This window comes from Dolichospermum sp. LEGE 00240, assembly GCF_015207875.1.
Taxonomy (GTDB): domain Bacteria; phylum Cyanobacteriota; class Cyanobacteriia; order Cyanobacteriales; family Nostocaceae; genus Dolichospermum; species Dolichospermum gracile.
On sequence record NZ_JADEVZ010000004.1, the window covers coordinates 1 to 57,671 of the forward strand.

The 57,671-nt window shown below is 40.5% G+C and carries 44 protein-coding genes (1 of these 44 running past the window's edge); 16 read left to right on the plus strand and 28 right to left on the minus strand.

What is annotated here, in order from left to right; all coding sequences use genetic code 11:
* A partial coding sequence (locus tag IQ226_RS01770) for a transposase (protein WP_143336292.1) occupies nucleotides 1-111 on the plus strand: 111 nt, incomplete at its 5' end.
* On the opposite strand, the gene IQ226_RS25815 is transcribed toward IQ226_RS01770, so the two are convergent.
* Complete coding sequence (locus tag IQ226_RS25815; protein WP_228039196.1) at nucleotides 98-196, minus strand: DUF3598 family protein; 99 nt, start codon at nucleotides 194-196, stop codon at nucleotides 98-100. The two genes, IQ226_RS01770 and IQ226_RS25815, sit on opposite strands and share 14 nt — an antisense overlap.
* A gap of 456 nt (nucleotides 197-652) precedes the next feature.
* Here IQ226_RS25815 and IQ226_RS01780 point away from each other — a divergent pair, with 456 nt between their 5' ends.
* Nucleotides 653-871: a hypothetical protein gene (locus IQ226_RS01780; RefSeq protein WP_193891354.1), complete on the plus strand. Its 219-nt coding sequence runs from the start codon at nucleotides 653-655 to the stop codon at nucleotides 869-871.
* A 417-nt stretch (nucleotides 872-1,288) separates the two neighbouring features.
* Nucleotides 1,289-1,588 carry an RNA-binding protein gene (locus IQ226_RS01785; RefSeq protein WP_193891356.1) on the plus strand — a complete coding sequence of 100 codons (300 nt, stop codon included), beginning with the start codon at nucleotides 1,289-1,291 and terminating at the stop codon, nucleotides 1,586-1,588.
* Between the two features lie 505 nt (nucleotides 1,589-2,093).
* Here IQ226_RS01785 and IQ226_RS01790 read toward each other — a convergent pair.
* Together IQ226_RS01790 and hetF are read right to left on the minus strand one after the other, a co-directional pair.
* Nucleotides 2,094-2,432, minus strand: coding sequence for a P-II family nitrogen regulator (locus IQ226_RS01790; protein WP_039201734.1), 339 nt, complete (start codon nucleotides 2,430-2,432; stop codon nucleotides 2,094-2,096).
* A 160-nt stretch (nucleotides 2,433-2,592) separates the two neighbouring features.
* Nucleotides 2,593-5,067, minus strand: coding sequence for a cell division protein HetF (hetF, locus tag IQ226_RS01795; protein ID WP_193891611.1), 2,475 nt, complete (start codon nucleotides 5,065-5,067; stop codon nucleotides 2,593-2,595).
* A 1,850-nt stretch (nucleotides 5,068-6,917) separates the two neighbouring features.
* Between hetF and IQ226_RS01800 the strand changes: the two genes are divergently transcribed.
* Both IQ226_RS01800 and IQ226_RS01805 read left to right on the plus strand, forming a co-directional pair.
* Nucleotides 6,918-7,766 carry a M23 family metallopeptidase gene (locus IQ226_RS01800; protein WP_193891359.1) on the plus strand — a complete coding sequence of 283 codons (849 nt, stop codon included), beginning with the start codon at nucleotides 6,918-6,920 and terminating at the stop codon, nucleotides 7,764-7,766.
* A 168-nt stretch (nucleotides 7,767-7,934) separates the two neighbouring features.
* Nucleotides 7,935-8,540: a peptidoglycan-binding protein gene (locus tag IQ226_RS01805; protein WP_193891362.1), complete on the plus strand. Its 606-nt coding sequence runs from the start codon at nucleotides 7,935-7,937 to the stop codon at nucleotides 8,538-8,540.
* A 70-nt stretch (nucleotides 8,541-8,610) separates the two neighbouring features.
* Here the strand turns inward: IQ226_RS01805 and wecB are convergent, their stop codons facing one another.
* The 5 genes from wecB to cobS all read right to left on the minus strand — a co-directional run bounded on the left by wecB (nucleotide 8,611) and on the right by cobS (nucleotide 12,602).
* Nucleotides 8,611-9,741, minus strand: a complete 1,131-nt coding sequence (gene wecB, locus IQ226_RS01810) for a non-hydrolyzing UDP-N-acetylglucosamine 2-epimerase (protein ID WP_193891365.1) — start codon at nucleotides 9,739-9,741, stop codon at nucleotides 8,611-8,613.
* Between the two features lie 3 nt (nucleotides 9,742-9,744).
* Complete coding sequence (locus IQ226_RS01815) at nucleotides 9,745-9,921, minus strand: hypothetical protein (RefSeq protein ID WP_168636714.1); 177 nt, start codon at nucleotides 9,919-9,921, stop codon at nucleotides 9,745-9,747.
* Between the two features lie 612 nt (nucleotides 9,922-10,533).
* Nucleotides 10,534-11,142 (minus strand): DUF3782 domain-containing protein, encoded by a 609-nt coding sequence (locus IQ226_RS01820; protein WP_193891368.1) that lies wholly within the window; start codon nucleotides 11,140-11,142, stop codon nucleotides 10,534-10,536.
* Between the two features lie 58 nt (nucleotides 11,143-11,200).
* The gene (locus IQ226_RS01825) at nucleotides 11,201-11,782 is read right to left on the minus strand and encodes a DUF3782 domain-containing protein (protein WP_193891371.1); all 582 of its coding nucleotides are present in this window, start codon (nucleotides 11,780-11,782) and stop codon (nucleotides 11,201-11,203) included.
* A gap of 46 nt (nucleotides 11,783-11,828) precedes the next feature.
* Nucleotides 11,829-12,602 carry an adenosylcobinamide-GDP ribazoletransferase gene (gene cobS, locus IQ226_RS01830; RefSeq protein ID WP_193891374.1) on the minus strand — a complete coding sequence of 258 codons (774 nt, stop codon included), beginning with the start codon at nucleotides 12,600-12,602 and terminating at the stop codon, nucleotides 11,829-11,831.
* A gap of 209 nt (nucleotides 12,603-12,811) precedes the next feature.
* Between cobS and IQ226_RS01835 the strand changes: the two genes are divergently transcribed.
* Both IQ226_RS01835 and tgt read left to right on the plus strand, forming a co-directional pair.
* On the plus strand, nucleotides 12,812-13,264 hold the full coding sequence (locus tag IQ226_RS01835) for a hypothetical protein (RefSeq protein WP_193891376.1): 453 nt from the start codon (nucleotides 12,812-12,814) through the stop codon (nucleotides 13,262-13,264).
* A 214-nt stretch (nucleotides 13,265-13,478) separates the two neighbouring features.
* Nucleotides 13,479-14,615 carry a tRNA guanosine(34) transglycosylase Tgt gene (tgt, locus tag IQ226_RS01840; protein ID WP_193891379.1) on the plus strand — a complete coding sequence of 379 codons (1,137 nt, stop codon included), beginning with the start codon at nucleotides 13,479-13,481 and terminating at the stop codon, nucleotides 14,613-14,615.
* Nucleotides 14,616-14,655: 40 nt separating this feature from the next.
* On the opposite strand, the gene IQ226_RS01845 is transcribed toward tgt, so the two are convergent.
* Both IQ226_RS01845 and IQ226_RS01850 read right to left on the minus strand, forming a co-directional pair.
* Nucleotides 14,656-15,393: a Uma2 family endonuclease gene (locus tag IQ226_RS01845; protein WP_193891382.1), complete on the minus strand. Its 738-nt coding sequence runs from the start codon at nucleotides 15,391-15,393 to the stop codon at nucleotides 14,656-14,658.
* 522 nt (nucleotides 15,394-15,915) lie between these two features.
* Nucleotides 15,916-17,448: a SagB/ThcOx family dehydrogenase gene (locus tag IQ226_RS01850; protein WP_193891386.1), complete on the minus strand. Its 1,533-nt coding sequence runs from the start codon at nucleotides 17,446-17,448 to the stop codon at nucleotides 15,916-15,918.
* 272 nt (nucleotides 17,449-17,720) lie between these two features.
* On the opposite strand from IQ226_RS01850, the gene IQ226_RS01855 reads away from it, so the two are divergent.
* The gene (locus tag IQ226_RS01855; RefSeq protein WP_193891389.1) at nucleotides 17,721-18,557 is read left to right on the plus strand and encodes an alpha/beta fold hydrolase; all 837 of its coding nucleotides are present in this window, start codon (nucleotides 17,721-17,723) and stop codon (nucleotides 18,555-18,557) included.
* Nucleotides 18,558-18,723: 166 nt separating this feature from the next.
* Nucleotides 18,724-20,430 carry a serine/threonine-protein kinase gene (locus IQ226_RS01860; RefSeq protein ID WP_193891392.1) on the plus strand — a complete coding sequence of 569 codons (1,707 nt, stop codon included), beginning with the start codon at nucleotides 18,724-18,726 and terminating at the stop codon, nucleotides 20,428-20,430.
* 30 nt (nucleotides 20,431-20,460) lie between these two features.
* On the opposite strand, the gene IQ226_RS01865 is transcribed toward IQ226_RS01860, so the two are convergent.
* The 4 genes from IQ226_RS01865 to acpP all read right to left on the minus strand — a co-directional run bounded on the left by IQ226_RS01865 (nucleotide 20,461) and on the right by acpP (nucleotide 25,669).
* Nucleotides 20,461-21,426, minus strand: a complete 966-nt coding sequence (locus tag IQ226_RS01865) for an AEC family transporter (RefSeq protein ID WP_193891395.1) — start codon at nucleotides 21,424-21,426, stop codon at nucleotides 20,461-20,463.
* 82 nt (nucleotides 21,427-21,508) lie between these two features.
* Complete coding sequence (gene tkt, locus IQ226_RS01870; RefSeq protein WP_193891398.1) at nucleotides 21,509-23,521, minus strand: transketolase; 2,013 nt, start codon at nucleotides 23,519-23,521, stop codon at nucleotides 21,509-21,511.
* A 398-nt stretch (nucleotides 23,522-23,919) separates the two neighbouring features.
* A complete protein-coding gene (gene fabF, locus IQ226_RS01875; protein ID WP_193891401.1) occupies nucleotides 23,920-25,179 on the minus strand; it encodes a beta-ketoacyl-ACP synthase II in 1,260 nt (419 codons plus the stop codon).
* Between the two features lie 238 nt (nucleotides 25,180-25,417).
* A complete protein-coding gene (gene acpP / locus IQ226_RS01880; protein ID WP_193891404.1) occupies nucleotides 25,418-25,669 on the minus strand; it encodes an acyl carrier protein in 252 nt (83 codons plus the stop codon).
* A gap of 224 nt (nucleotides 25,670-25,893) precedes the next feature.
* On the opposite strand from acpP, the gene IQ226_RS01885 reads away from it, so the two are divergent.
* Complete coding sequence (locus tag IQ226_RS01885; RefSeq protein WP_193891407.1) at nucleotides 25,894-26,799, plus strand: CoB--CoM heterodisulfide reductase iron-sulfur subunit B family protein; 906 nt, start codon at nucleotides 25,894-25,896, stop codon at nucleotides 26,797-26,799.
* Between the two features lie 108 nt (nucleotides 26,800-26,907).
* Here the strand turns inward: IQ226_RS01885 and def are convergent, their stop codons facing one another.
* Entirely contained in the window at nucleotides 26,908-27,441 is a 534-nt protein-coding gene (def, locus tag IQ226_RS01890; RefSeq protein ID WP_193891613.1) for a peptide deformylase, read from the minus strand.
* 138 nt (nucleotides 27,442-27,579) lie between these two features.
* Nucleotides 27,580-28,848, minus strand: coding sequence for an HhoA/HhoB/HtrA family serine endopeptidase (locus IQ226_RS01895; RefSeq protein ID WP_193891410.1), 1,269 nt, complete (start codon nucleotides 28,846-28,848; stop codon nucleotides 27,580-27,582).
* Nucleotides 28,849-28,977: 129 nt separating this feature from the next.
* Between IQ226_RS01895 and dnaA the strand changes: the two genes are divergently transcribed.
* The 4 genes from dnaA (at nucleotide 28,978) to IQ226_RS01915 (ending at nucleotide 32,741) form a co-directional block, all read left to right on the plus strand.
* On the plus strand, nucleotides 28,978-30,390 hold the full coding sequence (gene dnaA / locus IQ226_RS01900) for a chromosomal replication initiator protein DnaA (protein WP_193891413.1): 1,413 nt from the start codon (nucleotides 28,978-28,980) through the stop codon (nucleotides 30,388-30,390).
* A gap of 246 nt (nucleotides 30,391-30,636) precedes the next feature.
* A complete protein-coding gene (locus tag IQ226_RS01905) occupies nucleotides 30,637-31,068 on the plus strand; it encodes a nucleoside deaminase (RefSeq protein ID WP_193891416.1) in 432 nt (143 codons plus the stop codon).
* 426 nt (nucleotides 31,069-31,494) lie between these two features.
* Nucleotides 31,495-31,713 (plus strand): DUF4327 family protein, encoded by a 219-nt coding sequence (locus IQ226_RS01910; protein ID WP_027402742.1) that lies wholly within the window; start codon nucleotides 31,495-31,497, stop codon nucleotides 31,711-31,713.
* 410 nt (nucleotides 31,714-32,123) lie between these two features.
* Nucleotides 32,124-32,741 carry a Uma2 family endonuclease gene (locus IQ226_RS01915; protein WP_193891419.1) on the plus strand — a complete coding sequence of 206 codons (618 nt, stop codon included), beginning with the start codon at nucleotides 32,124-32,126 and terminating at the stop codon, nucleotides 32,739-32,741.
* On the opposite strand, the gene IQ226_RS01920 is transcribed toward IQ226_RS01915, so the two are convergent.
* The 3 genes from IQ226_RS01920 to IQ226_RS01930 form a co-directional block, all read right to left on the minus strand.
* Complete coding sequence (locus IQ226_RS01920; RefSeq protein WP_193891422.1) at nucleotides 32,727-33,989, minus strand: protein kinase; 1,263 nt, start codon at nucleotides 33,987-33,989, stop codon at nucleotides 32,727-32,729. The genes IQ226_RS01915 and IQ226_RS01920 overlap by 15 nt on opposite strands.
* A gap of 35 nt (nucleotides 33,990-34,024) precedes the next feature.
* Complete coding sequence (locus IQ226_RS01925; RefSeq protein WP_193891425.1) at nucleotides 34,025-35,941, minus strand: serine/threonine phosphatase; 1,917 nt, start codon at nucleotides 35,939-35,941, stop codon at nucleotides 34,025-34,027.
* A gap of 161 nt (nucleotides 35,942-36,102) precedes the next feature.
* Nucleotides 36,103-36,687, minus strand: a complete 585-nt coding sequence (locus tag IQ226_RS01930) for an rRNA large subunit pseudouridine synthase E (protein WP_193891428.1) — start codon at nucleotides 36,685-36,687, stop codon at nucleotides 36,103-36,105.
* Between the two features lie 298 nt (nucleotides 36,688-36,985).
* On the opposite strand from IQ226_RS01930, the gene IQ226_RS01935 reads away from it, so the two are divergent.
* Both IQ226_RS01935 and dnaK read left to right on the plus strand, forming a co-directional pair.
* Entirely contained in the window at nucleotides 36,986-37,858 is an 873-nt protein-coding gene (locus IQ226_RS01935) for a phosphodiester glycosidase family protein (RefSeq protein WP_193891615.1), read from the plus strand.
* Nucleotides 37,859-38,327: 469 nt separating this feature from the next.
* Nucleotides 38,328-40,226 carry a molecular chaperone DnaK gene (gene dnaK / locus IQ226_RS01940; RefSeq protein WP_193891431.1) on the plus strand — a complete coding sequence of 633 codons (1,899 nt, stop codon included), beginning with the start codon at nucleotides 38,328-38,330 and terminating at the stop codon, nucleotides 40,224-40,226.
* Between the two features lie 1,049 nt (nucleotides 40,227-41,275).
* Here the strand turns inward: dnaK and IQ226_RS01950 are convergent.
* The 9 genes from IQ226_RS01950 to IQ226_RS01990 all read right to left on the minus strand — a co-directional run.
* The gene (locus IQ226_RS01950) at nucleotides 41,276-41,482 is read right to left on the minus strand and encodes a phycobilisome linker polypeptide (RefSeq protein ID WP_027402734.1); all 207 of its coding nucleotides are present in this window, start codon (nucleotides 41,480-41,482) and stop codon (nucleotides 41,276-41,278) included.
* Between the two features lie 327 nt (nucleotides 41,483-41,809).
* Nucleotides 41,810-42,295 carry an allophycocyanin subunit beta gene (gene apcB, locus IQ226_RS01955; protein ID WP_193891434.1) on the minus strand — a complete coding sequence of 162 codons (486 nt, stop codon included), beginning with the start codon at nucleotides 42,293-42,295 and terminating at the stop codon, nucleotides 41,810-41,812.
* A gap of 67 nt (nucleotides 42,296-42,362) precedes the next feature.
* Nucleotides 42,363-42,848 (minus strand): allophycocyanin subunit alpha, encoded by a 486-nt coding sequence (gene apcA / locus IQ226_RS01960; RefSeq protein ID WP_193891438.1) that lies wholly within the window; start codon nucleotides 42,846-42,848, stop codon nucleotides 42,363-42,365.
* Nucleotides 42,849-43,219: 371 nt separating this feature from the next.
* Complete coding sequence (locus IQ226_RS01965) at nucleotides 43,220-46,612, minus strand: phycobilisome rod-core linker polypeptide (RefSeq protein WP_193891441.1); 3,393 nt, start codon at nucleotides 46,610-46,612, stop codon at nucleotides 43,220-43,222.
* A gap of 599 nt (nucleotides 46,613-47,211) precedes the next feature.
* A complete protein-coding gene (locus tag IQ226_RS01970) occupies nucleotides 47,212-49,398 on the minus strand; it encodes a polysaccharide biosynthesis tyrosine autokinase (RefSeq protein WP_193891445.1) in 2,187 nt (728 codons plus the stop codon).
* A 28-nt stretch (nucleotides 49,399-49,426) separates the two neighbouring features.
* Nucleotides 49,427-50,557 carry an aminotransferase class I/II-fold pyridoxal phosphate-dependent enzyme gene (locus IQ226_RS01975; RefSeq protein WP_193891450.1) on the minus strand — a complete coding sequence of 377 codons (1,131 nt, stop codon included), beginning with the start codon at nucleotides 50,555-50,557 and terminating at the stop codon, nucleotides 49,427-49,429.
* A 20-nt stretch (nucleotides 50,558-50,577) separates the two neighbouring features.
* Nucleotides 50,578-51,591 (minus strand): ATP-grasp domain-containing protein, encoded by a 1,014-nt coding sequence (locus IQ226_RS01980; protein WP_193891452.1) that lies wholly within the window; start codon nucleotides 51,589-51,591, stop codon nucleotides 50,578-50,580.
* An 11-nt stretch (nucleotides 51,592-51,602) separates the two neighbouring features.
* Nucleotides 51,603-52,844: a decarboxylase gene (locus IQ226_RS01985; protein WP_193891454.1), complete on the minus strand. Its 1,242-nt coding sequence runs from the start codon at nucleotides 52,842-52,844 to the stop codon at nucleotides 51,603-51,605.
* Between the two features lie 480 nt (nucleotides 52,845-53,324).
* Nucleotides 53,325-57,671, minus strand: the 3' portion of a protein-coding gene (locus IQ226_RS01990) for a MupA/Atu3671 family FMN-dependent luciferase-like monooxygenase (protein WP_193891456.1). 348 nt of this gene lie beyond the right edge of the window; the window shows 4,347 of its 4,695 coding nt (coding positions 349-4,695); the start codon falls outside the window, past its right edge; its stop codon occupies nucleotides 53,325-53,327.

The following is a 57,671-nucleotide window of genomic DNA, read 5'->3' on the forward strand; positions in this document are numbered from 1 at the left end:
ATTAATAATAAACTCAAATTAATCAAAAGACTTGGATATGGATTTCGCAACTTTAGTAATTTTAGATTACGTAGTTTATTAAACTGGCACTTTAGTATTAATTCTCCATAAAAGGGACGCAAGAGCCAGAGATTTTAGTAAATGAACCGCGCCATTCACCTAAGTTTTTCAAAAAGTTTTCCCAGTTACTTGTCATAATTTAATTCTTAATTTAAATACCGTTCTTGATCTCTGACGTAAGTAGGTTGGCGTTAAAAATTGTCGTTGGGGCAAGGGAACTCTTAACTGGGAACAGGAAGAGAGTTTTGGGCGATTTTACTTTTCTTCACATACCTTTAAATTTTTCGGTTCACCTACTTAGTTGGTAAGCTTGCCGAACCACACCCCACCCATCTGTCAGTTACGTAAGTTCTGAACCAACGATAAATATCATACAGCCTATTAGCCAATCAGTTGCTATGCAACGATCAAGATGGTTAGGATATGAATTGTTCGTGTCAACGTACCGTAGGTATTCATGAAACTCCATCCACAACAGGTTTTTACTCCTGACTCCTGACTCGGTGACTCCAGCCATAGTTGTTTCTCAGCCGACATCTGTTAAGATTAATCAAGAATTAATAATTTTTAAAACCCATAGGTGGAGAGTCTAATGTTTATTACTGAATTGTCGCCCCTATTTCAAGAACTAGCCCAACATCCAGTTTCATTTTTGGGTGGATTTGTTTCCGGTATCCTTCGACTCAATCTGACTGAAGATCCTGTCAAAAGCTGGTTAAATAAAAAAGGTTGTAGCAATAGCTCCACCAACCTGAGTAAAGAAGTACAAAATGGCAAAACCAATGGACCACAACAAATTACAATTGACTAAATCACTCAAATTGTTAGTTATCTAAAATTCTGGCTGTAACTAGGTAATGGGTAATGGGTAATTACTACCTATTCCCTGTCACCTGTCACCTGTCACCTGTCACCTGTAACCTGTCACCTGTCACCTGTCACCTGTCACCTGTCACCTATTCCTTAGTATAAAATTAACTTGTTTTAAACTCTAAAATATATAAAAGTATCTAATCAAATATTGTAAAATACCGCACATCGAACAATGTCATAATCAGTTATGATATTAAGGATATGCGTATGCTCAGGCTAGTGGCATCTCCAATTGTAGATCAGTTATCCGTCAAGGTTTAAACTCTATAATTTTTGTTGTCTCTGAAATCACACTTGCCAAGTGTCTGTTTTATGCCTGAACTATTGCCCCTTGTTGAAAATTACGTGATACATAATGACTATTTACGTTGGAAATCTCTCCTACCGAGCTACTGAAGCAGACCTAAGAACCGTATTTGCTGATTATGGTGAAGTTAAGAGAGTTGTACTACCTACAGACCGTGAAACCGGAAGAGTGCGAGGCTTTGCCTTCGTTGACATGATAGAAGATAGTCAAGAAGACGCTGCTATTACAGAATTAGATGGTGCAGAATGGATGGGTCGTAAACTGAGAGTTAATAAAGCAAAGCCACGAGAGGATAACCGAAGAGACCAACGAGGTAGTTGGTCTAACAAACAAGATTTGGAAAATTGAGGACATCCAGATAGCTGAAACTGTCACCGTTCGGAGTTCGGAGTTCGGAGTTCGGAGTTCAGAGTTCGGAGTTCGGGAGAAAGAAGAAAGAAGAAAATTCCTTCCCTGTCACCTGTCACCTGTCACCTGTAACCTCTCACCTGTCACCCGTCACCTCCCCTTACAGACAACTGTTTCAGCAAGTCCTACATATCTCGATTTTGCCTGTTCACTTACTGAGATAAATCGCTAACCTCATAGTTAATAAAAAGTGCTGCTGATTTCACCTGAGTTCGACATAAGATAATTTTTGGAAAACTGCCCCAAATATGAGTCTCAAACCCTGATGATCTCGTTGAAAAAATCATAACTCTGTTCGCGTAGCGTCTCCGAAGGAGAAACTCCGTTCGCGTAGCGTCTCCGAAGGAGAAACTCCTAACACCGAACTCAGGTGATTTCGTGTTTTCACATTTACAAAATCAGCAACGCCTATTGTATTAGATAAACAGTATCAAATACCGACTACTTACACAGCTTCAGTATTCTTTTCTCCTGTTCTAATCCTCACAATTTGTTCAACAGGGGAGATAAAAATTTTACCATCACCAATTTCACCAGTGCGGGCGGCGGCGATAATTTTATCTACAACCATATCAACTTGGGCATCTTCAACCACAATTTCCACCTTCAGTTTTTGGAGAAACTCCACAGTATACTCCGAACCCCGATAGCGTTCAGTTTGACCCTTTTGCCGTCCGAAACCCCGAACTTCAGAAACTGTCATCCCGACGATGCCCGCATTAACTAAAGCGATTTTCACTTCATCCAATTTAAATGGACGAATAATGGCTTCTACTTTTTTCATTTTTTTGATTCCTGACTTCTAATAACGTCGTTTATATATCTCAGCAGATTCATTGTCTCACGCTGTGAATATAGCCATAGTGATTTAATTTCAGCCTGATGTATGGGATTTCACACTTTTTTTACATTTTCCATTATGGACTATTTTTTGGCAAAAGTGATCACTTCGCCTGTCCCAGACTCTGCCAATCAGCGATCGCCTGTTCCGTCCATAGCCAATTTTGTGATAACCTCTCAATAGTAAAGTTTGCTGGGGCATTTTGAATCACCATCTGCCGCAATTTAATCGCTTCCTGTAAATATTGCCGACGTTTCTCCGCAGGTTGATTCTTTGCCGATTTATATAAACCCAAAGCTAACCCAGCATAAGCCGTCAAAGCCTCCGGTTCTCCTGCTATTTGGGGATATTTGATTAGACCTGAACCTTGATTCTGTTGAGGTTTTAAAGCTAAACTCAGAGACTTAAACCAAGCATCATTAGCATAATTGAGATTATTCTCCGCATAATAGGCAAATCCCAAAGAATTATTATACAAAAGAGAATCTGGCTGATTTTGGACAGCCCTGGCCCAATAACGACGGGCATCATCAATACTATACTTATTATTTTTCGTTTGGACGAACTGCCAAGCCAAACGCCCCCGGAAAAAGTTCACAGATGGATTTTCAGCATCCTGAACAGGAATCAAATTTAAAGCCGTTTCCGCAGCCGTAAAAGCCCCACGATTCAGTAACTCATTCACAGCATCCAACCCAGACTTTAAATTACCTTGACTCAACTGTGCCGTAGCCATAGCCGTGACAATTCCCGTAGATGAATTAGCTAAATTAATGGGTGGATACTGATTACTTGTGAAATTTTCTCCAGGAATTGGTGGAACATCAGAAGACTTCTGTGCTTGTCGTTGATGCCACCACCAACCAATCCCCACAATTATAGTAATTACACCTGCTCCCACCAAACCATATAATGACAATGGTGATTTTATCCGGTGAAAGGGATGACCCTTGGGAGTGACAGGTGACGGTGATAACCGAGGATTTACCTCACGCCGCCCAAACTTCAAAGGAGTTGGCGTAATCTGAGTTGGCACATTTCCCCAATCTAAATTTTGTTTCGTGGGGGCAACCTGCATTTCCGACTGATAATGATGATTCTCCTCGATTAGTTCCGCCTTCATACTTGGTTCTTCTGCTTTAGTCACCGGATTGCCAAGCTGACGAAACAAATCAGAAACTATTGCCGAGTCCTCATTATAGCTAGAGTCATCATCCTCAATCTCATCCACAAGATCACCCCAAGTATCTTCCCCTAGCCAGTCTACCTCCGTCGTTTCTTCCCCAAAATTAGGATTAAGAATATCATCTATAGCCATCAGACTTTCTAGATTACTGGCTACAGCCGAATAATTATAACTATTGGTCGGCTGAGGCGGCTGATATCCCCTCAGCAACTCAGAATAGCCAGATAAATTAACTTGTGGTGTCAAACAACCATCAAATTCTCGCTGAAGATACAAAATCGGCAAGGCCCAGTACATCTGTTGAGAACCATAGGCAGAAATTAAACCTTGACGGACTCGACTTACACATAAATCTAAAGCATAGCCCTGGCCTAAATTGCGGTAAAACAACTGTGTCAGCGTTAACGCCACCTCATCAGGGATGCGTTCTGACATCGCCAAAATACTTCTAATTCCTCGTTTTACCAAACTTGCCGTCAAATTCCGTTCCCCTGAGTCTTCCGCCACCTCAGACCTCGCCCGATATGCCCCCAAACAAGAGTTAAACACTGCCATTTGAATATTATTATTCACCAGTAGCCCAGCTAAATCATCTCCATTGAGAGTTTCTGTTAAACCAGTTTTTTTACTCACTAAATAAATTTGTCCACCATTGCCACCCAAATTGCTATGACCGGAATAGTGGAGAATATGGTAATGTCCCTGTTCTAAAGCTTGGGTAAGTTCTTCCCGTCCCGGTTGATCCAGAACAGTCAACTCAATTTCTGGCAGATGGTGATTACCATCTGCCATTTTTAATGTTTGGCGGTGCAGTTCAGCCTTGAGATTAATAGCTTCTTGTTTGAGTAAATCCAGCCGGACTAAATCAGTAGGTGCGGAAATGACCATTAACACTCTGATACCCCGTGCTTCTGGGGACGGGGGGAGATTATGAGTTGGTAGCCGCGATGGTGGAGCAATCCCGCTTTGGTAACGGGCAAAGGTAATATAAGGCCCAGTAGCTAAAGGGCGATCGCCCGCGTGCATAATTTCCCACGGTAACCGCGCCAACCGCGTATCCTTCAGTCCCAATCTTAGCCGCAGTACCTGTTGGTGATTTTGGGCAATACCTTGGGCAGTAATCCAACTATCCCGCAGCGTTCCCTGAAACAACGCATTATACAAATCTTGTCCCAAGGCTACCAAGTTAACAGAGTTTCTGGCTACCATATTCCCCTGCAACACCGACTGCAAAGGATCATCCATTAAATCCCCTGCGGCAGTCAACCACTCAGCCACAGGCCAATGCACCAGTTCTTCTGCCACCGGCACCCCAGGCGCAACTTGTTCCGTCCTCACCAGATAGTCATTTTTCCCCACCGGCGTTGCGGAAAGGTGAAATTCCTGGGTCACAATTTCTGCTCCATAAAACTTAGACAATGCTGATAGGACAACGTGGCGCAAGCCATACATTGCTGTTTATTTCCCGCCTCCACCAAGGTAGAATACTACTTCTTGTCCACGGGCGTAACTTTCGGATCAGCCAACCGTACAAATTCCTTTCGTACATTTAGCAGGTTATAACTCACATTTAAATCTCTATCCATTGTAATTATATGCCCTAAACATTAACTGTTCTGGCATCGGTAAACATGATCCCGTTCACCCCAGAAAAAGGAATATAGAACAATTATCAGTATTGCCTTTGAGAATAATGTCATAAGTGACTAATCCTGCCAATACCTTAGATGTCTTTTGCCATTCTAATGTTTCAGATATGTTTAACAAAGGTTTTATACCTATTGGGCTGCCCTCAGTTTATCCGGATTGCTTGATCCCCGTAAAGAACTGTTTATTGGTAGATGCACCTTGATCTTCAATCCCCCTAGTTGACTAAAATTCACTAGGGGTTTTCTTTTTTCATTTTGGTAAATAAAAAACGTTCCTGGGTGACAAGAACGTTTCTAAGCATTTGTAGATAAACTATTAAGTAGATAAGATCCCAACAACCAACTCCCCTACCCAACCACCAGCCACAGGAATTTTTTCGGTATGTGACAAACAGCAATTTTTGGGTAATTTTTTCCGGAGCATAAGTTAAAAACAATGAACAGTTAACAAGTAGATGCACCCTGATAACTAACTTCCCCTAGCTGGCTAACACCTCTGGGGGTTTTTTCTTGTTTGTGATTAGCACCACACAATTATTGCCCTATACCCATTTTTTTCCGGAGCATCACATAGAACCCTAGAACAGTTAACAAGTAGATGCACCCTGATAACTAACTTCCCCTAGCTGGCTAACACCTCTGGGGGTTTTTTCTTTTCCTACCGTTGTCAAAAACCTCTGGTTAGTTGACCCCTGAACTCAAAACAAACTTGTTAAATCCGCCTTATGTGAGTTAAAAATGCCCCGGTTATTTTCAGGGTTTCAGACTTCACTTTACCAACAAGTCCTAGTCTTACCAACGAGATTGCCTTGTTCTAGCCTCCAACTCACATAGGGCGTAACTTATAAATTTATCCGGAAGATCGTTATGCACTTGAGAACATTTAGTTGGTAGATGCACCCTGATAACTAAACTCCCCTAGCTGGCTAACATCCACTGGGGGTTTTTTCTGAAAAACGGAAACTCAACCTACCCTATCATCAAAACAAGTCTCTGGCAATATCCCTGCTCAACAAGTTTTTGTTTAGGAGTCAGGAGGTCGAATACAGCAAGAATCCACCCTTCTAAGGGTTGAATGGGAGTAAGGACGCTCTTCACTCTTGCCTTTTGCTTTGCCACAACTACCATCTTCAATGCTAACCTACTTAGACTTTCGGATCAACTAATCTGACAACTTTTTCAGAATCACTTTCATTCCATTTTGATCCTTGGCTCTAACTTTAGAATGATCACTGCGATAGATAATAGGACTCTTAATTATTTCTTTATAAGAAGATAGGCTCAAAACCCCGGAATTGATACCTAAAAATCCCCTAAATTTTTATTTAGGTATCAATGTCTTTTTAGCTTTTTAGCCGGGGATGAAAGCCGTCAGAGGGAAGTAACCATATTATAGTAAGTCACCTGAGTTCGACATAAGATAATTTGTGGAAAACTGCCCCAAATATGAGTCTCAAACCCTGATGATCTCGTTGAAAAAATCATAACTCCGTTCGCGTAGCGTCTCCGAAGGAGAAACTCCTAACACCGAACTCAGGTTAAGTCGGCTTTGACTTCTTTTCGCTGCTATAGCAACTATGAGGCTAGAAACTGATGAAGAAGGTTAATATCTACCGCTTTTGTAATTACGCTTTAATATGCCTATTATCTTGCAATCTTGTGTTGAATCAGATTTCTCCAGCTTTAACTCAAACAGTTTCTTTAATTGACCCTAGGTCTGCACCTGCTACTAACTTAATTTGGCCTGCTCAGGGTGTGCTTTCTCAAGGTTTCCGTAAATATCAACATGAGGGAATTGATATTGCGGGTGCAAAAGGGACTCCGATTTTGGCTGCTGCTGCTGGTACAATTGTCAAAGCTGGTTGGGATAATTGGGGATTAGGCAATTTTATCGAAATTAAACATCTTCATGGCAATGTGACGGTTTATGGACATAATAGCCGTTTATTGGTCAGTAAAGGTCAACATGTCAAACAAGGTCAAATTATTGCCGAAATGGGTTCAACAGGCAATAGCAGCGCTCCTCATTTGCATTTTGAATTTTATGTAGATGGTTCTTTGGCTAGTAATCCTATCAGTTTATTGCCGTCTACTAATATTGCCAAAACACCAGTAAATAAACCAATGACCCCAACTCCACAACCGATTTTATCTGTAAGTGATCATACTGATTGTCGTGGGACTACAGTTATAAATGGGGAGACGGCAACAGTTAGTATAAAAGTTTGCGAAGAAAATGGTCAGTTATTTTATTTGGGGAAATTGAAGCAAGAACCCAGTCAACTTTTAAAAATCCGGGCTTGGAAGGTTGATAATAACAAATATCAGGCAGAAAATGGTAGTTTTTCCTACTTAATCAGCCCCGGAAAAATAGAAATTTGGCGCAATGGTAGTCCCATTCGTGCGGATAGTTTTCTCACTTCTCATGGTTTAGGGAAATAAAAATACTAACCTGTTTATGTAATTGATGATTTCATTACAAATACCTGATGTGACAGTTCAAATGGCGGAATATGGTAGCCAACATATTGTCGTGAATAAGTATAAAATCAATAGAGATTAAAACTAGACAAAACTATCGCAAAATTTCACATAAAGGAGCAGGTGATTATGGAATGTTTAGCTTATTCCTATATGTATATAGAAGATGAACAACCAAATGAAAATTTTGCATTAAATTTTTCCAAATCGTCATTTAATTGGCGGAAAATATTTAAATCTTCTGCATGGTTAACTTTGGCTGGTGTGACTATATTACTAGCTACTGTGACTCAAATGCAGTTTGCTTCCGCGGAATATGCCAGGACTAATGGAAGTTGTCTTTATATTCGTACCGGACCTAGCACTGCAAATTCATCTGTGGCCTGTGTCCGCAATGGTTCATACATTGGTGAAACAGGTAGTGTCAGAAATGGATTTGCGAGAATTTCTTCGGGACGTTACCGAGGATACTATGCGGCTGAAAGATGGATTGGTAATACTCCTGGCTATTCTCACCGCAGATATCGTTCTGGATACGGTGTTGGGGGTAGGGTAACGGTAGGATATGGCTCAAGAGGTGAACGAGTTAGAGAAATTCAAAGAGCTTTAGGGATTAGAGTTGATGGTGTTTATGGCTCACGAACTATTAACGCAATTCGTCACTTCCAAAGACGTAACGGACTGCGTGTAGATGGCGTTGTTGGTTATCAAACTCGGAGAGCTTTAGGTATTTAGGAACTGTCTAATCACTCTAATTGAAAGGTAAGAGGTAAGAAGCAATAGTTACCCATGTTTAAAAACATAACTAAAGTTGTTTTTCTGTTCCCTGTTGCAGGTAGTTTTTGATAATTTGCAGAATGCGTTCTGCTGCATGGCCATCGCCAAAGGGATTAATGGCGGTGGCCATTTTGGTATAAGCGTCGGGGTTGCTGAGTAGTTCACTAGCGGCTGTGACAATATTTGCGGTTTGTGTACCTACGAGTTTGGCTGTCCCGGCGGTGACGGCTTCTGGTCTTTCTGTGGTATCTCTGAGAACTAGGACTGGTTTACCCAGACTGGGGGCTTCTTCTTGTAATCCACCGGAATCGGTTAAGATTAAATGCGATCGCTCAATAGCTCCCACTAATTCAGCATAATCCAAGGGTTCTGTCAGGAAAATGCGGGGATGACTCCCTAATAACTGTTGCAATGGTTCTCTAACTGTGGGATTTTTATGTAATGGCAGTAATAAGGCTGTATCAGGAAATTGCTCTAAAATTTGTAAAAAACTTTCGGCGATATTTTGCAAGGGTGATCCCCAATTTTCTCGTCTATGAACTGTTGCTAAAATCGTTCTATATTTATGCCAATCTAACCCAGGTATATTGCAAACTGTTTTTTTGGCAGCCACATTTAACAAGGCATCAATTACAGTATTTCCTGTTAAGTGAATCTCTCCTAATACCCCAGAATTTTGTAAGTTTTCTACAGCTAAAGTAGTTGGCGCAAAATGTAATTGTGTCAGTTGGGAAATCAACCTTCGATTAGCTTCTTCGGGAAAAGGATTAAATAAATCATCAGTCCTTAAACCTGCTTCCACATGACCTAAAGGGATTTTTTGATAAAAAGCTGCTAAGGTGGCTGCAAAGGCTGTTGTTGTATCTCCTTGGACAATTACAAAATCTAATTCTTGGGTTTGAAATAATGCTTCTAAACCTTGTAAACTTCGACAAGTAATATCACTAAGAGATTGTTCTCGCTGCATAATCTCTAAATTCCAATCGGCTTTGAGTTTGAACAATTGCATTACTTGTTCAACCATTTCTCGATGTTGTCCTGTGAGAATTACCTGCAATTCAAAGTCTGGAGAATTTTGGAAAACTTGAATTACTGGTGCTAGTTTAATAGCTTCGGGACGAGTCCCTAAAATAATGCCAATACGGTGTTGATTAGTCATTAGTTAAATAATTATAGTATGATGCATAAATTCTTCAAATTCTAAATCATCCGCTTGTCTTGCCAAAAAATCAGTTAAAACCTGACGAATTAAATTTTCTTCGGAAATGCCAAGATTATCAGATATTTTTTGCAAATTTTGGTCTTCTGTTCCCGAAAGTGAAATTAGCTTTTCTAACATTCGTAAAATTCTTTCTTAAAATCAGATAACTTAAAGACATAATAACATTATGTCCCTACAATTGCACTACCAACCCCGACTAGCAGGTAATGAAACCCCACAAACCGAGTAAACTCGTAAAAAATCTTTTAACAAGAAATCTTTATAATCCTGTGAAGTGCTTACTTACTATAGTCTAGACGAGAGAAAAGAGATAAAGCGTGCTTCCAGAAAAAGAGTGATCCGAAAAATAATTATACCACTGATACAGCAATTCTCATTTTGAAACGAGTCTGCGCCATTTCAGCGAACTGCTTGCAGCAGCGCTTCGCTATCGCCGGATTTGTTAGAATTGTAAAACCCTATGAATGTAAGGGTTTAAATGTCATGAAACCTTAAAATGAGAATTGCGGACAGATGGCTTATTTGTTTGGCTTCCACACCCGCCAGGGAATAAATTCCCTGTCTCATAGCTTAAGTCCGTTAAAACGGACTAATAAATTTTCCTGATGTTTATTCATCTTTAGATGACTTTGTCTTCCTTAACATAATCTATAGGAATAATGGCGATTTTCATATTACACTGGGATAATTGGCGATCGCATTTTGATGAAATTTCAAAAAGCGATCGCATTAATAAGTTTGAGCCTGAAAATTATCGGGAATATCAAGTTCAAAAACTTGATCATGAATACGAGCCACATAAAGCCCTTCTTGCAGAATTTTTTCGCGTAATTCGTTAGACAAGTCAACAGAGGCTAATATGCCATAAAGTCGTTTGTCTTTGTGTTCGGGAAAAAACTTGCGAAACCGTTGCAAAATACTTTTTAATTGAATAATAGAATCTTCCCTGGCATGACTTTTAACCTCAACAATATAGGCAGTATTTAGCTCACCATTAGCATAGGCAAGAACATCAATTTCCATGTGTTGTCCTCCCTTACTAACTCGCACGCTGGGACTCATAACTTCCATCCCAAATTGTTGTCCCAAAATAGTTTCCATTGAAGGCAGGGCAAGACCTTCTGTAAAGCTGCCAAATTTTGCACCGAGTCCCCCAATTTGTTTACCTAATTCTTTGAGTTGGCGGTCAGTCGCCTTCTGTTGCTGACTAACTTCTTTAAAGAGTAGATCAGTCTCTTTCTGTTGCTGACTAACTTCTTTCAATAGTAGGTCAGTTTCTTTTTGAGCAGTAGCTAATTCTGCTAACAGTTGCCATACGTCTTCTGATGTGGTTGCCATAGATGATTTTCTCCGTAATAATATTTATATTATCCTGGATTAGCGATTGGCGATCGCATTAATAAGTTTGAGCCTGAAAATTATCGGGAATATCAAGTTCAAAAACTTGATCATGAATACGAGCCACATAAAGCCCTTCTTGCAGAATTTTTTCGCGTAATTCGTTAGACAAGTCAACAGAGGCTAATATGCCATAAAGTCGTTTGTCTTTGTGTTCGGGAAAAAACTTGCGAAACCGTTGCAAAATACTTTTTAATTGAATAATAGAATCTTCCCTGGCATGACTTTTAACCTCAACAATATAGGCAGTATTTAGCTCACCATTAGCATAGGCAAGAACATCAATTTCCATGTGTTGTCCTCCCTTACTAACTCGCACGCTGGGACTGATAACTTCCATGCCAAATTGTTGTCCCAAAATAGTTTCCATTGAAGGCAGGGCAAGACCTTCTGTAAAGCTGCCAAATTTTGCACCGAGTCCCCCAATTTGTTTACCTAATTCTTTGAGTTGGCGGTCAGTCGCCTTCTGTTGTTCGGCATTCTCTTTCTGTTGCTGAGTAATTTCTTTCAATAGTAGGTCAGTTTCTTTTTGAGCAGTAGCTAATTCTGCTAACAGTTGCCATAGACAATTTTTCTCCATAATAATGTTTATTATAATCTGCCAAACTTATAAAATTTGGTAAACCCTAAATGCTGGTAATTATACACAAAAACAACGTTTCAGTCCATTCCACCACTGCCCCATAAGTATCTCCCGTATGTCCACCCAACTGATAATTAAACCAAGCTGCGGTAACAACAGAAATCACAGTTCCAGCTACAACCATCCCCACAGCTAAAACTAATTTCTGGGGATAAATTAACCAAACAACAGCACTCAAACCTAGCAACAAAAAGAAGCTTGGTAACAAATCCAGATAAGAACGAATCGCTTGTTTATGAAACGCACCTTTACCAGTCGGTTTCAGATAAGGGTATTGACAAATAGCTATTTGTTGTCCCCAGCGTCCCCACCCACAAGCCGCCATTAATACAAAATAATGATTTTCAGTTATATCTGTTAAAGCTGTTATTTTCAAAATAATAATCACAATAGCGGACATTGCCCCAAACGCACCAGTAGCACTATCCATCATTACCTGCAATCTGCGTTGAGGATCACCCACCGCTAAACCATCGGCTGTATCCATTGCTCCATCTAAATGTAACCCTCCCGTAATTGCTATCCACGCACCCACTACCAAAGCATTACGAGTTAGCACGGGGACACCTAAATAATTCATCCCTGTATCTAAACCACCTAAAATTCCCCCAATCATCAACCCAATTACTGGCGCAAAACAAGCAACCTTTTGGAAGTCTAAGTTTTGTAAATAGGGTAAAGGAATAGCAGTATAGAAAATTACAGCCGCAACTAAATTTAAGAATTGCTGTTGCCACCAGCGTAAAACGTTAGCCATACTTGAGAAAGAGTTCAATTAGCCAAATGCTTCCGGTGTTCATGAATATAAATGTTCTGATCATAGATTACTCCCAGACTGGCAATTTACCGCCAATAATTAGCCGATCGCCTCCCACCTGATATTTTGGAACTATGGGAAATTAACAATCCATCTCTTCGATTGTCTGGCTGCGTTGTCACTCACCTTCCATAACCCGTTATTTCTCTATGAGTCATCATCTACCCCACACAAAAATACCAGCGCCGTGTATAGTCAACACAGGCATAGTTGTCAATAAACTCGATATCCGCAGATTACTGCATGATTTAGGTAGAGTCCACTACACCTACACCCAAGAAAATCAGCTATTGAGTGAGGGTGAAGGGGATGTAATGGAAGTGTTCGCTGATTCTCATCGCTCTACCTTAGTCACGAATAATGCACTATATGTGAATGTGGATAGTTTTGATTATCTAGAATTAAAACAATCTCCACAACAAGAAACCTACTTCGACTTAATCCAAGAGCAAATGTGTTTACGCTTGATTCCCCTGTCCACACCTTTGCAAACACGACGCGATCGCCAATTTAATGTCACTGCGATCGAGGCCATGATGGATCAAGTCCTAGCAGCTAGATGGGATGCAGAAATTGATGACGACTGTTGTGATTCTTTTTAAAGGAGTCAGGAGTCAGGAGTCAGGATGTAAAAATATAGGAATTGCAGATTGCCCTACGCTCTTAGCAAACCTTCACAAAACAATCATATCCTCTCTGGGGTGATAGTGGATTGCGGGGTGTCACCCTCACAAGACAAAAAAACCCATGAACTGTCCTAAGTAACACTAGAAATGTTAAGTTGATGGATAAATTTAGATAACTAGTATTTTTGCTTTGAGCGCCAACTTTTCCTTTGCAAGTCTCGCTACCTGTAGTCAGACTAAAGCTAGAGCCGGAATATTTTCTACTCCCCACGGAATCGTAGAAACACCCAGATTTATGCCTGTGGGAACATTAGCTAACGTCAAAACTATCACCCCTGCCCAACTGGGAGCAACAGGAGCGCAGATGGTTTTAGCTAATACCTATCATTTACATCTCCAACCGGGAGAAGCCATCGTTGCTGGTGGTGGTGGGTTACATAAATTCATGGGTTGGTCTGGACCAATGCTCACAGACTCCGGTGGATTTCAGGTTTTCAGTCTGAGCGAAATGCGGAAAATCACTGAAGAAGGTGTAACTTTCCGCTCACCTCATGATGGGCAAATCATTAAATTAACCCCAGAACGCTCCATTGAAATTCAGAATGTTTTAGGGGCGGATGTGATCATGGCTTTTGATGAATGTCCTCCCTATCCTGCCACCCGTCAGGAAGTAGAAGCTGCTACAGACCGGACATACCGCTGGTTAAAACGCTCTATATCCGCCCATCAACGCCAAGATCAGGCATTGTTTCCCATTGTTCAAGGGGGAGTATATTTAGATTTACGCGCCCGTGCTGCTCAAGAATTGGCGCAGTTGGATATGCCGGGATATGCCATTGGTGGGGTGAGTGTAGGTGAACCAACGGATTTAATGGCGCAAATCGTGCAAACGACAGCCCCGCTGTTACCGGTGAATAAACCCCGTTATTTGATGGGTGTGGGGACTTATCGAGAAATGGCCATAGCCATCGCTTCTGGTGTAGATTTATTTGATTGCGTTATTCCCACCCGCTGGGCTAGACATGGAACAGCTATTGTTGCCGGTGAACGCTGGAACATCAAAAATGCTAAGTTTCGTGAAGATTTTACCCCATTGGATACAACTTGCCCTTGTTACACCTGTAAAAACTTCAGTCGGGCTTATTTAGCTCATTTAGTGCGATCGCAGGAAATATTAGCTTATACTTTGTTGACTATTCATAACATCACCGAACTAATTCGCTTTACCCAAAAGATTCGCGCATCTATTTTGAGCGATCGTTTTGTCACCGATTTTGGTCATTGGTTAGAACCATCAGAAATTGAACTAGAAAAAACCGATAACTGAATCAACACAATCCCTATCAACCATAATCACAACAACATCATTAAACTTCTGGTTCAATACCAAGGGACTTTAATTGGGCAATTAGACGATCATTTTTCTGACGTTCTAATTCCGCCCTTTCCTCACCACTTAACAACAAATTACCCTGTAAATCCCAGAACCGTAACCAAGGTAATTCAAGATTTTGATATTTACCCTGCCAAATTCCTAACTCAATTCCCAAAGGTGCGATCGGAAAATGTCTACGTTCATTGGCTGCTAATAATTGATATTGTCCTTCAATGAAATGATAAACTTCTATGCTGGCTTTTTTTACTTCATAAATACAATAAAAAGCTGGATGAATTACCTGTTCATAAATCCAAAATTTACCTTTCCAGCAAGTGTTATCTCGTTCTTTATCACCATTTCCAGAAACAAATTCTAACACAATTAATGGAGCAATAAATTCCTGCCAAAGTACATAAGAATTTCGTACTTCACCATTGACAACAGGTGGCACATTCGGCACATAAAACCATTTTGGAAATTCTGCACCGCATTCTGGAGTGTAAGTCATTTTCCAATAGATACCTAAATCATGTCCAATACAATATTGACCATCTGGGTGATATTTTTGTAATATGGGTTTGATAGATTCTGTTAGTAAAATACTTTGAAAATGTTCTTGCCAATTTTGACCTACGGTACGCTTCGCTAACACAGGCGTAGTGTCAGACTCTGGTAGTTGAGTATGGTCTGGAAAACCATTTTTAGCCGTAGAGTCGCCGTTAACCATTGTATACTCTCACTTTTTGATTGAGTGCATAAACTATTATATACCAATCTTAAGTTATTACTTAAATTTCTGTTTCTAAGTTCACACTATAGAGTTTTTATCCTGCTAAATTGGCATATTATTAGATTATGATTGTGCGGTACGCCCTTTTGGCACACAAACCCTCAATCTAGCCAGATTACCAGCTTGGACAATTGACTCCTGATTCCTTTACTTCTAAGTAGGACTTGCTGATAGCGTAGCGTGGCCTTAGCCATATAAACCTAAAACCATTTATTAACAAAGGGTTTCGCGGATTTTTACCACAAGAAAGTGCCAGGTTTTGCCTAATGGTGTCTCAAAATAGGTGCATTTCTCTTTGTCGGATTGGGAAAATTGAGGATATCCAGATAGTTGAAACTGTCACCGTTCGGAGTTCAGGACAAAGAAAGAAGAAAGAAGAAAATTCCTTCCCTGTCACCTGTCCCCGTGGCGTAGCACCTGTCACCTCCCCTCACAGACAACTTTTTCAGCAAACCCTACTTACCTGGGTTTTCCTAATGTCGTAATATAGATTACTGCTTCATCTATAGGGATACCTAAGACATCATTTACTTGGTCATCAAAAAAGCCAGCGATACCACTGACACCTAAGTTAAGACGAATGGCTGCTAAATTAAGCCTTTGTCCTAAAATACCTGCATCTAAGTGTAAGTAACGATAAACACGATCCCCGTATTGAGCGATCGCATTTTTTAAATCAGCAGTATGAAATAATACTGCACCTGCATCTCTGCCTAATTCCTGTCCTAAACATAAGAAATGCAATTCTCGACGGAAATTTTTAAAGCGAATTTGCCGTAATTCTTGGGCTTTAGGTGCGTAATAATAACAACCCGGATCTAATCCTTGCACTCCAGAAACAGCTACAAATGTTTCTATTAAATTCAAGTCAAAATAATCAGGGTGAGGATCTAAATTTTGGTCAATATAATTTTGTGGTTGATAAGTAAAATCCAGTAAAGCTTTCAGTTCATCAAAACTTAAATCATCACCAGTATAAGCACGAGTTGAACGGCGTTTATAGATGGTATTTGATAAATCTGCTAAATCTTCTCCCCAATAAATTGGTGTTGTTCGGGTCGAAAATTTTTCACAAAAAGGTAAGTTATACTTATCTTCCCAGGACTTTTCTAATTCCACATTGGGTAAATTTAACTTACTATTATTATTCACCGGAATTTGCGTATTTAGATGAAAATATTTCAGCAATTCACCATCAGGAATAGGTGGATAATCAGTGGCAGTTGTCGAAGGTAAAGCAGTCCGTCCTAGTGGTAAATTCTGGCGGACATCTAACAAATCTGCCAAAGCTAAAACAGCAGTTGTTCCTTCTTGTTCATGATCAATATAAAGTAATTCATTAACAGCCTCATCGGCAAAACCGCCAATTAAATGAGACCGATAATCAGCAATATTACCAGCTAACTGAATATTACTTAAAAGATGCCCCGTATCCAGGAAAATCCGCCGATAAGCCCTGTCTTCATAACGCCAAACCGAACGATAAAAAACCGCAGTTGTAATCATAGCTAATTGGGTACTTTCTAGGGAAGGATGCCAAAAACAAGCAGATTGTAAACTTTGCCAAACATCACTTTCCCAAAAGTGCATTAAAGAATGAGTTCGACATTGATAGTTATACAGTCCCGGCGGTAATAATGGTGTCCCACGAGAAACTAAATATACTTCAGCCGGATACAATCCCCCCGCACTGGGGGCAGAACGTAAGTATACTGTATTACCCAAAGAAGGCATTTTTGCCGTGAGTCCATAACTGTGAAATAATAGTTGAGAAAGCCGCCACCACCATTTGGTATCTTGTTGATTGGCAACAGTTGCCGCTGTTTCTTGCAGATAAGGTTTGAGGTCAATATCAGAACCGATTTTGTACTCTTTGAACGGTACTGGCTGTTTATTCCAGTCTAAATTACGACTTTTAGAAGCCAGGGTTTCGGGATGGTATTTAGTCCGGTCGTGATAGTGTTGGGAAATGGATTGTTCTATTTCTGGCATAGTAATTTTAATATCCCATAGCAGGGAACAGGGAACAGGGAATAGGGAACAGAAAAGTTGAAAGTCTTTTGCTGTATGGCTTTGTAGGTAACTTTTGTATCTTATTCACGTGCATAGCACTGTAGTGTATTCCTATTCTTGATTTTGACATTTATTAGTTCCATTAATTCGTACTAATCAGTACAATTATCAAAATTAAAAATTAATCCCAAAAAAGTGATTTTTCTGGTAAAATTCCCTGTTACCCTGTCCTGGAAAAGATTGACAAAATCATGCCTGTACGTCAAACTCTATCAACATCTGATATTCAACTTTCTTATTTAGAATGGAGTCAAGGTCAAGAACCATTACTGTTATTACATGGTATGGCTGATCATGCCTTGGTTTGGTCTAGTTTGGGAGATTATTTAGCAGCAAATTACCATATAGTTGCGCCAGATATGCGTGGTCATGGTGAGAGTAGTAAGCCAGAACAAGATTATAGCTTTGGCAGTGCGATCGCTGATTTGGAAGCATTAATGGATAAACTAGGATGGTCTGCGGCTCATATCGTCAGCCACTCCTGGACAGGGAAATTAGCCGCTATTTGGGCTAGACAGAACCCAACCAGATTAAAAAGTATCACCTTAGTAGATCCCATTTTTATCTGGAAAATGCCCAGTTTCCTAAAAATCACATTTCCTCTCTTGTATCGCATCTTACCTTTCCTCAAAAGTATGGGACCCTTTACCAGTTACCAAGAAGCTGAACAAAAAATTAAACAACTCAGTCAATATCAAAATTGGAGTCCTTTGCAACAGCAAGTTTTTCAAGCCGCAATTGAACAAAAACCCAACGGGACTTGGGGTAGCAAATTTACCATAGCCGCCCGTGATGGCATTTTTGATGCGGTCATGGCAGTACCAGGTTTTATTCACCCAATTGACACACCTGCCCTCTTTATACAACCAGAAAAAGGTGTAAACCGCCAAAACTGGCAAATTCAACCCTACAGAACCAACCTCAAAAACTTAAGTCTGTGTCAAGTTCCCGGAAATCATTGGCCATTTTTAACCAACCCCACAGAATTTAATCAAACAGTCGCCACTTTTCTAGCATCACAAACATAAGATAATTTCAAATTGGTAATTGGTAATTGGTAGAAAGCAAAATTAAAGATACATATTTACCCTTATTTCCCTATTCCCTATTTTCTATTCCCTATTCCCTATTCCCTATTCCCTATTCCCTATTCCCTATTCCCTATTCCCTATTCCCTATTCCCTATTCCCTATTATGAGCCTTTGCATTAATCCAGTTTGTCCTCAACCTAACCATCCAGATAATGACAAAAACCGTTTTTGTCAAAGTTGTGGTTCTCAATTGGAATTGACAGGACGTTATCGAGTATTACGTTTATTGAGTGATAAAACTGGATTTGGCAAAGTTTACGAAGCCTACCAACAAGACACCCCAAAAATCCTCAAAGTCCTCAAAGAAGAATTAACAAATGATAGTAAAGCCTTAGCACTATTTCAACAAGAAGCCAACATTTTACAACAACTAAATCATCCAGGGATTCCGCAAACAGAAGGTTATTTTCCCTATCAAACCAGAAATAATCTCATCTTGCACTGTATGGTAATGGAAAAAATTGAAGGCCCAAATTTAGAACAATGGTTAAAACAACAACAAAACCGTCCCATTTCTGAAGCCCAAGCCATAGTCTGGTTAAAACAACTATTAGAAATATTAGATTTAGTTCATAACCAACAATATCTACATAGAGATATTAAACCATCAAATATCATGATTCGTCCAGATGGACAATTAGTATTAATTGACTTTGGTACAGCCAGAGAAATTACCAGAACCTATTTAGCCAATGGTGGGGGAATGACAGCAATTTCATCATCAGGTTATAGTCCCCCAGAACAAATGCGAGGACAAGCCATACCCCAATCAGATTTCTTTGCTTTAGGACGGACATTTGTATTTTTATTAACAGGATTTCCCCCCGAACAATTATATGATCCTCATTTAGATATTTTACAATGGCGACATCATGCCAATCATGTTTCTCCATTATTATTAGATTGCATTGATTGGTTAATGTCAACAGCAGTCAATCAACGTCCTAGCAATGCTGAAGAAATTTCCAGAAAATTAACAGAAATTGAAGATAACCTTCCGAGAAATACCTCCACAACCGTGAATATTGGCGGGTTAGGAAAAACAGAAATAATTAATAACCCAACTACCAATAATACCATTATTACCCCGCAAAAACAACCTAAAAAATTACCATTATTATCCTGGTTCACCGCTTTAATAGTTTCTTTATTACTACTTTGGTGGGTATCATTAGCATTTAGAAATACCAAATTTGCGGCTTTACCTCCTGACTATGGACAAGCACCAGTTAAACAAGGCAAAGTTGATTATTTTCCCTATGAAGAAGGAAAAGATAGTCAAGGGAGAATTGCCGAATTTAATATTGCGGTTTTATCAGTAGAATACAAATGGCAATTAGGCAGCACTTATCAAATTAAATATAATGATCAAATTATGACCCTTGATTCCTTACAATTTAATTTAGAACAAGAAGGAATCCAGAAAATTATGGAAAATCCCAGCGAAATTATTTCTGTAGGAACAGCTTCTTGTGAGGGTGATATTACCGCCGAACAAAGCCGCGCCTTAGAACGTTCTAAACAAATCCAATTATTAGCAAAAAAGATATTTAGTAACACACCCAGTGTTAAAGGTTATCGCTTATTAAATTTGGGACAATTTCAGAGAAAAGATTGTCAAGTAAGTCTTGATTCAACAGCTTATCAACGCAGTATTATTATCATTGGTGTCAAAAAACAAGCTGAAGGGGTAATATTGGATGAAGCCTTAAGAGATAGATTAGAGAAAAAGCCTTTTGCTGATTTTAAATTAGAGGATTATTCTCTAGGTTCAATAGATAAATTTAAAACAGTACCTAGTAATTTATAATCCACATTCCGCAGATGTGGTTTTAGAGATTTAACCAAACCAAATCAACCATACGGGTAGTGCGAAAAATAACCCGATAAAACTTAAAGCAATACTACTGGCTAACAAGTTGCGATCTAAGTCATAAACTTCCGCTAAAATCAGCACAGAAAGCCCTGTGGGTGTTCCTGACATTAGTACCAATATTAAACGCTGTTCGCCAATTATACCCAAGAAAGTCGCAGCTAATCCTACCAGTAAAGGGACAACCAAAACTTTAAGAATACTGGCAATTAAGGCAATATCCAAATTTTTATATTCTTTGATTGTTCCTAGTCGCAAACCAACCAGCAATAAAGCAAAGGCAATAACTACCCAAACAGCTTGTTCTAAACCTGACTCAATCATCGCAGGTAATTCTACAAATTGGGTATTTAAGCCCATAAAAAACGTCCACAAACTAGGAACAGTAGCTATATCTCGTAATTGTATCCACCAATGATTTTCGGTTTCTCTCTGTCCAAAATAGCTGGCAATTAAAACAGCAATTCCATAAGTACCGACAACGTTATTTGTGACGCTGAATAATACCGCCCAATCGTTATTTTCTGGGCTGGTTAGGACCTGTGTAAGTGTCAGTCCCACAAAACCTGTATTCCCTAAAATGGTTGCTAAAATAAAACTGCCCAAACTTGCCCGCTTTAGGGAGTCTGACACTTCTATCTTGTCCTGTGCTGGCTGGCTTTTACTACTTGTTAACGATTGCCAAAGCCACCAAATTAACAATGCTAGCACCAGACTCAGTAGCAAAACGCCTACTCCTATTCCTGGAATAAGTCCACCAATAGATGAGTTGGTATGACGCGCTAATACTAGCAATTGTAGTGGCACTCCCACCCAGTATAGTGACTGTCCTAGTAACTTGGCGAAATTATTGGGGGTAAAGCGAGATAATACTAGTCCTAACCCTATCCAAATAAATAGAGAAGTGTAGGCTTTAAATAGGGTTTCAATCATGGTGAAGTGGCTGGTAATTTTTCCATAAAAAAGGTGAGCTTGTTCAGCCCACCTCACAAAATTAGAAAATATGCCGTGAAGATTAACCTAACAATGCTTTGGCTTTAGCTAAAACATTATCAACAGTGAAGCCAAACTTCTCCAAACAAATACCACCAGGAGCAGAAGCACCAAAAGTATCAATACTTACGGTGTCGCCTTCGCTGCCAACATATTTGTGCCAACCGAAGCTACTAGCAGCTTCTACAGATAGACGCTTAGTAACATCTTTAGGAAGAATAGATTCTCTATAAGCTGCATCTTGTGTATCAAACAAGGTAGAAGAAGGCATAGAAACAACACGAACTTTCTTCCCGACCGCAGTTAATTTTTCTGCTGCACTTACACAGAGGCTGACTTCTGAACCAGTACCAATCAAGATGATATCGGGTGTACCTTGGCAATCAACAATTGTATATCCACCCTTAGCTACACCTGCAATGGATGTACCTGCCAAGTTAGGAACGTTTTGACGAGTGAACGCCAATAAGGTAGAAGCGTGTGCTTTGGACTTCTCAATTGCGACTTTATAAGCTCCAGAGCATTCGTTTCCGTCAGCGGGACGAATTACGGTTAAATCAGGAATAGCACGCAAAGAAGCAAGGGTTTCAATGGGTTGGTGAGTAGGACCATCTTCACCTTGACCAATGGAGTCGTGTGTCATGACCCAAATTGAACCGGCTTCAGAGAGAGCAGCCAAACGAATGGCAGCCCGCATATAATCTGTGAAGATGAGGAAGGTCGCACCGTAGGGAATTAAACCTGAGTTGTGCAACGCCATACCATTACAAATCGCACCCATAGCGTGTTCCCGCACCCCAAAGTGGATGTTGCGGTTGGCGAAATGTCCTTTTTGGAAGTCTCCAGCACCTTTGAGTTCGGTGAGGTTGGAGTGGGTTAAGTCAGCAGAACCACCAATTAATTCTGGTAAAACCGCTCCTAGTTTATTCAGGCAGGTTTCTGAGTGTTTACGGGTAGGTAATGCTTTGTCTTCAGTGGTGTAGGTAGGTAATACTTGATCCCAACCGTCTGGTAATTTGCCGCTAATGAAACGGTCAAATTCCGCCGCTTCTTGGGGGTATTTAGCTTTGTAGTCAGCATAAACCTTGTTCCATTCAGATTCGTAACTAGCACCGCGTTCAACAGCCTTACGGGTATGGTTAAGGGCATCTTCAGGAACTACAAAGGCATCATATTCCCAACCTAAGTTTTTGCGGGTGGCAATGGTTTCTTCTGGACCCAAAGCCGCACCGTGAATACCGGCAGTATCTTGTTTGTTAGGAGAACCATAACCAATGGTGGTTGTCACCTTAATCATGGTGGGTTTGTCAGTGACAGCTTTTGCGTCAGCGATCGCTTTGGCAATTCCGGCTAAGTCGGTGTTACCATCTTTAACATGGATAACGTGCCAACCGTAAGATTCAAACCGTTTGGAAACATCTTCGGTAAAAGCTACATCTGTAGAACCATCAATGGAGATGTGGTTGTCGTCATAAAGAGCAATCAGTTTACCCAATCCCCAATGTCCAGCAATGGAAGCCGCTTCACCAGAAATCCCTTCCATGTTGCAACCATCACCCAGAAGTACATAAGTATAATGATCAACTATCTTGGCATCTGGTTTGTTGAACTTAGCAGCTAGGTGTGCTTCTGCTACGGCTAAACCCACTGCATTGGCAATTCCTTGACCCAAAGGTCCTGTTGTCACTTCTACACCGGGTGTAACAAAGTTTTCGGGGTGGCCTGGGGTCTTAGCACCCCATTGACGAAATTGCTTGATGTCGTCTATGGTAACGCTATCGTAACCTGTCAGATACAGTAGAGCATACTGCAACATTGAACCATGACCGGCGGACAAAACAAAGCGATCGCGGTTGAACCACTGGGGATTTTTGGGGTTATAGCGCATGAAGCTATCCCAAAGCACAAAAGCCATTGGAGCCGCGCCCATCGGTAGTCCAGGGTGTCCCGATTTAGATTTTTCTATGGCATCTACAGCCAAAAAGCGGATCGAATTAATACAAAGTTCTTGGATGGATTGGGTTGCAACAGCCATAATCTCTTATTGTTAACGACGGGTTAGGACTCTTTTTAGCTTTTTCTTGCTGGGTTCATTATCAAGTGATCCCACTTTCCCCATCATCCCATTCTTAATTGTCAATGGACAAGAGGGATGTTCTGAGTTTTTGGTGATGAATACAGCCGATAATTTGGTCTTGCTGTTCCCAAAGTGTGGCATAAGCCATACTAACGGTTCAGCCAAGAATTATATCTATCATACTTGCCACAGGTTCACTTCTAAAAAGCCAACCAGTAACAAAATTACGGCAGGAGGTCATTGGTCATTGGTCATTGGTCATTGGTCATTGGTCATTGGTCATTGGATAATTTTCTCTTCTGCTCCTCTACTCCTCTGCTCCTCTGCTCCTCTGCCCCCTGCTCCCTTGCCAATCACTAGGGCGTAAACTTCTTGAATGCCAGGGTAACATTATGACCACCAAAGCCGAAAGAATTAGATAAAGCCACCTCGACTACCTGATCACGACTTTTATGAGGGACATAATCTAGGTCACATTCAGGATCAAGATTTTCGATATTGATGGTGGGGGGAATTTTGTTATGAGCGATCGCCAAAACCGTCGCTACAGCTTCAATCCCACCAGAACCACCTAACAGATGTCCCGTCATAGATTTAGTAGAACTAATAGCTATCTTATACGCATAATCCCCCAAAGCTTTCTTAATCGCAGCGGTTTCATTTTTATCATTAGCCTCTGTACTAGTTCCATGGGCATTGATATAACTAACCATTTCTGGTGTCAAATCCCCATCTTTTAAAGCTAAGGCGATCGCTCTAGCTGCACCTAAACCACCAGGAACAGGCGAAGTCATGTGATAAGCATCACAGGTCATCCCATAACCCACCATTTCCCCATAAATCTTAGCATCACGACTAATGGCGTGTTCTAATTCTTCAAGAATTAAAATTCCTGCCCCCTCACCCATCACAAAGCCATCCCGATCTCGATCAAAAGGACGACAAGCGTGGGCTGGATCATCATTGCGAGTTGATAAAGCGCGAGCAGCCGCAAACCCCGCCACTGACAAAGGTGTAACCGCCGCCTCACAACCTCCGCAAATCATCGCCTTGGCATATCCCCCTTGAATCTGACGAAAAGCATCGCCGATAGAATTAGAACCAGCAGCACAAGCCGTTACAGAACAAGAATTCGGACCCTTCGCACCCGTATGAATTGCTGTTAATCCTGCTGCCATATTGGCAATCATCATGGGAATCATGAACGGACTACAACGACTAGGACCCCGCTTAGGATCTAAGTAAATAGTTTGCTGGTCTTCTAAAACCTTAATCCCACCAATGCCCGAACCAATGATCACACCAACTTGTTCGGCATTGAGATCATTAATCACCAAACCTGCATCTGCAACCGCTTGAATAGCTGCCGATACACCCAATTGGGCAAACCGATCCATCCGCTTGGCTTCTTTGCGCTCTAAATAACTCTCTGGATCAAAATTCTTGACTTCACCGGCAATGCGGCAACTATGTTTAGACGCATCAAAAGCGGTAATATAGTCAATTCCATTGCGTCCGCTTAATAGTCCTTCCCAATATTCAGCAGATGTGTTACCAATAGGTGTAATCGCACCCACACCTGTTACAACAACGCGATTACGTTTATAGTCTGTCATGATTACATTAAATATGGCGAAAAAGCAGCAGGGGGAAACAATTAAGAGTGCTGAGTTCCGAGTTAAGTATCCTTAGTTAAGAGTATACTATTTGCTCAATATTATGACTTTTGGGGTTTTTCTCGCAGTCAAACTTACAGTTTAGACACTCAATACTCATGTACCGGCGGGTTTATCCAGTTAATCCGTATATCTTCAAAATTTCTCTTTAAACCCGCCATACCGATTCATAGCTTGTTTATGATGAAGCACCAACTTGCTTGTCTATGTAATCTACTGCGTCTTGAACAGATACAATCTTTTCAGCAGCTTCATCAGGAATTTCTATCTCAAATTCTTCTTCCAAAGCCATCACCAGTTCAACGGTATCCAAGGAATCAGCGCCTAGATCCTCCATGAAAATAGATTGGGGTGTAATCTTTTCAGCATCTACACTGAGTTGGTCGGCGACAATTTTTTTAACTTTTTCAAAAGTCTCTGTTTGGCTCATAAATAAAAGTCCTTAACAAGTTGCTATGATTTGCTCTAAATGCACAAAGTTTTTTTGGGCATATACATCTTATCGGAAAGAGTGAATCCGAGTATAGGTTCTATCATGAAAACTGAGGATTGAATATTGGAGAGATCCTGAAAATCAGAGATAGAGAGTTGAATAACCCAATTAACTGCCAATAAATACCCACTACATCTAAAACATTAAACCTAATAAATTCTATGCTATCTAAAACGCTAAAATACGCTTACTATCCAGGCTGTGTAGCTCAAGGAGCTTGTCGAGAACTGTATATATCCACCCAATCTCTCACTCAAGCCTTGGGAATTGAACTAGTTGAACTGAAAAAAGCCTCTTGCTGTGGTTCAGGGACATTTAAAGAAGATTCCCAACTCTTAGAAGATAGCGTTAACGCCAGAAATATCGCCCTAGCAGAATCATTAAATCTCCCCTTACTCACCCATTGCAGCACTTGTCAGGGTGTAATCGGTCATGTTGATGAACGGTTAAAAGAATGCCAGTCAACCAACCCCGACTATCTCCAGAAAGTGAATGGCTTATTACAAAAAGAAGGCTGTTTCCCTTACCAAGGGAGTACAGAAGTTAAACATCTTCTTTATGCTTTAGTCGCAGATTATGGTTTAGAAGAAATTACCCAGCGAGTCACCAAAAAATTAAGTGGATTAAAATGTGCAGCTTTCTATGGCTGTTATCTACTCCGCGCTCAAAAATCCATGCCCTATGATGATCCTTTTGCACCGGAAGCAATGGAAAATGTATTTCGGGCAGTAGGGGCGACACCTGTATATTATCGTGGCAGAACTCAATGCTGTGGTTGGCCTTTATCTAGCTACGCGACAACAGAATCTTTCCAAATGGCGGGAAATCATCTTCAAGAAGCTTTAGCTCATGGGGCTGATTGTATCGTTACACCATGTCCTTTGTGTCATTTAAATTTAGATTCTCGTCAACCAGAAGTAGAAAAGGTAATTGGTGAAAAGTTAGGTTTACCAATCTTACACCTACCCCAATTGATTGCTTTGGCTTTAGGTGTCAGTCCCAAAGAACTTGGTTTAGAACGACACATAGTATCCACAAAACCCATCTTAGAAAAATTAGGATTCTGACAGTAGGGGCGGGGTTTCCCCGCCCAAAATTCTTGTGTTTCCCCGCCCAAAATTCTTGTGTTTCCCCGCCCAAAATTCAGAACCCAAGAAGAAAAAAGAATAAAAAAATTACCCATTACCAATTACAGATTTCTGATATTCTTCCTCACTAATTAAATCATCTTTATTTTCTACCCGATCTAAAAATACTAACCCTTCGAGATGATCATATTCATGTTGAAAAATTCTGGCAATAAAATCAGTTAATTCTTGTTTTTGTAAATTGCCATTTCGGTCTGTATATTCAACTACAATTGTTTGATATCTAGGAACTAAACCTCTAATTCCCGGTACACTTAAACAACCTTCCCAATCTTTAACCATTTCTAAAGAATTGGCAACAATTCGGGGATTGATCATTGCTGTTGGTTGCATTTCTGGAGCATGGGGATATCTGGCATTAGGACGGGAAGCGACGATAAATAAACGGTAGGATGCTGCTATTTGTGGTGCAGCAATTCCCACCCCATTAGCTTGAGCAACTGAGGTAATTAATTCATCAATGAGGTTTTGAATTTTCTCATCTTGAACATCCTCAAGCGCAACAGCTTTTTGTCGTAATATCGGATTACCTAACTTAATAATTTGTGCTAATTCATTCATTTTTAAAAGAGGAACAGGGAAGTAGGGGAAGTAGGGGAAGTAGGGGAAGTAGGGGAAGTAGGGGAAGTAGGAGAAGTAGGGGGAGGAAGAATTTTCCCAATGACAACGGACAACGGACAACGGACAACTGACCAAATATCAATTTTCCTTGTTAACTGGTAAAGGTGCAGGTTTAACTAAGAATTGAGAAATTTTGCCATTACGCTCTACTTGCATTGGTAAAGGAATGCCAACCTTACTATTTTCTACTATTCTTTGCACCTCATCAACTTTCAAAACAGGTTGATTATTCATACTTTTGATCACATCTCCTGGACGTAATCCAGCGGTAGCTGCGGGTGAATTAGGAACAATCCTCACTAATAGAATTCCTTCATTTGCCGATAAATTTATTTTATCGCCAAATCTGGCAACTATTTTTTCTTTAACTTCAGGTGTTAATGTCACCATTTGTATTCCCAAATAGGGATGATCGACTCTACCTTTGGCAATTATTTCCTCGGCGATTTTTTGGGCAGTATTAATAGGAATGGCAAATCCTAAACCTTGAGCGCCTTGAATAATTGCTGTATTCATCCCAATCACTTCACCACGAGCATTTAGTAAGGGTCCACCGGAGTTACCAGGATTAATTGCTGCATCTGTTTGCAGATAATCAACACGCTTATCACTAGCGCCAATATCACTACTAGAACGATCTGTGGCACTGATAATTCCAGAGGTAACAGTATTATTTAAACCCAAGGGATTACCAATAGCAATCACGGCTTCTCCTGGTTGTAAAGTATCAGATTTACCTAAAGCTAGACTGGGTAAATTATTGGCCTCAATTTGAATTACTGCCACATCTGTCACCGCATCTTCACCTAATACTTTACCTTTAAAAGTTCGTCCATCTTTAAGAGTAACTGTTACCGAATCAGCACCGTCTACAACGTGGGAATTAGTTAAAATTTGCCCAGATGAATTAATGATAAATCCCGAACCACTACCTCTTTCTACTCGTTCTCTGGGTTGTGTGGGGATTCTATTCCCAAAAAATCCGCGAAAAAAGGGATCAGAAAATTCGTCTGGAACTTGAGTTGTGACGGTTCTCGTTGAATCAATGCGAACAACTGCACCTCCCACCTTTTGTACTACTTTAACAACAAAGTTAGGATCTCCAGAAGAGGAAAAAATCGCGGGAGGAGCAATTTCTGTGGTAGGTGCGGTGGTTTTTTGTGGTTGTGCATTGCTACTAGGTTCGATTTCTGTGGTGGTTTTTTTGAGATTCGTGCAACCTCCGAGCATAAAAAATGCTACACCACATACGACAATCCATTTTTTACTTTTATTTCCCAAGTTTTGCCCTAAAAATCTAGTATTAATATTTTGTGTTGCTAAGTTATGATTATTAATCTTTATCATGTGATTATTGCTCCGTATTCGTTAGTGGGTGCTAGAATATTAGCTACCAGGTTTTTATCAGAGTGATTATAGATGACACAGGGGTAATTACAAATTAGGAATGATGAATTACGGATAAAGGTGGTGTGAATGGAAATTCCCATAGATGATTTATGGAATCGTGTATTAGAGCGTTTACAGTTAGAGTTAGCCCCTCCTACCTTTGAAACTTGGATTAAAACAGCTTATGCACAACAGCTAGAAAATAACTGTTTGGTAATATATGCTCCTAATCCTTTTGCTCGCAATTGGCTTCAGAAGTATTACATTAATACTATTGCTAACGTAGTCCACGATATTGTGGGTTATCCCATAGAGATTTATATTACTGTAGTTGAGGATAAGGAAGTTGCTCATGTTGATCAACCGGAAGTGGAAGGGAAATTACCAGCAATAAATCATACTTTGGCAAATGCTCCCATAAGTTCGCAAAAGACTTCAGATTTAAATTCTAAATATGTTTTTTCCCGGTTTGTTGTCGGTGCTAATAATCGCATGGCTCATGCGGCTTCTCTAGCTGTGGCAGAATATCCAGGTAGGGAATTTAATCCGTTATTTTTATGTGGTGGTGTGGGTTTGGGGAAAACTCACTTAATGCAAGCTATTGGTAATTATCGCTGGGAAATCTGTCCCCATTCTAAGATATTTTATGTGTCTACGGAGCAGTTTACAAATGATTTGATTACTGCTATTCGTCAAGATAGTATGCAGAGTTTCCGCGAACATTATCGGGCTGCTGATATGCTGCTAGTTGATGATATTCAGTTTTTAGAGGGAAAGGAATATACTCAAGAGGAATTTTTTCATACTTTTAATACTTTACATGAGGCGGGTAAGCAAGTTGTAATTGCTTCAGACCGTCCTCCTAATCAAATTCCCAGTTTACAAGAAAGGTTGTGTTCACGGTTTTCTATGGGGCTAATTGCGGATGTGCAAATGCCTGATTTAGAGACGAGAATGGCAATTCTGCAAAAAAAAGCTGAGTATGAAAATATTCGTTTACCACGAGAGGTAGTTGAATATATTGCTTCTAATTGTACTTCTAATATCCGTGAGTTAGAGGGGGCGTTAATTCGAGCTTTGGCTTATATTTCTATTTGGGGTTTACCTATGACTGTGGAAAATCTGTCACCGATTTTAGGTACTCCTAGTCAGAAAATAGAAACTACTCCTGAGATAATTTTAAATATAGTTGCAGATGCTTTGAATGTTTCTATTGAGGATTTGAAGGGTAATTCCCGTCGTCGAGAAATAAGTTGGGCTAGGCAAATAGGAATGTATTTAATGCGACAACTTACGAATTTGAGTTTACCGAAGATAGGGGAGGAGTTTGGGGGGAAAGATCATACGACGGTGATGTATAGTTGTGAGAAAATTACTCAGTTGAAGGAGAGTGATCAGAGTTTAATGCAAACTTTACACCAATTGAGCGATCGCATCCAAATGGCTACTACCAAAAATAAAATGAATATTGTTGATGTTTTCCACAACCAAAAAAATTAACTCTTCCCATGAAAATCTGCACTATTAAGTCCGAATTTTAAGAAAAATATAATAAATGATTAATTTTTATTTAAAATTGCGGTCAAAATCCAATTTTTTGCAGCAAACCTGTGGAAAACTTTAATTTATTATTTATCGGTTTCATCAAGTATGATGATTTTGGGAAAATTTAGGATAGTTTTTCCACAGTTTTTCCACAGGCAACTATCCAGATCATTTGTTTTTTTATATCAGGAGTATTGACAAATGGATGAATTTATGAATGCTGCTATTTCCCAGGCTAGACAAGGTAGACAAGAAGGAGGAATTCCCATTGGCTCTGTTTTGGTTAAGGATGGTAAAATTGTCGGACAGGGACACAATAAGCGCGTCCAAGATGGTGATCCTGTAACTCATGCGGAGATTGATTGTCTCCGTAATGCGGGCAGAATTGGTAACTACAGAGGTACAATTCTCTACTCTACGTTAATGCCTTGTTATTTGTGTGCTGGTGCTGTGGTGCAATTTGGGATTAAAAAAGTTATTGCTGGAGAATCTAAAACTTTTCCTGGCGCTAGAGAGTTTATGGTATCTCACGGTGTGGAAGTCATAGATTTAAATTTAGATGAATGTGAACAAATGATGCGTGAATTTATTACAACTAACCCGGAACTTTGGCTGGAAGACATTGGAAGATAGGAGTCAGGAGTCAGAAGTCAGGAGTCAGAAGTCAGGAGTCAGGAGTCAGGAAGAAGAAAGAAGAAAGAAGAAATGAATGAAACGTAAAATTGTTCCATTACCCATTACCCATTCACATTACCTCCACAATTAAAATTGAGAAATTAGTGTCAATTTTCTCCAGTTGCGTTATGATGGCGATCGCAAGCCTAAAAACCTTGCCGGCTGGATATTGCCACGACTGTTCAGCATAAATAGCGTTTAGTAGTGGTAATTACCGTACAAAACCGAACTCCTAAGCAGCTTACTCTTGTTAGTTATGGTATAGTGGAAAAGTTAGAACTAGCTTTGCCAAACTATAATTGCTCTACGCGCAGGTAATAATTGCAAGCGGAAGGCTGTTTTGATCAAGAATTTACACACAAAAATCTGAAATACACCCAGTTTATGATTCAGCAAGTAATTCACCCAATGGTGAAATTGCAGCGCAACGTGCAATCACTCGTAGAATCCAATATTATCAAACCCAATGATAGGATTTGGAAAATTGCCTTACTCTATGGCGATGATTGGCAACATTGGAAACAAGAGTTGCTAGACTTTGGATTTAGCACTCAGGATCCAATTGGCGATTTATTAGCGGTAGAAAAGTGGGACGACGATTAAACATCTCAATTAGACTGGCTTTATCTAGGATAGATTTGACGTAGATACGCCTACCTTTAGCAATGATAGAGCTTTGTCCTTGCTTTTATGGTAGGTTAAGTTTCGCCACGCTTCTATTGTAGATTTAGAAAGTGATCTCGCATTCAGTATCCTAAAATAGGGCTTGCTGATAGCGTAACGTATGACTCCTACGTCGTCACGCAAGCTATGACCATGTAAACAGAAAACCTAGATATATTTAAGAGTTTCAGGTTAAAAAGTGAATCAGGTGCGAAGAATAAGCATTGAACCCATTAAAAACCTATCACTTTTTAAGATTCAAAACTATTCTTATCTCCTTCTAATTCTGACTCCTGACTCCTGACTCCTGACTCCTTCTAACATAGCATTTTTATCAAGGTAGGTAAATTATGGTTCAAACCTTACCTAAAACCCAGTTAGTAACCTTTGAAGAGTTTATTAAATGGAAACCAGAAGGCGGATTTTATGAACTGCATGATGGGGAAATTATTGAGATGAATCCACCATTAGGAAAACACGAAAGCAGAACTGGGATTTTATCCAGAAAATTGACAGTCGAGTTTGACAGACTTGATCTTCCCTATTTTATTCCCAAACAGGCATTAGTTAAACCACCAACAACGGAATCAGCCTATTATCCAGATGTTTTGTTGATAAATTCCACCAACTTAGTCAATGAACCGCTTTGGGAAAAAAAAGCAACAGTAACTCAAGGTGATTCTGTGCCATTAATCATCGAAGTAGTGAGTAGCAATTGGCGAGTTGATTACTATAGAAAATATAGTGATTATGAAGAAATGGGAATTAAAGAATATTGGATTGTTGATTATCAACCCTTTGGTGCTGGTAAATTTGTGGGTGAACCAAAACAACCTACCATATCAGTTTGTTCTCTAATTGGTGATGAGTATGAAATTAACCATTTTAGAGACAATGAGCCAATAATTTCCCGCACTTTTCCCGAATTGAACCTAACCGCTAACCGGATTTTGCTAACTGCTGATTGATATTAATGCCTGAGCTAACTCCTTGGCAGTATGATAGCGATCGCGTGGTAAAGGTTCTGTTACACAATCAATTACCTGTCTTAGTTTATCATTAATGGTTGGTATCCCCTTAACCTCAAAGCGAAAATTCCGCCCCCTTTGGCGATAAAATTTTAAAGGATTTTCCCCAGTTAATAAAAAAATTAACGTCGGACCAATAGCATACAAATCAGATTGGGTAAGCGGTTGTCCCCGTTCCTGTTCAGGAGCGCAAAAACCCTCAGCACCGATTCTTGTCCCTGGTTTTGTGCCAATTTCCTTAACAGCACCAAAATCCAACACCACAATACTATTATTACCACTTCGCACCATCAGATTAGCCGGCTTAATATCCCGGTGAATTAATGGTGTTTGTTGGTGATGAAGATAATCTAGAATATCACAAGTTTGGATCATCCAAGCGATCGCTTGCTTTGGAGTTACAGGTCCAGTTAAGCGAATCCGTTTGTCTAAATCTTGTCCATGAATTAACTCCATAGCCAAGTATTTTTTACCATCTTCCACAAAGAAATCATAATACTTGGGAACTCCCCCATGATTAAGATGCTTAAGAATACTAGCCTCTCGGATGAATAACTCTTGAGCTTTGGGAATTTTCACCATATCAGCATTCATCTGCTTAATTACCAGTAATTGTGGTACACCAGTAATTTCACCAACACCATCCCAAGCTAAATAGGTAGTACCCATACCACCCTTGCCCAAAGTGCGTAATACCTGGTAATGACGAATAGTCTTTTGCACCAAAATTGGTTGACCACAGTGAATACAAAACACATTTTGAGGATGATTCCCTTCGTGAGTACAACCAATGGTGGAATATTCTGGAGTGATATTAATCTTTTGATTAATTTCTCCATCTCCTGAACCTGAAACTGGGATAACTAGAGGAGATAATTTCTGGACTTGTACCTTGAGTACAGGCCCGCCGTGAGCTAATTGCAGCAAAGAATTATCAGCAACAATAGATTTAGTAACCAAAGAGCCATTCAGGAAAGTCCCATTAGTTCCATGACTAATTAACTCCCAATTATCTCCTCTGGCATTATTAACTAATTTCAGTTCTAAATGATACCGAGAAACTAAATTTTCGGACAAAACAACGTGATTATCTACCGCCCGGCCAATGCGAACAACGGTAGAACCCTCAAAGCACCACTGTTGCAGCGGTGTTTGTGTGCCTTTTGCTAATAGGGTCAAAGTAATCACAATACAACCTAAAATTTAAGATCAAAAAACTAATTTTAGAGGCAACTTTGCTGAGATATTCGGACGTTCACTCGTACCAGTATAGCTGTAATATTGTCATGACCATTATGTTCATTACCCAATTCAATTAAATTTTGAACCCCTGTGACTAAATTACTAGAAGAACTTAATAAGGGTTGGAGATGAGTTTGCCAATGAGTTTCTAAGCAGTCATTATCTGATAAACCATCTGAAACCAATACCAGAAGCATATCTTCATTGATATCAAATAACATCACATCAGGACGGATATAATCTTCGTGGCGTGGACCTAAAGCTTGGGTAAGTTGATAAGCATCCGCACGTCCATAGGCAATACTAGGTTCTATACCCCTAGCAATTTCTCGTTGACCAACTTCATGGTCTATAGTTATTTGTTCTAGTCCTTGCTTGCGAGTCAGCCAATAAAGACGACTATCTCCCACATGAGCAATTGCCGCTTGATTATCTTGAATTAGTAGCATGACCAAAGTAGTACCCATGCGACCAATACCAGAACGAGATTCTTTTTGATTAAGTTCATAAATAGCTTGATTAGCCAGATAAACTGCTTGACGAATAGACTCCTTGGCAGGCAATTCTGTATCTACCCAAATTTCTTGAAAGTATTGACGGATAGTATTTACCGCTAATTGACTAGCTATTTCACCTCCAGCATGACCACCCATACCATCACAAAGAATATATAAACCTTGTGCTGTAACTTGACTATTTCCTGGTAACTCTATCTTGTGAACTTGACTATCAACACCAAAATAGTCCTCATTATGATCACGTTGACGACCCACATCAGTAGCTGCTGCATATTCCACGCTACTTAGCTGCATGGATAGAACTAGAGTTGGGGCTTCATCACTTTTATTTTTTGTATCATTACATAGCGCCAAGACAGGTGATGAAGTTAGTTGTTCCTGATGACATTCTTCGGCTATTTCTTGTAAATGCGATAGCAATTGCGCCAGAGTTTGAATATTCCCAGATTCCACATCCTCTAACATCTGCACCACACAATCCAATGGAGTGTGTTGGCATTCTCTAAACAAAGTTTGCCACATCCGACCCAAACTTTTAAGAGTTAAGGCTTGTTGTCCATTCTCTGGTATTTCCGTCAAATCTAAAACTTCGGGTGGTTGTGGTATCAGTAACGGTGTCTCTATATATAGCCTTTGTAATACCAGGGTTTGTCCTTCATCTAAGCGCAAATTCGACAACTCTAACAAACTTTGGCGACAATTCACAGTTTCTAACAACTCCCAAAGTTGAGTCATTTGATAAAACCAATGTAAAATTTCCACCGGACTGATTGTATCTCGTCGCAAAACATCAAGCAACGTGGGGAAATTGGATCTATTTTCTAACAAGACTACTTGAACATGATCTTGCCGCCAAGCATCATGAATATTTGGTATTCCTGGGTGCTTATCTACCTGCAATTTTAGATAAGCTTGTGCTAGAGCCGGAATTGTCCTTGTATCCATCTTTGTCCCGTGCAAAAGCATCGCCCCAGTTAGTGATATTTCGTAAGGTTGACAATCTAGAACCTTGACTTCTATATAATCCGCAAATACTTGCGGAGATTCTAACAAACGATAACGTTGCCAAGGATCTAAATAAGCATCTAAAATAAATTTGGAGAACAGACCAGAATCTTCGCCATTATCCGCTATATTTTCTAAATTTTGGCTTAATTTCGCAGTTTCTGCTGTGGCAGAAACTACCTTATCTACTGCCTGAGTAATGATCGCATACCAAACTGTGCTAGATTCTGCACCACATTTATAACAATACTGTGCATCTAAAGTCATATCGGCACTGCACTCAGAGCAGATTTTATGAGCTAAGGATGTACCACAGTTTTGACAGAACTTATTACTATCAACATTTTCAAATTTACACTGGGGGCAAATCAGCATAGTCGGACTTCCTTGATTTTCCTACTAAGGTGCTTTCAGTCTCTCTAGTCACAAACATTCAAACTGTTCACAATTAAATAACTAAAATTAAAATTATGCTACCTAAGAACTAAGTGCTATTGTTGAGACTCTTTTGTATACTGGTATTACAGTACCTTAATCTATTTTTCCGGTGAATGATTTAATTTTGTGACTTCTAAGGGAGTGAGTTCTCGCCATTGTCCTGGTGCTAAATCATTTAATTGAATATTACCAATACTTATCCTAATTAACCGCAAAGTCGGAAAACCCACAGTAGCCGTCATGCGACGGACTTGGCGATTTTTACCTTCAGTTAAGGTCATTTCTAACCAAGCGGTGGGAATACTTTTCCGAAACCGAATGGGGGGAATACGTTGGACTACGGATGGTTCTTCTAACAATAACCTAACCTGAGCAGGACGAGTCCGGTAATCTTGAATTTCTACCCCATTTTGTAGCTGATGAATTGCATCAATATCAGGAATACGTTCTACCTGCGCCCAATAGGTACGTTGATGACCAAAACGCGGATGTGCTAGACGATGCTGTAACTGTCCATCATTTGTTAACAATAGCAACCCCTCGCTATCCCAATCCAAACGCCCTACAGCATAAACATCGGGAACATCTATATACTCTTTTAGCGTAATATGTTTGGGACTTTCTTGAGTAAATTGGCTTAAAACCCCATAGGGTTTGTGAAAAATAATATACCGATTATTCATAAAATATAGGAGTCAGGAGTTCAGGAGTTCAGGAGTTCAGGAGTCAGGAGTCAGGAGTCAGGAGTCAGGAGTTCAGGAGTTCAGGAGTTCAGGAGTTCAGGAGTCAGGAGTCAGGAGTTCAGAAGTTCAGGAGTTCAGAAGTTCAGGAGTTTAGGAGTTTAGGAGTTCAGAAGTTCAGGAGTTTAGGAGTTCAGAAGTTCAGGAGTCAGGAGGAAGAATAGTTTTCACCAATTACCAATTACCAATTACCAATTCCCTCTTTCAACAAATAAATTTAATTTTGTCAGACTACTTAATTATGACAATTAGCAAAATCAGCCGTAGATCCTTTTTATTTCTGGGTGGGGCAACCTTAGCACAAGGATTAACCTTAACATTACCTAGTTACGCTCAACCACTCCAGGTAAACAAAAGTCAAATTAATGGTATCCCTTTTTATCAAACCATAGTTGATCTCACAGATCCAAAAACCTTGATGACAATGGGTTTAGCCAAAAATGCCAGCTTTGCCAACACCATTCAAAAAACCAGTGGTGATGAAGAATTTAGTAAATTAGTGGCGCGTTATCAGGCTACTGTAGTTGCTAATGGTACATTCTTCGCCAAAAATCCGCAAAAAACAGTGATGGGTAACATGGTAGCTGGGGGGAAATTTGTCAAATACAGTCCCTGGGAAAATTTTGGGACTACCTTGGGATTAGGAGTCGGTAATAAACCAGAAATGGTAACAGCTAGAGTAGATGGTAAACCGCAATGGAATAAACATTGGTTTTCCCTAACTTGTGGACCGAGGTTATTGCGACAGGGGGAAATATGGATAAATCCCAGTATTGAAGGCTTTAAAGATCCTGCTGTTTTAGGCAATAGCGCCCGTACAGCCATTGGTTTTACTCAGGACGGCACAAAGCTGATTTTAGCCAATTTTGAAATTAACCTCACTTTACAGCAGGAAGCAGAAGCAATGAAGGCGATCGGTTGTTATGAAGCTATGAATTTAGATGGTGGAGCGTCCAGAGCCTTAGCCAACAAAACCAATATTATAGTTCCTGCGGGTAGACCTTTAACCAATGTCATCGTCATTTATGATGCCACAAATCCTGCTCCCACAGCTTTAGAACAGGCATGGCTGAAGTTTCAAAAAGGAGAACGTCCCCCCATACCTACTTTGTAAATAAGGCAGGGAGTAGGGGAGAAATTTTCTTTTTTCTTCTTTCTTCTTCTGAACTCCTGACTCGGTGACTCCTGACTCCTGACTTCTGGATTACGGAGTCAGGGGTATAATTTTTAATTTTTAATGGGGTTTGACGGCAAATACGACTATAAAGTTACGGTTCACCCCAATTCCTGAAAGTATTAATTCCCATACATTAGTCAATGTGAAAGCACATAAATCCATGAAACCACTAGACATAATTTATAAAATTCACCGTTCCCCTGACGGTTCGGTAAACCACCCTGCATGGAATGGCTACCACTGAGTTTATTTCTATTTCTTGCCCTGGGTAGCCTAGTTTGGGATTGTCTTCCCAGCAAAGCCATTCGTTTTTTTTGGGCAACTGATTGTGATTAGCAGTTAGTTAATGCAATTTTATATTCTCTCTGAGTTCATTTAGTAATTTTATACGGAGCAAACACCCAAAATGGCAAAAGTAGTTGGAATTGATTTAGGAACGACTAACTCCTGTGTGGCAGTAATGGAAGGCGGTAAACCCACCGTTATCGCAAATGCAGAAGGTTTTCGGACAACACCCTCGGTGGTTGCATTTGCCAAAAACGGCGACAATTTAGTTGGTCAAATCGCTAAACGCCAAGCGGTAATGAACCCCGAAAATACTTTCTATTCTGTGAAACGCTTTATTGGTCGTCGTTTCGACGAGATTACCAATGAGGCTACAGAAGTTTCTTATAAAGTTCTCAGCAGTGGCGGTAACGTTAAAGTAGATTCTCCTGGCGCTGGTAAACAATTTGCACCTGAAGAAATTTCTGCGAAAGTTCTCCGCAAATTGGTTGAAGATGCTAGTAAATACCTGGGTGAAACTGTTACCCAAGCTGTAATTACCGTTCCTGCTTACTTCAATGACTCTCAGCGTCAAGCTACTAAGGACGCGGGAAAAATCGCTGGTATTGACGTTCTCCGTATTATCAACGAACCTACCGCAGCTTCCCTAGCTTATGGCTTTGATAAAAAGAGCAACGAAACTATCCTGGTATTTGACTTGGGTGGTGGTACTTTTGACGTATCCGTTCTAGAAGTAGGCGACGGTGTATTTGAAGTATTATCAACGTCCGGTGATACTCACCTGGGTGGTGACGACTTTGATAAAAAAATCGTTGACTTCCTAGCTGAACAGTTCAAAAAAGACGAAGGTATTGACCTCCGTAAGGACAAACAAGCTTTACAACGTCTAACTGAAGCCGCAGAAAAAGCCAAAATTGAACTTTCTAGCGTTACTCAAGCGGAAATTAACCTACCATTTATCACTGCTACTCAGGACGGTCCAAAGCATTTGGATACAATTCTGACTCGCGCTAAGTTTGAAGAACTCTGCGCTGATTTAATTGACCGTTGCCGCATTCCTGTAGAAGATGCAATCAAAGGTGCGAAGTTAAATAAGACCAATATTGACGAAGTGGTTCTCGTTGGTGGTTCTACCCGGATTCCCGCAGTTCAAGATGTGGTCAAACGGGTGTTAGGTAAAGAGCCTAACCAAAGCGTTAACCCTGATGAAGTTGTAGCTGTTGGTGCTGCTATTCAAGCGGGTGTCTTGGCTGGTGATGTTACGGGTATCTTGTTGTTAGATGTAACACCATTATCTTTGGGTGTAGAAACCTTGGGTGGTGTGATGACTAAGATTATTCCTCGCAATACTACAATTCCTACCAAGAAATCAGAAGTGTTCTCTACTGCTGTAGACGGACAAACTAATGTGGAAATTCACGTTCTCCAAGGTGAGAGAGAATTCGCCAATGATAACAAGAGTCTAGGAACTTTCCGTTTGGATGGTATTCCTCCTGCTCCTCGTGGTGTTCCCCAAATTGAAGTTACTTTTGATATTGACGCTAACGGTATTCTCAATGTTGCGGCTAAGGATAAGGGAACTGGTAAGGAACAATCTATTAGTATCACGGGTGCTTCTACTCTGGATAAGAATGATGTAGAACGCATGGTGAGAGAAGCTGAACAAAATGCTTCTTCTGATAAGGAACGTCGTGAAAAAATTGAGCGCAAAAACCAAGCTGATTCTTTAGCTTATCAAGCTGAAAAGCAGTTGGAAGAGTTGGGTGATAAAGTCCCTGCTGCTGATAAGACTAAGGTTGAAGGTTTGGTTAAGGAAGTGCGGGAAGCTGTTGCTAAAGAAGATGATACTCAAATCCAGAAGTTGATGCCAGAATTGCAACAAGCTCTGTTTGCTATTGGTAGCAATATCTATCAACAAGCTGGTGATGCTGCCGGTGCTGCTGGTACTGAACCTCCAAGCGGTGGTTCTGCTCCTTCTGGTGATGATGTCATTGATGCTGATTTCACTGAAAGCAAGTAGTCATAACTTCTCATCAAGGGCGGGGAAACCCCGCCCCTACACGATTAATACCCATCCAGTTATTGCGCTGGATGGGTATTTTATTTTTTAACCCACATTCCGCAGGTATTTTTTGAATTTTCGGAATTATCTGTAACCCAATGATAATAACCCACATTCCGCACCCCCCAGTGTCACAATCGGTAATTATGGCTAACGCCACGCTCCGCTATCGGATTTTTGAATACCTTTGATGATAATTTTGATACAAAATCGTCGAAATCTTAGGTGGCGAACTGCTTGCAGCAGCGCTTCGCTATCGCCGATCTCAAATCCCCAAACGACCATTTTTCGTTGTGTGACAGTTTAGGGTGCGGAAGGTCGGTTATTAATAAACCCAGTTGCTTAAAAATTCTATTTGTCCCTGCATATCTTGCGTTGATTTAGTGTTAATCAGCCGCAAAACTCCGCGCATTAATTCGCCAATTCCGTATCTTTGTTGAGGTGCTAAAATTATTCCAGCGTGAGATAAACCTTCTTCCAGTAAAGTAGTATGGATCTGGTAAAAGTCCCTAGCATTAAAGCTAAATATAACTCAGTTATTTTCTCTAGCCCAAGTTAGCTGTTCTGGATCTGATTTATACAACATTCATTCCCACATCGGCAACTGTTAATACATCTACATTGCGGCAACGTAAGGCTTGAACAAAATCTTCATCCATTGAGTCTTCGTCAATATACAAACGGATTTTATTCATCTGCATTTTCATCTTTCTGACTATGTAGGGCTTCCTGAATAAGTCTTCTAGTGAAGGGAGGTGACAGGTGCTTTAGTCCCTGTAATCACGGGACGACCATTATTCACACCTGGAGAACAGCTTACTAGCGTACCAATGTTAGTAGCAGTTGCCATAGTTGACAGAATTACTTGCTTATTTTACTTCACCTTAGTCTATCATAAGCGTTTCAGCTAATAATGCAAATTGCTTCTTAATATCAAAAGCACAAAAAAAGAGGTCTTTTTAGACCCCTTGCAAAATCAGAATAAAATAATGTTTGATTTATAGAAATTAAGACAAACCAGCATTAGTACCTTGTTTACCGGTTGCTAATTCCACTTTAACAATCTTGCCACCCATTTTTTGAATCCGTTGTTGTTCACGGAACCAATTTTCATAAGGAACTAACTTAGTAAAGTAAGTATTTTGTAATTCGCGTTGAGTGCGAGTCCGAGATAGGCTAGGAACACAAGCAGTTACTTTAAATAAACGAGCCATTTTGTTTTAAATCTCCTGATGTTGTTTGGGAAACTTTTTTATCTCAAATGTCTTGAGTGAAAATCTTTAATTTATCTGTAAGGATTTAGCAATCAGTGGTCAGATTTTTTAAATTTTATGCCAAAAACGATATTTGATTACTTATCAATATATCAAATATTCTGACTTCTGACTCCTTACAATTATTTTTTCCAAGGCTGGAAATCAACCATCAGCACCAGACTGATAACACTTACAATCAATTAGCAAGAGAACCTTCTAGCAATCATGATTGATCTCCAGACCTTAATAATGCCGCACCTACATCACTAAGTGCAAAGCTAACTCCTAGCTCAAGCCAGAGGAGATATAGTCTAGGTAAACACCCATTTCTTTACCAGCATCAGGACCAACCAAGCTTGCGGTTACTTCCTTGATTGCGCCAATAGCGGAAATGGTAGCGCCTACGGGTACTCCCAAAGAGTTGTAGGTTTCTTTTAAACCATTCAATACACGCTCATCCAAGATGGAAGCGTCGCCAGCCAACATAGCGTAGGTAGCATAACGCAAGTAGTAATCCAAGTCACGGATACAAGCTGCGTAACGACGGGTAGTGTACATATTACCACCGGGACGGGTGATGTCAGAGTACAACAAGGATTTAGCTACAGCTTCTTTAACGATCGCAGCAGCATTAGCGCTGATGGTTGTAGCTGCACGAACGCGCAGTTCACCAGTAGCGAAGTAGCCTTTTAGCTTTTCGAGAGCAGCGGTATCAAGGTATTTACCTTGAACGTCTGAAGAATTGATAACGGAGGTAATTGCGTCTTGCATTGTTGTTTTTTCCTTATTTCCAACCTTATTGCTACAGTTTGAGTTTGAGCCGAGTTACAGCTAAAACTTACTGCATTGCACCAACAACGTAGTCGAAGTAAGAACCAGCTTCACCAGCGTCTTCAGAAGACAATAGGGTAGCAGCAACGTTCTTCATAGCGGCAACGCCACCAGCAACTGCATCAATGGGAGTACCCAAAGATTTGTACATTTCGCGTACACCAACGATACCGATTTCTTCGATGGCTGTAACATCACCAGAAACGATTCCGTAGGTAACGAGACGGAGGTAGTAGTCCAAGTCACGCAAGCAAGTAGCTGTCATTTCTTGACCGTAAGCGTTACCACCGGGGGAAACAACGTCAGGACGTTTTTGGAACAATTGGTCGCCAGCTTGCTTAACAATGCGCTCGCGGTTTTCGGTCAATACTTGAGCGATGCGGAGACGTTGTGCGCCACCAGCAACAAAACCTTTGATTCTATCTAATTCACCGGGGCTGAGGTAGCGAGCTTCCGCATCAGCATTCACGATGGCTTTCGTGACGATACTCATTAATGGATTCCTCCAAAACTAATGGAACCAGAATTTGATTAAACTGGTACGACTTTATGTGGTTGATAGTGACTTGACAACTTGGTCGACATTTTTAGCCAGATTGTCTGGATTTGGTGTAAACCAGGTGGAAAACTCAATTACCTCCCGCAAAATATTGTCCAGTATTATGTTGAGCATTTATTACTGCTCTTAATATTTTGTAACACTTATTTTCAGATTCGCTCATTCTCAGGGAACAGGGAACAGGGAACAGGGAACAGGAAAAAGAGGCTGGGGGCGGGGTGCAGGGTGCAGAGGAGACGAATTTTCCCCCTTGCTCCCTGCTCCATTTCTTCTTCTACTGTCACCTGTCACCTGTAACCTGTCACCTATCTATTAGGAAGACCACCTGTTAAAACAGAAGGAGATAAGCTAGACCAGGATTGCTTCACCAGGTCGGCTTCAGCTTGAACACTGCCTAAATAGTTACCTGCTGGTAAAGAGGGATAGCGTTTGTAGGGAACAACGTCTTCACCAAAGTAACGAGCATACTCAGGACTGTTAACAATTGTCTCTACTGCTGCCCGTAAACCGCTATCAGCCAATAGTTTGTTATATTGACGGATTTCGCCTTGGGTAGCGGGTGCGCGTCCCAAGAGGTGACGGAATAGGAATTCAATTACCTTGGTGTTGGGATAGGGGGTGTAGAACCGTTTGCGATAGATTTCGGAACTGGCTAGTTCGAGAACAAATTCCCGGACGGTAATTTCGCCGTTACGCAATTTGCTATCTAAGTCAGAACGGCGGAAATAAGCAGGTACTTGACCGCTAAATACGTCCATGACTTGGACATAGATAGCATTGATGACCTGATTGGTTTCTGGGGAATTTGTGCCAGTGGTAGCACGGTAAATCCGGGCTGGTTTGCGACGGCTTGTACCGACACCAACTTCTACAGATTGACCTCGACCATCGTTGAAAGAACGACCCAATTCAATAAACAAGGGTTTAGTCTTGTCCATTTTCTTGGCTTGGGCTGCTAAATCGGCGATCGCCTTCGCTAGAATTGGCGTATTCTCAGTTTTAATCCGTGGCTTCACAGTCTCAAAACTAGGAACAACCACATCATCATTTTGCTTGGTTAACTGGTTGTAAAGCTTCTCTGTATTGGGGAAATTAGCCGCAGGTAAAGTGGGGAAGCGACGGAAAGGAACGGTATCTTCACCAAACACCTGACCATATTCAGCACTTTCAACCATCGCGCTAATAAAGGCCCGAATCCCTTGAGTAGCGAGAATTTGGTTATATTTACGAATTTCCGCTTGGTCAACAGGAGCGCGACCCAAGAAATGCTTAGTACCCAACTCAATTACTTTTGTATTGGGATAAGGTGTGTAGAACTCCTTCAGGTACAAGTTAGAGTAACCCAAACCTTGAATAAATTCCTTAACACTGATTTCACCGTTTACCAACTTACTTTCTAGAACCGTGAACTCGTTTTTAGAGATGTAAGCAGCAATATCTCGCTCGAAAATCTGCCGATAAGCACCGCTAATCACAGTTTCTACCGCAACCTTGTCATTCTTAACTGCTGTCAGTTTGAAGACCTTGGTTTGCTCACGTTGCTTAGTAACACCTTGGTTAATGCGGAAATCAATATCTGGTTCAGTCCGCATTTCTGTGACTGCACCCAATTCCACAAAGCGAGGAGTTTCTTGTTTTTCAACATTCGCCACATCTTCGCGGATAGTTCCCACACGCAATTGACGTAAAGACACACCCGCAGGAGTTAGATAGCGCTCGTAAGGAACAGTATCTTCATTAAATGCTTGGCTGTATTCATCACTATCAATGATGGCATCAACTACCGCATAGAAGCCCTTCTTCGCCGCAATATCAAAATACTTGTTGTTCTCTTCCCGACCATAGGTAGGACGACCTAATAAGCGACGGTGAATATATTCAATCGCTTTACAAACATAGAGAGAAGTCCAGTACATCTTGCGGAATAAATCCGACTTCGCCAACATCCGCACAAACTCGCGGACAGTGATATCGCCGTTTTCCAGCTTAATTTCTGCAACCTTCAGACGTTGACCTTCGTAAACATCACGACCGAAAACTTGCAGGTAACAAGCCTTAATTACCGCTTGGGTAGAGCTTTCGGAGAACCGAACACTGACACCAGTAGCAGCTTTTCTGCCAATAGTTCCAGGTAACTGGTCTAACTTAAATACCTTAGCACCCAAAGTACCAGGAGCAACACCACGCGCACCAGGGTTGCTGAGTTGGTTATTGATACCGGGGCCTTGGTGAATCAAGATCCGACGGGTATCCTTACTAAATGGTGCAGGGCTGCTGCTAGGGTTGCGAGTTTCTTTCGGGAAAATCGCCCCAAATTGGATTTCCAAGGGGTCATTACCAGAACCGTAGGGATGTTGGTCAGGTAATGGGTGTTCGTAAGCAGCAAAAGTTGTAATAAACTGAGGAACTTTCCGAAAAGGCGCACTGTATTTAAACAGGTCTTGCTGTTGTCCCCAGTTACGACATTCTTGGGCTTCTTGACCCAGACCGCGAATGTAGGGAACTGTTTCTTCCCCAAAGTAATCGCTGTATTCGGTAGAATCTACCAAAGCATCAACTAAACCTGCCAAACCTTTGAGTGAGACAATGGCAAAGTATTTTTGCACTTCTTCGCGGCTACTTGGCCCCCGTCCTAAAATGTGACGGAAAGCCAATTCAATCACCCGGCTGTTAATAAAAGGCTGATAAAACTGTTTTTGGTAAAGGGGAGATTTAGCTAAACGGCGAATAAACTCCCGCATGGAGATCTCGCAATTTTTAACTTTAGATTCTAAGTCAGAAATAGACAAGCTATAAGCCCGGGTAATATCGCGCTCAAATACTTGACGATAAGCAGCTTTGATAATTTCAGTCTTTTCGGTAGAAGACAAACCGGGCTTCATGACGTACCTGGGACGACGTTCTGCGGCAACAGCGTAAATTTGTGGCAGTTGTAGCCCTTGTTGGTCGCCGGCAGGACGTTGACGAACTTTGGTTGAAGGTGTTGGTGCTTTAAATTCTGTCAGCAACACATCCATGTACTGAGTCACAATTTCTGTAGCTGCGGCATCTTTACGGAAAAAGGATAAAGAAGCTGCTTTGATTTCTTGTAAGGCAACGATGGTTGCTTCCCCAGAACAAGCATTTTCAATAATTTCCCGCAAACCTCTGGTATTAACAGAGATGATATTGGGGTCTCCAGCCACAATCGAGTATGTTGCATAGCGCAAGAACCAGGACAAGTCCCGTAAACTCTTGGCCATGTTGCTAGGACCATAACGAGCGACGTTAATGGGTCTAAAGCCTGGAGGTGTTGGTCCACCAGCAGAGGTATTGAAGATAGAACGGAGGTTTTCAAAGAAACCACCACTACTTTCAACGTAGGTGACTGTTCCTAGTTTCATGCCCTCTTGGAGATTAGCACCTGCGCCGACCATAGCCAATTCCCGTTCTTGGGGCTTTTCCAAAAAAGCCATTGGTGAACCACCAATGAAAATCCGGTTAGCCGCACGAGAAACGATAATCTCGGAATTGTCGGTCAAAATCTTGGCAATTTCTAACCTCTTGGCACCGGAGGCAAAATAGCTGCTAAGTTCACTTAGTTCACCTCTTCCCAGAAAGCGGTCCTGTTGTTCCGCTTGGGAAATGGTAGAGACAGGTAAGGTTTGATATAGTTGCGGACGCGCAACTGAGCTTCCACCGCTTGCCTTAACACTCATGGGTTCTTTAAGACTCCTATCATAACTGTTTATGTGTTAAGCCTGAGTTATTTATTTTAAGGCTTGACATTTGTGCGTATCTATGGATGTTACGCTTATAAAACCCAGTAAATTAACTGGGTCAATTTTTAGATTAGAACGTTTTGCGTTTACGCTGTTGATTTATTAAGAAGTATGTCGAATCTGTAATCTAAATTTGATATTCAAGAAGATACATACTTCGATTTTCTTGGCTGAACACAGATTCTATCCCAAATTCGGCACCAATTTAATTCTTAAACTTATTTATAAAGCCAGAAATAGACCGTGGGCAAAAATGAGAATGGCTATGTTGATAACAGGTTGGTAAACCCCTACCTTATTTTTACTAACATCAGCATTAAATTGCGTAAAATTAAGATAAATAAGTAAAAATATGACTCAATATACTGAGATGATGCTCCCTAGTCAGGAGTTCAGGAGTCAGAAAGAAGCAAATTCTTTCCCTCTTGCCTCTTGCCTATTGCCTATTGCCTATTGCCTATTGCCTATTGCCTATTGCCTATTGCCTCTACCCCTGTTACCAACTGGTAATTTACGATAACAAGTACCGAAGATCCCTAAATTTTTACAGATTCCTGAGACTGTACATTGATGGTTTGTAAATAGTCTTCTTTTTGAAAGTAGTAATAGCTATGGGGTTCATTTTTGATAATTACACCATTAACTACCTGTCCTAAGACATTTTGACCAGATTTTGCTAATAGTTCTTTAGCAAAAGTCGCATTCACAGAATCAACTACACCAGGACGGACTACCAATAAAACACCATCAGCCATTTGTCCTAAAGTAACAGCATCAGCAGCCACATTTAAAGCTGGTGTATCAACAATGACAAAATCATACTTATCAGAAAAATTAGCCATTAAAGTTGCCATGCGTTGTGAGTCAAGAAGAGATGCTGGACTGGGAGGAACTATGCCAGAAGTCAAAATATCTAAATTAGGCATGACTTTTTTAATTATCGCAGTAGTTTCTTCCTGTTTAAAAATTAAATTACTTAAACCTTGATTATTGATTACGTCCCAAATTTTATGCTGAACTGGACGGTGCAAATCTCCATCTATTAATAAAACTTGCCTGTCCATTTGTGCCATTGCTGTGGCTAAATTAGCTGCCACTGTTGATTTACCTTCTTGGGGTACAGAACTAGTGACAACAATAACTTTTAGCTCTTTATCAGCACTGATGAAATTCAGGTTTGCCCTCAACATCCGATAAGCTTCACTAATAGAAGAACGAGGAAAATCCCGAATTATAATTCTTTGACTATAGGATTCATTCGCTTGATGATTTTTAGAGGTTTTTTTCCACTTAGTAGCGGTAGGAATAACTCCTAACAAGGTTAATTCTAGTAATTCTTTGGCTTCATCAATAGTCTTGATAGATTTATCTTTCATTTCTAGGATATATATAGTCATACAAGCTGCCAATATACTCATTAATGCTGAACTTAGATAGGAAATCATGACAGAAGAAATAGGTTCATCGGGAACTTGAGCATCGGATATTCTAGTTGCATTACCTAAGTTTTGATTTTCGGCTATTCTACTTTCTTGGAGTTTTTGAAGTAATAGAGAATAGGTGGATTGTCCTGCTTGAAGTTTACGTTCTAATTGACGCTGTTGTTCTTCTAATTTAGGTAATGTATTCAATCTTTGCTTATAGATAAATTGTAATTTCAGCAAAGAATTAGCTTGATTGGCTAAACCTAGACGGTTGGATTCTAATTCTACGAGTTTACTGGAAAGTTGTTGCTGTAAAATACTCAATTGTAAATTGCCTTCTGCTTGTAGGTTGTTTCTACCTATGGACTGATTTATTCTCTTGTCAACAACCTTATTTAAGGAAGCAATTTTATCTTGTAAATCTATGATCTGTGGATGATTTTCCTGTAAAATTGTCTGTCTATTTGCTAGTTGTGATTGTAGTTGTTGGATTTCTTTAAGAATATCTTGAACTCCAGGGATTTGGCTAATAGAAGTCATTGTTAAGGCTTGTTTTGGGTTCATTCCCAATTGCCGAATAACTACTTGATACTGTGACTCAACATTAGCCAATTGAGATTGAATATCGTTGATTCTTAATTGTAAATCGCCAATAACTTGTACTGCTTTACTAGCTTCTTCTTCCAAGGAAATGATTTTGTTTTTTTCTTTAAAATCTGCTAATTTAGATTCGGCTTGACGGACTACTAATTCAGCTTTGGGTAATTGTTTTTCTATAAATTGACGGGCTGCGCTTGCTTCGGCTCGCCGTGAAGACAGATTTTGCTCTAAATAAACTTTAATTATTTCATTTACAACTTGGGAGGCAATTTGGGGATTAGTATCGTTGTAGCTAATTTGGATAACATTAGTGCCTTTAACTTCTTTGACAACAAGATTTTTGAGAAATAGCTTAGGTTTTAGGGTAAAACCTTGACTATCCTTGAGATTTAGTCGTTTAATAGTTGTTTCTATAATAGGGTAAGAAGTTATTACTTCTACTTCTGTATTGAGGGGGTTATTTTGTTCCATTAAAGGATCTAATTTGCCTATTTCTGCACCTAATCCTGTGATAGATGAAGTTGTATTGCTTCTTTGAAACCGCAATTTACCTTCCGCTAAATAAATAGGTTTTTTCAAAGATGCAGCCAATTGTGCTATGATGAAAACGGAAATAGTAATCAATAAAGTGGCAAGCCAACGACGGTTGAGAATTGTCCAATATTTTTGCGGTGATATAGAAGATTGTTGTAGTTCCATAATCAATTAAGTTTTTTATGTATGGTTTTCAAGTTGTCGAGTAAATGGCTGTAATGGCATTAATTACTCTTGCTAAATTTTCCTCAGTTAAATTAGAACCAGAAGGCAAACAAAGACCATGTAAAAATAAATTTTCGGCTACTTCACCACCAATACATTCACATTCAGAAAACACAGGTTGAAGATGCAATGGTTTCCACACAGGACGGGCTTCAATTTGTTGTTTAGCAAGTTGGATACGAATGTATTCTCGATCTGCACCAAAAGCTTCTGGGGTGATTGTTAAGGCCGTTAACCAGCGAGTAGAATGGCCAAAATTAGCTTCAGGCATAAATTCTATTCCTGGGATATTTCCCAATGCAGATTGGTAAATTTCAAAGTTGCGCCGTCTAGCTGCCACTCTGTCATTTAAAACTTGTAATTGACCTCGACCAATCCCTGCAAGAACGTTGCTAAGACGATAGTTATATCCTATTTCTGAATGTTGATAATGAGGAGCAGGATCGCGGGATTGAGTTGCTAAAAATTTGGCTTTGGCAATTAATTTATCCTCAGCAGAAACTAACATTCCTCCACCAGAAGTAGTGATAATTTTGTTGCCATTAAAAGAGTAAATACCAAAGCGCCCAAAAGTACCAGGAGAAAGACATTTGTAGGTAGAACCTAAAGCTTCGGCGGCATCTTCAATTAACGGAATGTTATATTGATCGCAAAGTTCGAGAATCGGCTCAATATCTGCACTTTGACCATATAAATGAACAACTATAACTGCTTTGGGTAATTTACCAAAATAAGCACGTTTTTGTAAAGCTTCCTGCAACAAGTCTGGGTTCATATTCCAGGATATGCGATCGCTATCAATAAATACTGGTTTTGCACCTAAATAAGTAATTGGATTAGCGGTGGCTGCAAAGGTCAAGGTGGAGCAAAAAACCTCATCTCCTCTGGTGACTCCAACTAATTGCAAAGCTAGGTGTAAAGCCGCAGTTCCCGAACTCACAGCAGCAGCATGACTAGCACCAGTTATTTGACAAAATTCCTGTTCAAAAGCATCAACATGGGGACCAATAGGGGCAATCCAATTGGTAGCAAATGCTTCTTTGACGAATTCTAATTCTTGGTCGCCGATATGGGGAGTGGAGAGGAGAATTGGCTTCATGGTTTTTTATTCTTTATTGTTTATTGTTTAAAAGTGATCAGGCGATCGCATTTGGCACTGATTATATTAGTCTGAATCTTTAGCCATTTTTCATTTGGCGTTTCCCCATTAGACCAAGCGATCAATGCGGCGGGAATATTTGCTCCGGCTACATGAGAAAATGGATATCCACCACCAAAACGCGGGTTCATTTCTAATACATAGTTCCCCTTTTTTCCGACAATTACATCACAATCTAAGTTGCCGGTATGACCTAATTTTTGTCCAATTTTCTCACCTAGTTTTTCAAGTTGCTGATTTTCCACTGTAACCGCCCGGTCTGTTTCTCCGGCTCGCATGGTTAGTTTACGCTTCACAAAGGTGGTAATGTAGGAAGTTTCTAAATTATTAATGATATCAAGTCCATGCTCTTGTCCAATTAGCTTTTCTTGAATTAAGATACATTTCTCAAAATCAGTAGAGCTTACCGTCGCTAAAAATGACTTTTGAATAGCTTTTTTGACAAAACGGTAGGCTAATTCTAATTCTTCATAATCTTCAGGATATTCAATCCCAATTGATGCACTTCCCCACCGGGGTTTAATTACTAAAGGAAAATTGATTTCTCCTCGCTGAATCGCCCCGCGTGCTTCCGCCAGAGAAAGATAAGTTTTTGGGGTAGGGATACCGATTGTTTCTAAGAGTTGAAAAGTTGCCCATTTATCAAAACAAATATTAATAATTTCCGGTGAAGAAACAACTGGAATAGTTCCTATTTTCAGAAATTGATCACGTTGTTTTGCTAAATGTGGTAGTTCTAAATCATTGAGAGGAATTAGTAACTTGACTTTTTTATCCTGACAGATATTCAGCAGATGATCAAAGTAATCACTATCATTTACAGATGGTAATAAAAAACTTTCATCTGCTTCCTTTAATGCTGGGGCTTCTAGACTAGCATCACCGGCAAATACCAATCCTCGATTTTCTAAAGCTGCTTGAAAGAAGTTTACCAAGTAATTTCTTCTTCCCGCACAGGTCAACATAACGTTCATATTTTTGTCCTTCATATTACATAAGTAGAAAACACATCTTGAGAAGTTTCTTGCCGTCTGACTAAAGTATAATTATCAAGGGTGGAATCATAGCTAATGATCGGAGGATTTGGGCGAATAAAAGGTGGTTTAAATACCACTGTGTATGCACCTAAATTATCAAAGACGGCATAATCACCAATGCCTATTGAACCTGAATAATCTGGATATAAACAATCATGTTCCATGCAAGTATATCCAACTAAATCAACTGAGCCATTTAGTTTTTTGTTGTCAAACTTTTGCTCACTACTATAAATTTTTAATGACAATTTCTTATCAGTTAAAGTTGGTTTAACATTATGAATACTGCCAACCACAAGAGCAATTTGGCGTGATTTTACTGTTTTAACTCCCACTACTTTACCGACAAAACTGAGAACATCTGCAACAAGAGCTACACCTGGTTCAATAATGAGTTCTGGTCCAGAATCATCAGGAAATCTACTGCTTAATTGTGGAGCAATTGCCTCTGCATATTCTTGATAACTGGGAATATAACAGTCAAATTGTCCTTTTAAATCATCATTCATTCTGCCAAAAAAACCACCACCAAGATCAATAAATTGAGGTGGCTGATGCTGAAAATAATAATCGCTGAGTTCGATAATTTTCTGCGTGCGTAACTTATAGGATTCTACGCTTCTTGTTGAGGTAGAAATGTGACAATGTAATCCCAACACCGAGCAATTATTTAATTCTTGGAAAATTTTAAAAACATCATCTAGTGCGCCTCCTTCCACATCAAATCCAAAGCGAGATATCCTGCCAACACCAACATCAAAATTACATCTTAAACCTACAGCAATTTTTCGTTCTGGTAATCTTCGTGCTAATGTTGCGACTATTTCTACTTCTTCCAAACAGTCCAAGTTAACAATAGAACCAGCGAAAATGGCATTTTCTAAATCTTCTGGAGACTTGAGGGGACCATTAAAAATAATTCTAGATGGAGAGACACCAATACGCAAAGCTAAATCATACTCCATTTGAGAAACAACTTCTGCATAGCCACCTAAAGAATCTACAGTTTGACACAACTTAGGAATGTAGTTGGTTTTATAAGAATAACCTAAGTTGATATGGGGATAAATAGAGCGAAAACCATGCAAAAACTCTTGATAATTACGTTTGAATTTATCCAAATCAAGCAGAAAAAAAGAATCACCAAATTCTTTTTCTAAATTGTGAAGTGTTGTCCAAGAAAGTTGCATTTTTAGTGATTTGATTTAGTATTGATGAAGAAAAAGTTCAAAAGCCCCCGGACAAACCCCTCCTTCGCGAGGAGGTGACTATGATTTACTGTCTTACTTGTTGTTGTAGCAATATTCCATATTCCATGAATATTTAGGGTTTGCTGAAAAAGTCTTTTCGTGAGGGCTAGGAGTCAGGAGTCAGGAGGAAGAATTAGAAGGAGAGAAGAATAGTCTCAAATTTCAGAAAGTGATAGGTTTTTAATGGTTTCAATCCTTATTCCTTGCACTTAATTACCTGAGTTCGACATAGGATAATTTGTGGAAAACTGCCCCAAGTATGAGTCTCAAACCCTGATGATCTCGTTGAAAAAATCATAACTCCGTTCGCGTAGCGTCTCCGAAGGAGAAACTCCTAACACCGAACTCAGGTTTAATTCACTTTTTTAACCGGGAACCTCTTAATCTATCTAGGTTTTCGGTTTATTCAGCAGCCCCTATTTAGCGAGATATTGCCATGAAATCAACTTGGAGATCATGGGATTTATTCGCAAAATTTAGTGCTGAAATCTGTTTGGCGAGATCAGCTATAGTGGGGGATTCAAATAAACTAATTAAGGGTAAATCCACATTAAATGCTGAGAGAACTTCCTTAATTAATCTGACTGCAACTAAGGAATTACCCCCTAGATGAAAGAAATTATCTTGAGTTCCCACTTGAGGTATCTGAAGGACTTTCTGCCAGATTTCCATGAGGGTTTGCTCAATATCATTTTTAGGTATTGTTGTATTTACACTATCTTCAGCCTGAACAACTAACAGGGGAGCAGGTAAAGCCTTGCGGTCAACTTTATGATTAGGAGTGAGGGGAAATTTCTCCAGAACAACAAAGTTAGAAGGAACCATATACTCAGGTAAGAGAGAGAGTAAATATGCTCGCATAGTTGCCGGAGATGGCTGAAGTCCCGGCTGTGGGAGTAGATAGGCGACAAGGCGCTGATCTCCGGGTATATCTTCACGAAGGATAATCACGGCTTCCCGAACTGCTTCATGACGGCTTAAAATTGTCTCAATTTCTCCCAATTCAATGCGGTGTCCCCGCACTTTTACCTGGAAATCCATCCGTCCCAAAAATTCCACATTACCATCTCTTTGGTAGCGAACTAGGTCGCCGGTCCGGTATAAACGGGCAGTGGCATCATTACTAAAGGGATTAGGTACAAACCTTTCCTGGGTTAACTTTGGTCTATGCAAATAGCCCCGTGTCACCCCTTTACCGCCAATATATAGTTCACCAGGGACACCAACAGGCACAGGTTGCTGATTCTTGTCGAGAATGTATAACTCAGTGTTGGCAATAGGACGACCGAGGGGAACTATACCATCAACTTCAGCTAGAGTATGGGTTGTTGACCAGATGGTGGTTTCGGTCGGACCATACAGATTGTGAATCTGTCCGGGAATAATTTGCTGAAGTTGATTTGCTAAGGCTTCAGTCAAGGCTTCACCACCAACCATCATTTGGCGAAGTTGCCCCATAGCCTCGTGGTTAGCAGTTTCTGCCATCAATAAACCCGCCATAGAAGGGGTACATTGCAGGTGTGTTACTTGATGACGTTTGATCAGATCAGCTATAGATTCAATTTTGCCCTGTTCCCTATTCCCTATTCCCTCTTCCCTATTCCCTATTCCCTGTTCCCTTTCTTGGTAATTAGCCCGTGTCTTCAATTCATTCAGCAGGGGTAGTTGAGATAGCACCGTATCCGTATCTACCCCATAGTCAATCAGACAGGCAATTTCATTGACACCAATGGCTTTAATCCGATCAACCATCTGCAAACAGGTGTCCACAGTTCCAAACAGACCACTAGTTTCAAAGTACCGTTCAAAGGAGAAATCTAGGACTTCCGCCATATCTGGGTCAGATAGATGGGATACGGCAAACTGCCCTTTGTCGTTGGTGGTTTTCTGTTTGAAAGTGGGGAAAGACCAAGCTGCAAGCTTGATTAAATCGAGGGAACTAGCCAAGTATTGCCGCATGGGCTGACGGACAATTTCTTTGACAATATCATCACTTGCTCCCACAAAAGTATGTATCATCAGGCTGACAATTCCCGCGCCAGAATGTCCGGTTTCTGTATAAGCTTGCCGATAGGTGGCAATTTTGGCGGCCAACTCGTCTAAACTTTGCCCCAGTAAGTGCGTCAAAATATTAAAGCCTCTCGCACCTGCCATTTGGAAGGTTTCGGGGTTGCCGGCGGCTGTAATCCAGACGGGAAGGGTGGGTTGAATGGGACGAGGTAGGGTTTGCACCTCGATGATTTCGCCTTTACCGTTGGGATAGGGTAGGGTTTCTCCGCGCCAAAGTGCCTGTACCTCCTCGATTTGCTGGAACATGATTTCCTTGCGGTTCTCGAAGGTTTGGGGAGAGAGGATAAAGTCATTGGGTTGCCAACCAGCACCAAAGGATATTCCTACCCGACCGTGAGAAAAGTTATCTACTAAAGACCAATCTTCTGTGAGTCGCACGGTGTTATGTAGGGGGGAAACACAGCTACCTGCACGAATTTGGATGTTTTTGGTAGTCGTGGCGATCGCTGCACTGCTGACTACAGGATTGGGGAATAAGCCACCAAAAGCATGAAAATGACGTTCTGGAGTCCAAACTGCTTTAAAGCCATTAGCATCGGCAAATTTAGCCCCCTCAAACAACAGCCGATACTTTTCCGCCGCATCTTGCCCTTGTTCATGGCTAGAAAAGTAAAAGATACTGAAATCAGTATGTTGTAACTTATTTACAGCTATGGGCTGTTGGGACTTAGACTGCTGCCGTTCTTGTTTGGGGTTATAGATAACTACTTTAAATCCCCTAGCCAATGTCCAGAACAGTTCCAAGACAGAAATATCAAATGACAAACTTGTAACTGCTAACCATACTCCCGGTGGTTCATGGTCAATGACAGCATCCATACCCGTGAAGAAGTTAGCCACGTTACGATGTTCTACCATCACACCCTTGGGTTTTCCTGTAGAACCGGAGGTGTAAATTACATAACTCAGGTTTTCGGGTTTAACTCCACTATGGGGATTTGTGGTAGGTTGTTGAGTAATTTCTGCCCACAGCGTATCAATGGGGATAATCTTTAGATCCCCGACTTCTTGGAGAAGTCGGGGATCTGGAGCAAGTTTTGCCTGGGTTAAGATGACGATCGCTTGGGAATCTTCTACCATGAAAGCCAGACGATCTGCCGGGAAATCGGGATCAAGGGGAAGATATGCCCCACCGGCTTTGTGAATGGCCAATAAGCCGATCATCATTTCTAATGATCTTTCGATCTGAAGACCGACGATCACATCGGGACCAACTCCCTGTAGTTGCAGATAGTGGGCTAATTGATTGGCTTGGGTGTTTAATTCTCGGTAAGTTAATTCTCGGTCTTGAAAGGCTACAGCTACAGCATCAGGAGTCCGCTCTACTTGTTTTGCAAATAAATCATGAATACATTTATCTGTGGGGAAGGGTTCGGCTGTGTCGTTCCAATCCACCAAAATTCGCTGTTGTTGGGCAATAGAAAGCAGTGGTAATTGATGCAGAGATTGTTGAGGATCTTCTATACAAGCGGTGATTAAAGTTTGAAGTTGCTGAACAATGGCTTTAGAGTCAGTGTTATTGAGTGACCCAGTATGCACTAATTCCGGTAAAGTTCCATCTTCATAAGCCACCAAGGCTATAGAAGCTCCCAGGGAGTGCCAATCTAGTTGATCAGGAGACGCAACAAGAGCGATCGCTACCGGCAGAAAATTATCATCACCACCGCCATTCCCATCACCATGCAATTGTGGATAACGTCTCAACAGGGTATGTCTAAAGCTACCCAGACGAGCGGTATCATCTAGGGCTATTTCAAATCGCCGTTGAAAATCATGGAAAGACTCATTCACCTGAGTTTGCACGGGAATCGGAACTCGTTGAGCAAATATTTCGGGCGCAATGCTGCGCTGGGCATCGGTTTGTAGTCCTAGATCAAATTCCGTTTCGGTTGTCAGTCGCGCACAGTAAGCAGCAAACATAGACAACAGAGATTTCGCTGTCACCTGGGCTGTTAAGGACAAAATAGAATAGCGGTGCATGGAGATATCTGGTTTTTGACCAGATGTTGCCAATGGTAAATAGGGATGCCGAAAAGCTGCAAGCTGCATCAACCGTTTTGCCCAAGCTGGTTCATGACGACATAAGACAGCATTCCGTTCAGTAATTGCCTTGCGGATCTTGGTGTTAATTGTCGGCAGGATATCACTGACGCGGACACCATAATCTGCTTGCAACTGTGCTAGGGAAATATCCTTGCCGTTTAATGTGCTGAACCCACTTAACTGCACAGCCCCATCTATGGTGGCGACACACATCCCTTGGTCATCCAGCTTCAGCACTTGCCCAGGAGTACCATAGTCAGATGCAATTGAACGGGCGGCTCCCACAACAATCACCCCACCTGGTAGCCAAGTTTTGGGTAGACCCAATTCATTATGAGTTGGACCAAAATCTAATGCTTTGACCAGATTACAGATATCCTTGCTACTAACATCGTAGGAGATCACAGAGGCGGCTTCTGGGCGATCGCTAGGGCTAAAATAACTCCGTTGCGATAGGTCTTGAGGATAGGGTTTGGCAACATCAATTACTAGTTCTTCTACCAGTTCTCCGAAGGAATTAACTGCTGCATCAAAGCATCGCAGATTAAGATTAAATACTGTATCATCCGCCAAAATCGGCACGGATGTTTGTTTAAATATCCGCCCAGCATCAATTTCAGCCGAGACTTCATGCCAAGTAACAGCATATTCAGT

Coding starts and splice junctions, on each gene's coding strand:
- IQ226_RS01970 (WP_193891445.1), bottom strand. CDS start 49,398: ATGGAACTACAACAATCTTCTATATCACCGCAAAAATATTGGACAATT.
- IQ226_RS01935 (WP_193891615.1), top strand. CDS start 36,986: ATGACAATTAGCAAAATCAGCCGTAGATCCTTTTTATTTCTGGGTGGG.
- def (WP_193891613.1), bottom strand. CDS start 27,441: ATGAATGAATTAGCACAAATTATTAAGTTAGGTAATCCGATATTACGA.
- IQ226_RS01790 (WP_039201734.1), bottom strand. CDS start 2,432: ATGAAAAAAGTAGAAGCCATTATTCGTCCATTTAAATTGGATGAAGTG.
- IQ226_RS01785 (WP_193891356.1), top strand. CDS start 1,289: ATGACTATTTACGTTGGAAATCTCTCCTACCGAGCTACTGAAGCAGAC.
- IQ226_RS01805 (WP_193891362.1), top strand. CDS start 7,935: ATGGAATGTTTAGCTTATTCCTATATGTATATAGAAGATGAACAACCA.
- IQ226_RS01865 (WP_193891395.1), bottom strand. CDS start 21,426: ATGATTGAAACCCTATTTAAAGCCTACACTTCTCTATTTATTTGGATA.
- IQ226_RS01905 (WP_193891416.1), top strand. CDS start 30,637: ATGGATGAATTTATGAATGCTGCTATTTCCCAGGCTAGACAAGGTAGA.
- IQ226_RS01845 (WP_193891382.1), bottom strand. CDS start 15,393: ATGGTTAACGGCGACTCTACGGCTAAAAATGGTTTTCCAGACCATACT.
- dnaA (WP_193891413.1), top strand. CDS start 28,978: ATGGAAATTCCCATAGATGATTTATGGAATCGTGTATTAGAGCGTTTA.
- IQ226_RS01885 (WP_193891407.1), top strand. CDS start 25,894: ATGCTATCTAAAACGCTAAAATACGCTTACTATCCAGGCTGTGTAGCT.
- IQ226_RS01950 (WP_027402734.1), bottom strand. CDS start 41,482: ATGGCTCGTTTATTTAAAGTAACTGCTTGTGTTCCTAGCCTATCTCGG.
- IQ226_RS01780 (WP_193891354.1), top strand. CDS start 653: ATGTTTATTACTGAATTGTCGCCCCTATTTCAAGAACTAGCCCAACAT.
- IQ226_RS01985 (WP_193891454.1), bottom strand. CDS start 52,844: ATGCAACTTTCTTGGACAACACTTCACAATTTAGAAAAAGAATTTGGT.
- wecB (WP_193891365.1), bottom strand. CDS start 9,741: ATGACTAATCAACACCGTATTGGCATTATTTTAGGGACTCGTCCCGAA.
- IQ226_RS01835 (WP_193891376.1), top strand. CDS start 12,812: ATGAGTCATCATCTACCCCACACAAAAATACCAGCGCCGTGTATAGTC.
- IQ226_RS01925 (WP_193891425.1), bottom strand. CDS start 35,941: ATGCTGATTTGCCCCCAGTGTAAATTTGAAAATGTTGATAGTAATAAG.
- IQ226_RS01825 (WP_193891371.1), bottom strand. CDS start 11,782: ATGGAGAAAAATTGTCTATGGCAACTGTTAGCAGAATTAGCTACTGCT.
- IQ226_RS01910 (WP_027402742.1), top strand. CDS start 31,495: ATGATTCAGCAAGTAATTCACCCAATGGTGAAATTGCAGCGCAACGTG.
- IQ226_RS01850 (WP_193891386.1), bottom strand. CDS start 17,448: ATGCCAGAAATAGAACAATCCATTTCCCAACACTATCACGACCGGACT.
- apcB (WP_193891434.1), bottom strand. CDS start 42,295: ATGCAAGACGCAATTACCTCCGTTATCAATTCTTCAGACGTTCAAGGT.
- IQ226_RS01980 (WP_193891452.1), bottom strand. CDS start 51,591: ATGAACGTTATGTTGACCTGTGCGGGAAGAAGAAATTACTTGGTAAAC.
- IQ226_RS01975 (WP_193891450.1), bottom strand. CDS start 50,557: ATGAAGCCAATTCTCCTCTCCACTCCCCATATCGGCGACCAAGAATTA.
- dnaK (WP_193891431.1), top strand. CDS start 38,328: ATGGCAAAAGTAGTTGGAATTGATTTAGGAACGACTAACTCCTGTGTG.
- IQ226_RS01860 (WP_193891392.1), top strand. CDS start 18,724: ATGAGCCTTTGCATTAATCCAGTTTGTCCTCAACCTAACCATCCAGAT.
- IQ226_RS01895 (WP_193891410.1), bottom strand. CDS start 28,848: ATGATAAAGATTAATAATCATAACTTAGCAACACAAAATATTAATACT.
- tkt (WP_193891398.1), bottom strand. CDS start 23,521: ATGGCTGTTGCAACCCAATCCATCCAAGAACTTTGTATTAATTCGATC.
- cobS (WP_193891374.1), bottom strand. CDS start 12,602: ATGGCTAACGTTTTACGCTGGTGGCAACAGCAATTCTTAAATTTAGTT.
- IQ226_RS01815 (WP_168636714.1), bottom strand. CDS start 9,921: ATGTTAGAAAAGCTAATTTCACTTTCGGGAACAGAAGACCAAAATTTG.
- IQ226_RS01930 (WP_193891428.1), bottom strand. CDS start 36,687: ATGAATAATCGGTATATTATTTTTCACAAACCCTATGGGGTTTTAAGC.
- IQ226_RS01855 (WP_193891389.1), top strand. CDS start 17,721: ATGCCTGTACGTCAAACTCTATCAACATCTGATATTCAACTTTCTTAT.
- IQ226_RS01915 (WP_193891419.1), top strand. CDS start 32,124: ATGGTTCAAACCTTACCTAAAACCCAGTTAGTAACCTTTGAAGAGTTT.
- IQ226_RS01820 (WP_193891368.1), bottom strand. CDS start 11,142: ATGGCAACCACATCAGAAGACGTATGGCAACTGTTAGCAGAATTAGCT.
- acpP (WP_193891404.1), bottom strand. CDS start 25,669: ATGAGCCAAACAGAGACTTTTGAAAAAGTTAAAAAAATTGTCGCCGAC.
- apcA (WP_193891438.1), bottom strand. CDS start 42,848: ATGAGTATCGTCACGAAAGCCATCGTGAATGCTGATGCGGAAGCTCGC.
- IQ226_RS25815 (WP_228039196.1), bottom strand. CDS start 196: ATGACAAGTAACTGGGAAAACTTTTTGAAAAACTTAGGTGAATGGCGC.
- IQ226_RS01800 (WP_193891359.1), top strand. CDS start 6,918: ATGAAGAAGGTTAATATCTACCGCTTTTGTAATTACGCTTTAATATGC.
- IQ226_RS01965 (WP_193891441.1), bottom strand. CDS start 46,612: ATGAGTGTTAAGGCAAGCGGTGGAAGCTCAGTTGCGCGTCCGCAACTA.
- fabF (WP_193891401.1), bottom strand. CDS start 25,179: ATGACAGACTATAAACGTAATCGCGTTGTTGTAACAGGTGTGGGTGCG.